Source organism: Burkholderia sp. Bp8998 (genome assembly GCF_003854235.1).
In the GTDB taxonomy this organism is placed as follows: Bacteria; Pseudomonadota; Gammaproteobacteria; order Burkholderiales; family Burkholderiaceae; genus Burkholderia.
Window position 1 is genome coordinate 511,086 of sequence record NZ_QTQF01000001.1, and the last position, 57,671, is coordinate 568,756.

The 57,671-nt window shown below is 64.9% G+C and carries 47 protein-coding genes, 1 tRNA gene and 1 pseudogene (1 of these 49 only partly in view); 39 read left to right on the forward strand and 10 right to left on the reverse strand.

The annotated features are described in order from the left end of the window. From DIE06_RS02365 to DIE06_RS02405, 8 genes are all read left to right on the forward strand, one after another. Positions 1-322: the 3' portion of a site-specific DNA-methyltransferase gene (locus DIE06_RS02365; RefSeq protein WP_124659975.1), read on the forward strand. The gene continues 530 nt to the left of window position 1, outside the view; the window shows 322 of its 852 coding nt (coding positions 531-852); its start codon lies off the left edge, out of view; its stop codon occupies positions 320-322. A gap of 138 nt (positions 323-460) precedes the next feature. Continuing rightward, a complete protein-coding gene (trpA, locus tag DIE06_RS02370; protein WP_124659976.1) occupies positions 461-1,276 on the forward strand; it encodes a tryptophan synthase subunit alpha in 816 nt (271 codons plus the stop codon). Positions 1,277-1,340: 64 nt separating this feature from the next. Then, positions 1,341-2,213 (forward strand): acetyl-CoA carboxylase, carboxyltransferase subunit beta, encoded by an 873-nt coding sequence (gene accD, locus DIE06_RS02375; protein WP_044843820.1) that lies wholly within the window; start codon positions 1,341-1,343, stop codon positions 2,211-2,213. Between the two features lie 100 nt (positions 2,214-2,313). Further along, positions 2,314-3,624 carry a bifunctional tetrahydrofolate synthase/dihydrofolate synthase gene (folC, locus tag DIE06_RS02380; RefSeq protein WP_124659977.1) on the forward strand — a complete coding sequence of 437 codons (1,311 nt, stop codon included), beginning with the start codon at positions 2,314-2,316 and terminating at the stop codon, positions 3,622-3,624. A 29-nt stretch (positions 3,625-3,653) separates the two neighbouring features. After that, positions 3,654-4,514, forward strand: coding sequence for an SPOR domain-containing protein (locus DIE06_RS02385; protein ID WP_124659978.1), 861 nt, complete (start codon positions 3,654-3,656; stop codon positions 4,512-4,514). 6 nt (positions 4,515-4,520) lie between these two features. After that, on the forward strand, positions 4,521-5,015 hold the full coding sequence (locus DIE06_RS02390) for a CvpA family protein (RefSeq protein ID WP_124611755.1): 495 nt from the start codon (positions 4,521-4,523) through the stop codon (positions 5,013-5,015). Between the two features lie 52 nt (positions 5,016-5,067). Next, positions 5,068-6,600: an amidophosphoribosyltransferase gene (gene purF / locus DIE06_RS02395; RefSeq protein WP_124659979.1), complete on the forward strand. Its 1,533-nt coding sequence runs from the start codon at positions 5,068-5,070 to the stop codon at positions 6,598-6,600. Between the two features lie 258 nt (positions 6,601-6,858). Next, positions 6,859-8,052, forward strand: a complete 1,194-nt coding sequence (locus DIE06_RS02405) for an O-succinylhomoserine sulfhydrylase (protein ID WP_124659981.1) — start codon at positions 6,859-6,861, stop codon at positions 8,050-8,052. A gap of 99 nt (positions 8,053-8,151) precedes the next feature. Here DIE06_RS02405 and DIE06_RS02410 read toward each other — a convergent pair whose 3' ends face one another. The 3 genes from DIE06_RS02410 to DIE06_RS02420 are packed head-to-tail and all read right to left on the reverse strand — an operon-like array spanning position 8,152 to position 11,259. After that, positions 8,152-9,126 carry an NAD-dependent epimerase/dehydratase family protein gene (locus tag DIE06_RS02410; protein ID WP_124659982.1) on the reverse strand — a complete coding sequence of 325 codons (975 nt, stop codon included), beginning with the start codon at positions 9,124-9,126 and terminating at the stop codon, positions 8,152-8,154. Beyond that, positions 9,113-10,159 carry a GDP-mannose 4,6-dehydratase gene (gmd, locus tag DIE06_RS02415; RefSeq protein WP_124659983.1) on the reverse strand — a complete coding sequence of 349 codons (1,047 nt, stop codon included), beginning with the start codon at positions 10,157-10,159 and terminating at the stop codon, positions 9,113-9,115. The genes DIE06_RS02410 and gmd overlap by 14 nt, the downstream gene beginning before the upstream one ends. Before the next feature lie 35 nt (positions 10,160-10,194). After that, the gene (locus DIE06_RS02420; protein WP_124659984.1) at positions 10,195-11,259 is read right to left on the reverse strand and encodes an acyltransferase; all 1,065 of its coding nucleotides are present in this window, start codon (positions 11,257-11,259) and stop codon (positions 10,195-10,197) included. A 491-nt stretch (positions 11,260-11,750) separates the two neighbouring features. Between DIE06_RS02420 and DIE06_RS02425 the strand changes: the two genes are divergently transcribed. Genes DIE06_RS02425 through DIE06_RS02435 form a run of 3 tightly spaced genes read left to right on the forward strand, consistent with a single transcriptional unit; the run spans position 11,751 to position 17,888 of the window. Then, positions 11,751-13,943 carry a hypothetical protein gene (locus tag DIE06_RS02425; RefSeq protein WP_185733330.1) on the forward strand — a complete coding sequence of 731 codons (2,193 nt, stop codon included), beginning with the start codon at positions 11,751-11,753 and terminating at the stop codon, positions 13,941-13,943. A gap of 19 nt (positions 13,944-13,962) precedes the next feature. After that, positions 13,963-15,429, forward strand: coding sequence for a flippase (locus DIE06_RS02430; RefSeq protein ID WP_124659986.1), 1,467 nt, complete (start codon positions 13,963-13,965; stop codon positions 15,427-15,429). Next, positions 15,426-17,888: a glycosyltransferase family 4 protein gene (locus DIE06_RS02435; RefSeq protein ID WP_185733323.1), complete on the forward strand. Its 2,463-nt coding sequence runs from the start codon at positions 15,426-15,428 to the stop codon at positions 17,886-17,888. Before DIE06_RS02430 ends, DIE06_RS02435 begins: the two co-directional genes overlap by 4 nt. A gap of 541 nt (positions 17,889-18,429) precedes the next feature. On the opposite strand, the gene DIE06_RS02440 is transcribed toward DIE06_RS02435, so the two are convergent. After that, the gene (locus DIE06_RS02440) at positions 18,430-19,605 is read right to left on the reverse strand and encodes an acyltransferase (RefSeq protein WP_124659987.1); all 1,176 of its coding nucleotides are present in this window, start codon (positions 19,603-19,605) and stop codon (positions 18,430-18,432) included. 214 nt (positions 19,606-19,819) lie between these two features. Between DIE06_RS02440 and DIE06_RS38130 the strand changes: the two genes are divergently transcribed. Next, the gene (locus tag DIE06_RS38130; RefSeq protein ID WP_006479318.1) at positions 19,820-19,963 is read left to right on the forward strand and encodes a hypothetical protein; all 144 of its coding nucleotides are present in this window, start codon (positions 19,820-19,822) and stop codon (positions 19,961-19,963) included. A gap of 230 nt (positions 19,964-20,193) precedes the next feature. Continuing rightward, positions 20,194-21,081 (forward strand): UTP--glucose-1-phosphate uridylyltransferase GalU, encoded by an 888-nt coding sequence (gene galU, locus DIE06_RS02445; protein ID WP_124486375.1) that lies wholly within the window; start codon positions 20,194-20,196, stop codon positions 21,079-21,081. Between the two features lie 267 nt (positions 21,082-21,348). Here the strand turns inward: galU and DIE06_RS02450 are convergent, their stop codons facing one another. Then, positions 21,349-22,467: an acyltransferase gene (locus tag DIE06_RS02450; RefSeq protein WP_124659988.1), complete on the reverse strand. Its 1,119-nt coding sequence runs from the start codon at positions 22,465-22,467 to the stop codon at positions 21,349-21,351. 311 nt (positions 22,468-22,778) lie between these two features. On the opposite strand from DIE06_RS02450, the gene DIE06_RS02460 reads away from it, so the two are divergent. Continuing rightward, entirely contained in the window at positions 22,779-23,228 is a 450-nt protein-coding gene (locus DIE06_RS02460) for an HU family DNA-binding protein (protein ID WP_011548077.1), read from the forward strand. 143 nt (positions 23,229-23,371) lie between these two features. Continuing rightward, positions 23,372-23,570: pseudogene (locus DIE06_RS38825) on the forward strand (aminoglycoside resistance protein); the annotation flags it as partial. Between the two features lie 125 nt (positions 23,571-23,695). On the opposite strand, the gene DIE06_RS02470 reads toward DIE06_RS38825, so the two are convergent. The 3 genes from DIE06_RS02470 to DIE06_RS02480 form a co-directional block, all read right to left on the reverse strand. Then, a complete protein-coding gene (locus DIE06_RS02470; RefSeq protein WP_124659990.1) occupies positions 23,696-24,169 on the reverse strand; it encodes a VOC family protein in 474 nt (157 codons plus the stop codon). A gap of 479 nt (positions 24,170-24,648) precedes the next feature. Next, a complete protein-coding gene (locus DIE06_RS02475) occupies positions 24,649-25,809 on the reverse strand; it encodes a porin (protein ID WP_124659991.1) in 1,161 nt (386 codons plus the stop codon). A 430-nt stretch (positions 25,810-26,239) separates the two neighbouring features. Beyond that, positions 26,240-27,172, reverse strand: coding sequence for a YihY/virulence factor BrkB family protein (locus DIE06_RS02480; protein ID WP_124659992.1), 933 nt, complete (start codon positions 27,170-27,172; stop codon positions 26,240-26,242). A gap of 140 nt (positions 27,173-27,312) precedes the next feature. Here DIE06_RS02480 and fdnG point away from each other — a divergent pair, with 140 nt between their 5' ends. The 23 genes from fdnG to DIE06_RS02600 all read left to right on the forward strand — a co-directional run bounded on the left by fdnG (position 27,313) and on the right by DIE06_RS02600 (position 54,997). After that, positions 27,313-30,384 carry a formate dehydrogenase-N subunit alpha gene (gene fdnG, locus DIE06_RS02490; protein WP_148094359.1) on the forward strand — a complete coding sequence of 1,024 codons (3,072 nt, stop codon included), beginning with the start codon at positions 27,313-27,315 and terminating at the stop codon, positions 30,382-30,384. A 10-nt stretch (positions 30,385-30,394) separates the two neighbouring features. Next, positions 30,395-31,309: a formate dehydrogenase subunit beta gene (gene fdxH / locus DIE06_RS02495; RefSeq protein ID WP_124659995.1), complete on the forward strand. Its 915-nt coding sequence runs from the start codon at positions 30,395-30,397 to the stop codon at positions 31,307-31,309. Then, the gene (locus DIE06_RS02500; protein ID WP_124498441.1) at positions 31,306-31,932 is read left to right on the forward strand and encodes a formate dehydrogenase subunit gamma; all 627 of its coding nucleotides are present in this window, start codon (positions 31,306-31,308) and stop codon (positions 31,930-31,932) included. Before fdxH ends, DIE06_RS02500 begins: the two co-directional genes overlap by 4 nt. Positions 31,933-32,042: 110 nt before the next feature. Further along, entirely contained in the window at positions 32,043-32,978 is a 936-nt protein-coding gene (gene fdhE / locus DIE06_RS02505; protein WP_185733324.1) for a formate dehydrogenase accessory protein FdhE, read from the forward strand. 75 nt (positions 32,979-33,053) lie between these two features. Further along, on the forward strand, positions 33,054-34,493 hold the full coding sequence (gene selA / locus DIE06_RS02510) for an L-seryl-tRNA(Sec) selenium transferase (RefSeq protein ID WP_124659997.1): 1,440 nt from the start codon (positions 33,054-33,056) through the stop codon (positions 34,491-34,493). Beyond that, the gene (gene selB, locus DIE06_RS02515) at positions 34,490-36,415 is read left to right on the forward strand and encodes a selenocysteine-specific translation elongation factor (RefSeq protein WP_124659998.1); all 1,926 of its coding nucleotides are present in this window, start codon (positions 34,490-34,492) and stop codon (positions 36,413-36,415) included. Before selA ends, selB begins: the two co-directional genes overlap by 4 nt. Positions 36,416-36,456: 41 nt before the next feature. Further along, a tRNA-Sec gene (locus DIE06_RS02520) sits at positions 36,457-36,549 on the forward strand. A 247-nt stretch (positions 36,550-36,796) separates the two neighbouring features. Further along, complete coding sequence (locus DIE06_RS02525; protein ID WP_124659999.1) at positions 36,797-37,507, forward strand: hypothetical protein; 711 nt, start codon at positions 36,797-36,799, stop codon at positions 37,505-37,507. Continuing rightward, positions 37,507-37,893, forward strand: a complete 387-nt coding sequence (locus DIE06_RS02530) for a Dabb family protein (protein WP_260433508.1) — start codon at positions 37,507-37,509, stop codon at positions 37,891-37,893. The genes DIE06_RS02525 and DIE06_RS02530 overlap by 1 nt, the downstream gene beginning before the upstream one ends. Before the next feature lie 408 nt (positions 37,894-38,301). Then, on the forward strand, positions 38,302-39,291 hold the full coding sequence (locus tag DIE06_RS02535) for an XdhC family protein (RefSeq protein WP_260433509.1): 990 nt from the start codon (positions 38,302-38,304) through the stop codon (positions 39,289-39,291). 58 nt (positions 39,292-39,349) lie between these two features. Beyond that, positions 39,350-40,357, forward strand: a complete 1,008-nt coding sequence (locus DIE06_RS39420) for a helix-turn-helix domain-containing protein (RefSeq protein ID WP_124660002.1) — start codon at positions 39,350-39,352, stop codon at positions 40,355-40,357. A gap of 587 nt (positions 40,358-40,944) precedes the next feature. After that, entirely contained in the window at positions 40,945-42,096 is a 1,152-nt protein-coding gene (locus tag DIE06_RS02545) for an iron-containing alcohol dehydrogenase (RefSeq protein WP_124660003.1), read from the forward strand. Positions 42,097-42,107: 11 nt separating this feature from the next. Further along, a complete protein-coding gene (locus DIE06_RS02550) occupies positions 42,108-42,530 on the forward strand; it encodes a thioesterase family protein (protein WP_124660051.1) in 423 nt (140 codons plus the stop codon). Positions 42,531-42,568: 38 nt separating this feature from the next. Further along, positions 42,569-44,110: an enoyl-CoA hydratase-related protein gene (locus tag DIE06_RS02555; protein ID WP_124660004.1), complete on the forward strand. Its 1,542-nt coding sequence runs from the start codon at positions 42,569-42,571 to the stop codon at positions 44,108-44,110. 11 nt (positions 44,111-44,121) lie between these two features. Continuing rightward, a complete protein-coding gene (locus DIE06_RS02560; RefSeq protein ID WP_124660005.1) occupies positions 44,122-45,000 on the forward strand; it encodes a xanthine dehydrogenase family protein subunit M in 879 nt (292 codons plus the stop codon). Further along, positions 44,997-45,530 carry a (2Fe-2S)-binding protein gene (locus DIE06_RS02565; RefSeq protein WP_124660006.1) on the forward strand — a complete coding sequence of 178 codons (534 nt, stop codon included), beginning with the start codon at positions 44,997-44,999 and terminating at the stop codon, positions 45,528-45,530. Before DIE06_RS02560 ends, DIE06_RS02565 begins: the two co-directional genes overlap by 4 nt. Next, complete coding sequence (locus DIE06_RS02570; RefSeq protein WP_124660007.1) at positions 45,527-46,288, forward strand: N-acyl homoserine lactonase family protein; 762 nt, start codon at positions 45,527-45,529, stop codon at positions 46,286-46,288. Before DIE06_RS02565 ends, DIE06_RS02570 begins: the two co-directional genes overlap by 4 nt. Continuing rightward, the gene (locus tag DIE06_RS02575) at positions 46,281-48,725 is read left to right on the forward strand and encodes a xanthine dehydrogenase family protein molybdopterin-binding subunit (RefSeq protein WP_124660008.1); all 2,445 of its coding nucleotides are present in this window, start codon (positions 46,281-46,283) and stop codon (positions 48,723-48,725) included. Before DIE06_RS02570 ends, DIE06_RS02575 begins: the two co-directional genes overlap by 8 nt. After that, positions 48,709-49,461 carry an SDR family NAD(P)-dependent oxidoreductase gene (locus DIE06_RS02580; protein ID WP_124660009.1) on the forward strand — a complete coding sequence of 251 codons (753 nt, stop codon included), beginning with the start codon at positions 48,709-48,711 and terminating at the stop codon, positions 49,459-49,461. The genes DIE06_RS02575 and DIE06_RS02580 overlap by 17 nt, the downstream gene beginning before the upstream one ends. A gap of 83 nt (positions 49,462-49,544) precedes the next feature. Beyond that, positions 49,545-51,110, forward strand: coding sequence for a class I adenylate-forming enzyme family protein (locus DIE06_RS02585; RefSeq protein WP_124660010.1), 1,566 nt, complete (start codon positions 49,545-49,547; stop codon positions 51,108-51,110). Between the two features lie 35 nt (positions 51,111-51,145). Beyond that, complete coding sequence (gene gabD / locus DIE06_RS02590; RefSeq protein WP_124660011.1) at positions 51,146-52,627, forward strand: NADP-dependent succinate-semialdehyde dehydrogenase; 1,482 nt, start codon at positions 51,146-51,148, stop codon at positions 52,625-52,627. Positions 52,628-52,767: 140 nt separating this feature from the next. Then, positions 52,768-54,423: an MFS transporter gene (locus DIE06_RS02595; protein ID WP_124660012.1), complete on the forward strand. Its 1,656-nt coding sequence runs from the start codon at positions 52,768-52,770 to the stop codon at positions 54,421-54,423. A 34-nt stretch (positions 54,424-54,457) separates the two neighbouring features. After that, complete coding sequence (locus DIE06_RS02600; RefSeq protein ID WP_050011233.1) at positions 54,458-54,997, forward strand: gamma carbonic anhydrase family protein; 540 nt, start codon at positions 54,458-54,460, stop codon at positions 54,995-54,997. Between the two features lie 148 nt (positions 54,998-55,145). On the opposite strand, the gene DIE06_RS02605 is transcribed toward DIE06_RS02600, so the two are convergent. Further along, entirely contained in the window at positions 55,146-55,733 is a 588-nt protein-coding gene (locus DIE06_RS02605; RefSeq protein ID WP_124660013.1) for a hypothetical protein, read from the reverse strand. 23 nt (positions 55,734-55,756) lie between these two features. Further along, positions 55,757-56,602: a hypothetical protein gene (locus DIE06_RS02610; RefSeq protein WP_124660014.1), complete on the reverse strand. Its 846-nt coding sequence runs from the start codon at positions 56,600-56,602 to the stop codon at positions 55,757-55,759. A 185-nt stretch (positions 56,603-56,787) separates the two neighbouring features. Between DIE06_RS02610 and DIE06_RS02615 the strand changes: the two genes are divergently transcribed. Then, entirely contained in the window at positions 56,788-57,669 is an 882-nt protein-coding gene (locus DIE06_RS02615; protein WP_226238130.1) for a sugar-binding transcriptional regulator, read from the forward strand. The last annotated feature ends 2 nt before the right edge of the window (positions 57,670-57,671 follow it).

Below are 57,671 nucleotides of genomic sequence, written 5' to 3' on the forward strand. Positions count from 1 at the left end.
CTCGCGCAAGCTGTTCGAAGGCAGCAAGTGGCTGGAGATGGGCTACAACCCGAAGGACGTCTGGTCGGTCTCGCGCCTGCATCGGCAGCACGCGGAGCGCGTCGATCATCCGACCCAGAAGCCGCTGGAAATCATCGAGCGGATGGTGCTCGCAAGCTGCCCGCCGGGCGGCCGCGTGCTCGATCCGTTCATGGGCAGCGGCACGACCGCGGTGGCCTGCGCACGGCAGGGGCGCGACTTCGTCGGCTACGAGATCAACGAAAGTTATTGCGCGATCGCGCGCGAGCGCGTGAGCGTGCTCGCCGCGCCGGCGTGCGCGTGAATCGCGCCGCCGAGTCGCCGATCGCTGCTTTGCATGGGACCGGAGTAAACGCTAAAGCGCTAACTCCGGTCGACCGCTTATGCATGGGACCGGAGTAAGCGCTAAAGCGCTAACTCCTGTCGACAAAGGAAAATTGCCATGAATCGTATCCAGCAGACCTTCGCCGCACTCGCCGAACAAGGCCGCAAGGGCCTGATCCCGTTCATCACGGCCGGCGACCCCGACCCCGCGAAGACCGTCGAATTCATGCACGCCCTCGCCGAAGGCGGCGCCGACGTGATCGAGCTCGGCGTGCCGTTCTCGGACCCGATGGCCGACGGCCCGGTGATCCAGCGCTCGTCGGAACGCGCGCTCGCGCGCGGCGTCACGCTGAAGAGCGTGCTCGCCGATGTGAAGCGCTTCCGCGAGACCGATCGGAAAACCCCCGTCGTGCTGATGGGCTATGCGAACCCGATCGAGCGGATGGGCGTCGACACGTTCGCGACCGAAGCGCAGGCGGCCGGCGTCGACGGCGTGCTCGTCGTCGACTATCCGCCCGAGGAAGCGGGCGTGTTCGCCGAGAAAATGCGTGCCGCGCAGATCGATCCGATCTTCCTGCTCGCGCCGACGTCGACTGACGATCGCATCGCCGACGTGGGCAAGATCGCGAGCGGCTACGTGTACTACGTGTCGCTCAAGGGCGTGACCGGCGCCGGAAATCTGGATGTTTCGAGCATTGCGGGTAAAATCCCGGCCATCAAGTCGCGCGTGCCGGTTCCGGTGGGCGTCGGCTTCGGCATCCGCGACGCCGAAACGGCGCGCGCGGTGGCCGAAGTGTCGGACGCCGTCGTGATCGGCAGCCGCCTGGTGCAGCTGCTCGAGAGCGCCGCGCCGGAAGGTGCCGCCGCCGCGCTGAAGGCATTCGTCGCCGAGCTGCGCGCCGCGCTGGACGGCGCCGGCAAGACGGCGCGATAAACACAACACAGGAAGCGGGAACGGGCCGGAAGGCCCGTCCCGCCACGGAACAGGAAACCATACGATGAGCTGGCTCGACAAACTGTTGCCGCCGAAGATCAAGCAGACCGACCCGAAAAGCCGCAAGGGCATTCCGGAAGGCCTGTGGGTCAAGTGCCCGTCCTGCGAGGCCGTGCTGTACCGCAACGACGTGGATGCGAACCTGCACGTGTGTCCGAAGTGCGATCACCACATGCGCATCGGTGCACGCGAGCGTCTCGACGGGCTGCTCGATCCGGAAGGCCGCTATGAAATCGGCCAGGAAATCGTGCCGGTCGACTCGCTGAAGTTCAAGGACAGCCGCAAGTACCCCGATCGTCTGAAGGAAGCGATGGACGAAACGGGCGAGACCGACGCGATGGTGGTGATGGGTGGCGCGATCCACACGCTGCCGGTGGTCGCGGCCTGCTTCGAGTTCTCGTTCATGGGCGGCTCGATGGGTTCGGTCGTCGGCGAGCGCTTCGCGCGCGGCGCGCAGAATGCGCTCGAGCAGCAGGTGCCGTTCATCTGCTTCACCGCCTCGGGCGGCGCGCGGATGCAGGAAAGCCTGCTGTCGCTGATGCAGATGGCCAAGACCACCGCGATGCTGACCAAGCTGGCCGAAGCCAAGCTGCCGTTCATCTCGGTGCTGACCGACCCGACGATGGGCGGCGTGTCGGCGAGCTTCGCGTTCCTCGGCGACGTCGTGATCGCCGAGCCGAAGGCGCTGATCGGCTTCGCCGGCCCGCGCGTGATCGAGCAGACGGTGCGCGAGAAGCTGCCGGAAGGCTTCCAGCGCGCGGAATTCCTGCTGAAGACGGGCGCGATCGACATGATCGTCGACCGTCGCAAGATGCGCGACGAGATCGCGCAACTGCTCGCGCTGCTGCAGCGACAGCCGGCCGACGCGCTGGCCTGATTGGCGCGGCGTTGTGAACTGCGCGCGTCGCCCGGCTGGACCGCCGGGCGACGCGTTTCGTTTTTTGGCGTAGTGGCGGTACCGATTCAGATTTGATCCGATGAGCACTTTCCCCACTCTCGACGCGTGGCTTTCGCATCTCGAACGCGCGCACCCGGTCGGCATCGACATGGGCCTCACCCGCATCGGGCAGGTCAAGGCGGCGCTGCAGCTCGAATTCGCGTGCCCCGTGATCACGGTCGGCGGCACGAACGGCAAGGGCTCGACCTGCGCGTTCCTCGAGGCGATCCTCGTTCACGCGGGCTACAAGGTCGGTTGCCACACGTCGCCGCACCTGCTCGAATTCGGCGAGCGCGCGCGCGTGAACGGGCAGCAGGTCAGCGACGCCGAGCTGCTGCCGCACTTCGAGGCCGTCGAGGCGGCGCGCACGTCGCTGCCCGAGCCGGTGTCGCTCACGTACTTCGAATTCACGACGCTCGCGATCCTGCACCTGTTCGCGTCGCGCGGGCTCGATGCGGTGATCCTCGAAGTCGGCCTGGGCGGCCGGCTCGACGCGGTCAACATCATCGATACCGATTGCGCGATCGTCACGAGCATCGACATCGACCACACCGAATATCTCGGCGACACGCGCGAGAAGATCGCGTTCGAGAAGGCGGGAATCTTCCGCGCGGGCAAGCCGGCGATCTGCGGCGATCCCGCGGCGCCGAGCACGCTGATCGACCATGCCGCTGCGATCGGCGCCGACCTGTGGCTGGTCGGCCGCGATTTCCGCTACGAAGCGCAGCCGGGCGCGGAGCGCCAGCAATGGAGCTACCTCGGCCGCGAGAAGCGCTATCCGGCGCTCGCGTACCCGTCGCTGCGCGGCGCGAACCAGCTGATCAATGCGTCGGCCGCGCTGGCCGCGCTCGAGGCGCTGCGACCGCTGCTGCCGGTGTCCGCGCAGGACATCCGGCTCGGGCTCGCGAACGTCGAGCTGCCGGGGCGCTTCCAGGTGCTGCCCGGCAAGCCGGCGATCGTGCTGGACGTCGCGCACAATCCGCATGCGGCGGCCGTGCTCGAGCAGAATCTCGGCAACATGGGCTTCTTCCCGTACACGTACGCGGTGTTCGGCGCGATGCACGACAAGGACATCGACGGCGTGCTGCGGCGCCTGTTGGGCGAGATCGACCACTGGTGCGTGACCGACCTGCCGCTGCCGCGCGCGGCGAGCGCGGAGCAGCTCGAAGCCGCGCTGCGCAAGGCCGGCGTGGAGGAGGGGGCCGATTCGAGCGTGACGCGGTTCGCGTCGCCCGCCGAAGCGTTTCGCGATGCACTAAAAAGAGCATCCGAGAATGATAGAATCGTGGTTTTCGGCAGTTTCCATACGGTGGCAGGTGTGATGGCCTACCGGAAATCGCAGCAACACTGACTGACGGGCAGTTTCGGACTCAGCCATTCATGGGAATTTTCTCGTTCGGCAAGAAAGACGACGACGCGCCCCCGCGGCGCGGCGGTCGTACCGGGGCCTCCCGGAACGTGCGCACGGAGCGCACTGAACGCGTCGAGCGACGCACGCGCCGCACCGAGCGTCCGGAATCGGACGCACTGCTCCTCGATCCGACCCTTCCTGAAAAGCAACGCGCCCGCCGGCGTCTCGTCGGCGCGATCGCGCTCGTCGTCGCCGCGGTGATCGTGCTGCCGATGGTGCTCGATTCGCACCCGAAGCCGGTGACGGACGACATCGCGATCGACATCCCGAACCGGCCCGCGCATCAGGCGGTCGCGCCGCGTGACGACGACGCGTCCGACGTGCAGGCGGGCGTCGCGCACGACGAGCCGCCGGCCTCCGATGTCGCGGTGGCGGCCGTTCCGGCGCCCGTGGCGAAGGATGCGGCCAAGCCGGCCGCCAGGCCCGATACCTCGACCTCGACGACCACGGCGAGCGTGACGCCGCCGAAGCCAGCTGCCATGCCGGCCACGGCCGCTCCTGCTCCCGCTCCCGCGGCGAAGCCGGTCGCGCCGAAGCCGGCACCCGCGACGGTCGCGAACGCCGATGCCGCGGCCGACAGCGGCGACGCATCGTCGCCGGCATCGCCGGCCGGTGCGCGCTTCGCGGTGCAGCTCGGTTCGTTCAAGGACGCCGCGACGGCCCGTTCGTGGGCCACCAAGTTGAAATCGGCGGGCGTGCCCGCATATGTCGAGCACAGCAAGCAGGCGGACGGCAGCACGGCTACACTGCTGCGTGCCGGCCCATTCGCGGATCGCGCGGCGGCGTCCGCCGCGATCGCGAAGGTGCGCGAAGCCGGACTGACGCAGTAGCGTGCGATGCTGACGGCTTTCGACTACGCTGTATTGGCGGTAATCGCGTTGTCTGCGCTGCGTGGCGCGTGGCGCGGTTTCGTCTCGGAGATTTTCGGGCTGATCGGCTGGATCGCGGCGGTCGTGATCGCGGCCCGCTATGTCGGACTGGTGGTGCCGTATATTCCGGCGAACTGGCCGGGCGGCGCGCTGACACAGTGGGTGATCGCGTTCGCGCTGATCGTGATCGGCGTGGTGTTCGTCGCGGGTGTCGCGAACGCGCTGTTGTCGCGGATCGCGCAGGCGACGGGCCTCGGCGGAGTCGATCGCTCGCTGGGCATGATGTTCGGGCTCGTCCGCGGCTGCGTGCTGGTGGTGCTGCTGGTCGCGGCGGCCGGGCTGACCGAATTGCCCAAACAGGATTTCTGGCGCAATGCGCTATTGCGTCCTTTCGCCGAACAGGGCGTGCACGAGCTGAAGCAGCTCCTGCCCGACGGCATGGCCCAGTACGTGCGCGTATGACGACGCGTACCGGGCAGGACCGAACCGATTTTGTCATCTTGAAGGACATGCCATGTGCGGCATCGTAGGTGTTATCTCCCAATCCCCGGTCAATCAGCTGATCTATGACAGCCTGCTGCTGCTGCAGCATCGCGGTCAGGACGCAGCGGGCATCGCGACGGCGGACGGCAGCAATTTCCACATGTACAAGGCGAACGGCATGGTGCGCGACGTGTTCCGCACGCGCAACATGCGCAGCCTGCCCGGCACCTTCGGCATCGGCCAGGTCCGCTACCCGACGGCCGGCTCGGCGTCGAGCGAAGCCGAGGCGCAACCGTTCTACGTGAACGCGCCGTTCGGGATCATCCTCGCGCACAACGGCAACCTGACGAATTGGGAACAGCTGAAGGACGAGATGTTCCGGATCGACCGCCGGCACATCAACACCAATTCCGATAGCGAAGTGCTGCTCAACGTGTTCGCACACGAGCTGCAACTGGCGACGACGGGCCTCGAGCTCGATCCGGCCGCGGTGTTCAAGGCCGTCGCGGGCGTGCATCGCCGCCTGCAGGGTTCGTACGCGATCGTGTCGCTGATCGCCGGCTACGGCCTGCTCGCGTTCCGCGATCCGTTCGGCATCCGCCCGCTCTGCATCGGCAAGCTCGAGACCGAACACGGCACCGAGTGGATGGTCGCGTCGGAGTCGGTGGCGGTCGAAGGCATCGGGTTCGAATTCGTGCGCGACGTGCAGCCGGGCGAAGCGATCTTCATCGACAAGGCCGGCAACTTCCACAGCCAGCAGTGCGCGGAGCACCCGACGCTGAATCCGTGCATGTTCGAATACGTGTACCTCGCGCGTCCGGATTCGTGCCTCGACGGCGTGCCGGTCTACAACGTGCGCCTGCGCATGGGCGACTATCTCGCCGAGAAGATCAGGCGCGAGCTGCCGAACGTGCCGATCGACGTCGTGATGCCGATTCCCGATTCGTCGCGCCCGGCCGCGATGCAGGTCGCCGCGAAGCTCGGCGTCGAGTATCGCGAAGGCTTCTTCAAGAACCGTTACGTCGGCCGTACTTTCATCATGCCGGGCCAGGCCGTGCGCAAGAAGTCGGTGCGCCAGAAGCTCAATGCGATGAGCATCGAGTTCAAGGACAAGAACGTGCTGATCGTCGACGATTCGATCGTGCGCGGCACGACCTCGCATGAAATCGTTCAGATGGCGCGCGATGCGGGCGCGAAGTCGGTGATCTTTGCGTCGGCTGCGCCGCCCGTGAAGTTCCCGAACGTGTACGGCATCGACATGCCGACGCGCGGCGAGCTGGTCGCACACGGCCGCACCGACGAGGAAGTCGCGAAGATCATCGGCGCCGACCACCTGATCTATCAGGACGTCGACGACCTGCGCCGCGCGGTGCGCGACATCAACCCGAAGCTCGAGCGCTTCGAGGCGTCGTGCTTCGACGGCAACTACATCACCGGCGCCGTGACGCCCGAGTATCTCGATGCGATCGAGCGTGCCCGTCTCGCACCGGCGTCGCAGGCCGATCGCGACACGGCCGGCGATACCGCGCGTTCGCAGATGAACCTGCAGTTGTCGGTCGAGTGATGCCGGCGCACGCTTCCGACGAGGCGTGATAGGATGTGGCCTTGCGTCGATTTGATTCAGCTTGCGGACGCGGGGCGACTTCCCAAAACAGCTAAAGCGAAGGCCGGCGACAGCCGGCCCGAGTCGATCGCTGTCGTACCGCACCGAAGCCCGCTGATGCCGACGCATAGCGGGCTTTTTGTTTTGGCCTGATTTTGTGGATGGGCTCGCGCCTGATGCATGACCGTCGGCACGACCCTCGAATACGGAAAACGGAACATGGACGACTCCCTCAACTTCGACACGCTCGCCGTGCGCGCGGGCACGCTGCGCAGCAGCGACTTCAACGAGCACTCGGAAGCGCTGTTCCTCACGTCGAGCTTCTGCTTCACGAGCGCGGCCGAGGCGGCCGAGCGCTTTGCGAATTCCGAAGACTACTTCACCTATTCGCGCTTCACGAACCCGACCGTCACCATGTTCCAGGATCGTCTCGCCGCGCTCGAAGGCGGCGAGGCCTGCATCGCGACGGCGTCGGGCATGGCCGCGATCATGTCGGTCGTGATGTCCGCGCTGCAGGCGGGCGATCACCTCGTGAGCTCGCGCAGCCTGTTCGGCTCGACGCTCGGGATGTTCTCGCAGATCTTCAGCAAGTTCGGCATCACGACGACCTTCGTCGACCCGACCGACCTGAATGCATGGCAGGAAGCGGTGCGGCCCGAGACGAAGATGTTCTTCCTCGAAACGCCGTCGAACCCGCTGACCGAACTCGCCGACATCGAGGCGATCGGCAAGATCGCGAAGGCCGCGAACGCGCTGTTCGTGGTCGACAACTGTTTCTGCAGCCCGGTGCTGCAGCAACCGCTGAAGCTCGGCGCGGACGTCGTGATGCACTCGGCGACGAAGTTCCTCGACGGGCAGGGTCGCGTGCTCGGCGGCGCGCTGGTCGGCTCGAAGGCATTCATCATGGGCAAGGTGTTCCCGTTCGTGCGCAGCGCCGGCCCGACGCTGTCGGCGTTCAACGCGTGGGTGCTGCTGAAGGGGATGGAGACGCTGTCGCTGCGCGTCGAGAAGCAGTCGGCGAACGCGCTGGAAATCGCGCGCTGGCTCGATTCGCATCCGGCCGTCGCGCGCGTGTTCTACCCGGGGCTCGAATCGCATCCGCAGCACGAGCTTGCGAAGCGCCAGCAGAAGGCAGGCGGCGCGATCGTATCGTTCGAGCTGAAGGGCGACACGCCGGAGCAGCAGCGCGCGAACGCATGGCGCGTGATCGACAGCACGAAGCTGATCTCGATCACCGGCAACCTCGGCGACACGCGCACGACGATCACGCATCCGGCGACGACGACGCACGCGCGCATCACGCCGGAAGCGCGTGCGGCCGCGGGGATCACCGAAGGGCTGATCCGCCTCGCGGTCGGCCTGGAAAACGCGGGCGACCTGCGCAACGATCTCGCGCGCGGCCTCGAGGGCTGAGCGCGGCGCCACCGATTTCAGGGCCGACATGACGACGGGCCGCTCGACAGAGCGGCCCGTTTTCTTTTGGCTGGCGACGAACGCGTTGTGTTGCCGGAATCAGCCGGCCTGCCCAACCTGCTCGGTATGCGACACGTCGCGCATCGCTTCCATCATCCAGCGCAGCGTGTCGTCGAACGGTGTCACGGGCAGCTCGCCCACCGCGCGTCGCAGCTTGTCGCGCGACCCGCTCAGGCGCTTCACCTCGTTGTGCCGCACGAAACGCGGATCGATCGTCACGTCGATCACGTAGCCGGCGATCCGCGACAGCATCGCCAGCACTTCCTTCAGCGAATACGCGCGCTCCGAGCAGACGTTGAACGTCTCGCCGGCCGGCGCGGCTTCGAGCAGCTTCACGTAGGCGGCCGTCACGTCGCGCACGTCGGAGAAATCGCGGCTCACGTCGAGATTGCCGAGCGAGATGCGCGGCGCGTGGCGCGCATAGTGCGACACGAGCTTCGGCAGCAGATACGCATCGCCCTGGCCGACACCCGTGTAGTTGAACGGCCGCGCGATCACGATCGGCAGCCGGTCGGCCCACAGCTTCGCCGCGTATTCCATCGCGAGCTTGCTGACCGCGTAGTCGTTCGCGGGCGCGGGTGCGACGGTCTCGTCGAGCACGCCGGCCGTCGAATTGCCGTAGATGTTCGCGCTGCTGGCGAGCAGCACCGCCGACGGGCGGCGGTCGAGGCCCGCGAGCGCGGCCAGCAGGTTGCGCGTGCCGACGATGTTGACCGTGTAGGTCTGCGACGGCTCGTCCTGCGCAACGTGCGCACGCGCGGCGAGATGCACGACCGCATCGGGCCGCGCGTCGGCGGCTGCCGCGCGCATTGCGGTCGCGTCGAGCAGGTCGACCGGCAGCAGCGTGCAGTTCGCGAACGCCGGATCGTCGGGCCCCGCCGCGCCGGGCGCCACGGTGCCCCACACGTCGTAGCCGGCCGCCTCGAGGCGCTGCGCCATGTAGCGGCCGGTGAAGCCCGTCAGGCCCGTGACGAATGCACGGCGCGACGGGCGTCTGGCGTCAGTACGTGTCATGGTGACGATTCCGCGTCAGATCCGCTTCGACCATCATCTGGCAAAGCTGTTCGAGCGTCGTCTCCGGGGCCCAGTCCAGCTTGCTCTTGGCCTTTTCCGCGCAGCCGATCAGCAGGTCGACTTCGGCAGGGCGGTAGAACTTCGGATTCACTTCGACGAGCACGTTGCCGTTCGACGCGTCGAGGCCGCGTTCCTGCTCGCCCTTGCCGGTCCATTCGATCTGGTAGCCGGCGGCCGCGAACGCCATCTGCACGAAGTCGCGCACGGTCTCGGTGCGGTTGGTCGCGAGCACATAGGTGTCGGGCTCGTCGACCTGCAGCATCCGCCACATCCCTTCGACGTATTCGAGCGCGAAGCCCCAGTCGCGCTTCGCGTCGAGGTTGCCGAGCTCGAGCCTGGTCGCCTTGCCGAGCTTGATCTTCGCGACGGTGTCGGTGATCTTGCGCGTGACGAACTCGCGACCGCGCAGCGGCGATTCGTGGTTGAACAGGATGCCGCTGCAGCCGAACAGGCCGTAGGACTCGCGGTAGTTCACGGTCATCCAGTGCGCGTACAGCTTCGCGACGCCATACGGGCTGCGCGGGTAGAACGCGGTCGTTTCCGTCTGCGGGATCGCCTGCACCTTGCCGAACATCTCGGACGTCGACGCCTGGTAGAAACGCGTCTTCGGGCTCACCACGCGGATCGCCTCGAGCAGATTCAACGGGCCGACGCCCGTGACCTCGGCGGTCGTCGCCGGCTGGTCGAACGACACGCCGACGAAACTCTGCGCGGCCAGGTTGTACAGCTCGTCGGGCTGCGTGCGTTCGAGCAGCCGCAGGCTGGAGCCGGCGTCCGTCAGGTCGTGCTCGACGAGCGACAGGTTCGGGTGCGTGTCGACGCCGAGCTCGGCGATGCGCCAGAAGTTGACCGAGCTGGTGCGGCGGTAAGTGCCCGTGACCTCGTAGCCCTTGTCGAGCAGCAGCTTGGTCAGGTAGGCGCCGTCCTGCCCCGTGATCCCCGTGATGATGGCCTTCTTGCGGTTTTGGCTCATGGCAATGTCCTGGTCGAAACGATGGATTGAGAAATTCAGGCGGTCGTGCGCGCGGCGGCGGGCACCATGCTGCGGGCGGGTCCGCGCGTCAGGCGCCGCTCGAAGCCGTACCAGCTCAGGGTGGCGTACACGAGCGTGATGGCGAGGGCGAGCGCGGCCGTGACGAAGCGGTTCAGGTGCAGCGGCCACAGTGCGTACAGCACGCTCAGGTGAATCAGGTAGACGGTGTAGCTGACGGTGCCGACGTACACGAGCAGCGGGTTCGTCAGCACGCGCTGCACGAGGCCACGTCCGCGCAGCGCGATCACGACGATCGACGTGCACAGCAGCAGCGAGATGCTGTAGAGCGCGGCATTCGACAGCGGCGTGTTTGCCGCGCGGAACCGCGGGAACGACAGGTGCAGCCAGCCGAGGATCGCGAGCGACACGAGCGCGCCGACGATCGCGAGCGGATAGAACGGTTCCAGCGCGCGCCGGTCGCGGCGCAGCACGATCGCGAGCAGCGCGCCCGCGGCGAGCAGGTCCATCCGGAACGGCGTCAGGTAGTAGATCGGCCAGAACGAATCGAACCACGGCGTCGCGATCGCGCGCAGCACGGGCGCGGCGACGATCAGCGCGGCGGCGATCCACAGCAGCGCGCGCTCCGAGCACCACAGCACGACGAACGGCCAGAAGATGTAGAACTGCTCCTCGACGGCGAGCGACCACAGCACGTTCAGGCTGTCGTGACCGATGCTGCCGAGCGACAGCCCGATGTTGGTCGAGAAGAACGCGAACCACGGCCAGTGCGGCAGCCAGCTCGCGCCGAACAGCAGCGTCGATACGACCAGCAGCAGCACGTACGGCGGCAGGATCCGGCGCACGCGGCGCGCGTAGAAGTGGCTGAAGTACGACTGCCCGCGTGCCTTGCGGTCGAGCAGGATGCCGGTGATCAGCAGGCCGCTCAGCACGAAGAACAGGTCGACGCCCATCCACAGCGGCGCCTTCAGCGCGTGTTGCAGGAACACGGCGCCGACGGCGATCGCGCGCAGCCCGTCGAGCTGCGCGATGCGGCCGTGTTGCGGCGGGGCGAGGTCGGCGGTGCGCGAGATGCCCGTCATCGCGCCGCTCCTTCGCGACGCGCGGCCGATGCCGTGGCGCGCCGCGCATCCGATGCGTGAACGTAATGCATGCGTTTAAATGAAATATTGAGTCGAAATCGATTCTAGGGAAAAGAAATCGGCAAAAAAACGCATGTCATTTATCCGGCTGAAAACATTCAAATTCCGGTTGTTTTAATCGCGACATGAAAGGTTTGCAGGCTGCACGCCCCGTCGGACGGGCGAGAGCGGCATTTTCTACGGATCGTCGCGTGAAAGGCGGTCGTTATTTCCGCATCGTCAGGTCTATTCAAGGTTGTTCCGGTTCGATATTTCAGGCAGAAACATCCCCAAATATTTCCAAATTTCTTGTGATTATTTTTGCTTGTAACCTGCATCGCGACGTTTGAAACCCACACGCGACAGGTCATCCGGGCAGCCAGCACGCCACGGCGCCGGTCGCTTCCGCATCGAGTCTGGAGAGCGCATTGCGACGTCTGATTCTGGTTGGCATGACGGTATGCGCGGCGCTGTCCGCGAGCGCCGCACCGGCTGAAACCGTGTTGCCCGCGACCACGTCGTGGATCGGCAACACGTTCGGCTATGGCGACGGCAGCTGGACGCAGATCGACATTCGCGCGATCGCGGTGACGGCCGACGGCAAGGTGTATACGAACGCGCCGTGGGACGAGAGCGGCGCCGAGGCGAGCGTCTACCAGGACGGCAAGATGCTCGGCTTCGCCGGCGGCACGCACGGCTGGGGCAACCTCGGCGGCAACGCGGTCGCGGTCAACAGCAAGTATGCGTACGTCGCGATCGGCGTCGGCAACGAGCGCGGCCATCTGCAGTCGCCCGGCATCTGGCCGGACAAGGGCAAGCAGTGGTACGGCATTTCGCGGCGCACGATCGGCGACATGAAGCAGCCCGCGCCGTTCCGCGCGGCACCGCAGGTGGCGCCCGGCGGGCGTGCCGATGCGGGCCGCGCGCGGATGGCCGCGAGCTTCATGGTGATGAACGAGGTGACGGCTCCCGCGCGCTCGGAGGTGGGCGAACTGAAGGCGGAAGTGGGCGGCCTCGCCGCCGACGACAAGACGCTGTTCGCGACGAATCCGGCGCATGACGAAGTCGACGTGTACGACGCCGAGACGATGCAGAAGAAGGGCACGTGGAGTGCGCACGAGCCGGGCCGCATCGCGCTCGCCGGCGACGGCACGCTATGGCTGCTCACCGATACGATCGACGGGCCCGCGCATCTCGTGCACGTGCGCGCGGACGGCCGCAAGCTCGACGACGCGCCCGCGCTACCCGAAGGCACCGAAGCTGTGGACGTGGCGGTCGATGCGAAAGGACGCGTGCTGGTGGCGGACAACGGTCCGCGCCAGCAGGTGCTGATCTTCTCGAAAGGCGGCAAGGGCTATGCGCCGTCCGGCACGCTCGGCGAGCGCGGCGGCATTTTCGCGGGCCCGGTGCCGGGCCGCCCCGGGCCGCAGCGTTTCAACGGGCTGACCGGCGTGGGCGTCGATCGCGCGGGCAACGTGTACGTGTCGATGAACGGCATCGGGCCGCGTCACGACACGATCGGCGCGGGGCTCGGCGCGGTGCTCGAAAGCTACGCGCCGGACGGCAAGCTGCGCTGGCAGGTGCAGGGGCTGCTGTTCGTCGACGGCGCGTGGCTCGATCCGGCACGGCCGAACAGCGTGTACACCGGCAACAAGCGCTTCGAGCTCGACCTGTCGAAGCCGCCGGGCCAGGACTGGAAATACGCCGGCTTCCTGTCGAACCGCTTCAAGTATCCGGACGATCCGGTGTTCCACACGGATCAGTATCCCGGCATGCCGTTCGCGCGGCGCGTCGACGGCCGCACGTTCCTGTACCTGACCGACATGTACGCCGATCACCTGAAGATCTACCGCTTCGACGCGAAGCGCGACGGCGAGGTCGCGATTCCGTCGGGCCTGATCGCGGGCCGCGCGCGGCCGGTCGACAAGGTGCCGAACAAGCCGCCGGGCGGCGACTGGATCTGGCGCGACGCGAACGGCAACGGCCGGCTCGACGAGGACGAATTCACGACCAACACGACGGGCAAGGCAAAGGCGGGCGGTTGGGGATGGTGGGTCGACACGAAGGGTGACATCTGGCGCACGGGCGACGTGCGCGGCATCCATCGCTTCAGCTACGGCGGCATCGACAAGGCCGGCAACCCGATCTACTCGTACGACAAGGTCACGACCTATCCGATGCCGCAGCCGTTCACGCAGTTGCGCCGCGCGATCTACGAGCCGCAGACGGACACGCTGTACGTGACGGGCTACACGGCCGACGCGTTGCCGCAGCCGGGCATCAACAAGGAAGTCGGCCGCGTGCTGGTGCGCTTCGACAAGTGGTCGACCGGCTCGCCGGTGGCGCGCTACACGGTCGCGCTGCCGTGGCAGCTCGACGCGAAGCCGATCCTCGACCTGATCGGGATCACGGTCGAAGGCCGCTACATCTTCACGGTGGAGCCGGTCGGCAAGATCCACGTGTACGACAAGGAAACCGGCAAGGAAGTCGGCGTGATGAGCCCGGGCGCCGAGGTCGGCAAGGCGTCGGGCTGGGTCGACGTGCCGTTCGGCATCAGCGCGTTCCGGCGCGAGAACGGCGAATACCTGGTGTTCGTCGAGGAAGACGCACGCGGCAAGGTGCTCATGTACCGCTGGAAACCGTAACAGGCCCATGGGCAAAAGCATGGACAAAGGCATACTCAAGAACGTTTCGATCAACTTCGTCGGGCTGATCCTGCCGACCTTCGTGTCGCTGGTGACGGTACCCGCGTATATCCACGCGCTGGGCGTCGAACGCTACGGGGTCGTCAGCCTCGTATGGACGCTGATCGGTTATTTCGGGATCCTCGATCTCGGGATGAGCATGGCCGCGCAGAACCACATCTCGAAGGCGCTCGCGAGCGGCGACGCGGACGAAAGCGCGCGCGTGTTCTGGAGCGCGTTCTGGCTGAACCTCGGCACCGGCATCGTTGGCGGCCTGCTGATCTATTTCGGCGCGTTCGTCTACACCGCGTATTTCACGAAGGTGTCGGCGGCGATGCAGCACGAGGTGTATCTCGCGCTGCCGTGGCTCGCGCTCGCGATTCCGCTCGCGAACGTGTCGTGGGTGTTCGCCGGCGCGATCAACGGTGCCGAACGGTTCGGCGTGTTCAACACGAACCAGACGATCGGCACGTTCCTGTTCCAGCTGCTGCCGCTCGGCGCCGCGTGGTGGATCGCGCCGAACCTGCAGACGGTGCTGGCGGCCGCGGTCGTCGCGCGGCTGATCGCGGCGGTGATGCTCGGTCACGCGAGCATCAAGGTGCTCGGGATCCGGCGCATCGACCCGCCGCAGTGGGGCACCGCGAAAGGGCTGTTCAACTTCGGCGGCTGGATGCTGATCGCGAGCACGGCGAGCATGATCGCCGACACGCTCGATCGCGTGATGCTCGGCGCCGGCATGGGCGCGAAGTTCGTCACCTACTACACGGTCCCGCAGAACCTCGTCACGCGGCTGAACATGCTGCCGAACGCGCTGGTGCGCACGCTGTTCCCGCGCCTGTCGGCGGTCGGCCGCGATCACGCCGACACGCTCGCGCGCCAGTCGCTCGAATTCCTGAACGGCGTGTTCACGCCGGTCGGCATCGTCGCGATCTTCGCGCTCGCGCCGTTCCTCACGCTGTGGGTCGGCGCCGATCTCGCCGCGCATTCCGCGCCGGTCGGGCGCGTGCTGGTGATCAGCGTGTGGCTCGTCGGCCAGGCGAGCGTCACGCGGATCCTGATCCAGTCGCAGGTCAACCCGGCTCGCGCCGCATTCGCCGGCCTCGTCGAGATGCCGTTCTTCGTCGGTGGCCTGTGGTTCGGCATTCATCACTTCGGGCTGGTCGGCGCGGCGGTGGTCGTCGCGACCCGTGCGCTGGTCGACTACGGCGTGCTGCTTTATCTGTCGGCGATCCGGATGCGCGCGATCGTGCTCGACATGCTCGCCCATCTCGCCTTCCTGCTCGCGAGCCTGTTTCTCGCGCAAGCATGGTCGGGGCTCGGCGAGTCGATCGGCCTCTGCGCGGTCGTGCTGGTGCTGAACCTTGCGTGGTCGTTCACGATGACGCCGGGGCTGCGCGCGCTCGTGCGGGACCTGTTCGTCCGTCTCAATGCGAGGAAAACAATATGAATCGCGATCTGGCGGAACACGCCATCCTGAACATCGCCACGGCCGACGGTGCCGTGGCCGAAGCCGGCGCCGCCGCGCGGCGCCGCGCCGAATCGGCCGGGCAGGCGGGCGCACGCGATGCGTCCCGCCCGCTGCGCGTGGCGATCGTCCACGACTGGCTCGTCACGTACGCCGGCGCCGAGCGCGTGCTCGAACAGATCGTCGCGTGCTTTCCCGACGCGGACCTGTTCAGCCTCGTCGATTTTCTCGACGATCGCGCTTTCGTGCGCGGCAAGCGGGTGACGACCTCGTTCATCCAGAAGCTGCCGTTCGCGCGCACCAAGTACCGCAGCTACCTGCCGCTGATGCCGCTCGCGATCGAGCAGCTCGACGTGTCGGACTACGACCTCGTGATCTCCAGCAGCCATGCGGTCGCGAAGGGCGTGCTGACGGGGCCGGACCAGATGCACATCAGCTACGTGCATTCGCCGATCCGCTATGCGTGGGACCTGCAGCACCAGTATCTGGAACAGTCGAACCTGACGCACGGGCCGAAGTCGCTGCTCGCGCGGATGATCCTGCACTACATCCGCAACTGGGACACGCGCACCGCGAATGCGGTGGACGGCTTCGTCGCGAACTCCGCGTTCATCGCGCGACGCATCCGCAAGGTGTATCACCGCGACGCGGCGGTGATCTTCCCGCCGGTCGACGTGGACGGCTTCTCGCTGAACGAGGTGAAGGACGATTTCTACCTGACCGCGTCGCGGATGGTGCCGTACAAGAAGATCGACCTGATCGTCGAAGCCTTTTCGCGCACGCCGGAGCGCAAGCTCGTCGTGATCGGCGACGGCCCGGAGATGCAGAAGATCCGCGCGAAGGCCGGCCCGAACGTCGAGATCATGGGCTACCAGCCGTTCGCGGTGCTGCACGACCGGATGCGGCGCGCGAAGGCGTTCGTGTTCGCGGCCGAGGAGGATTTCGGGATTTCGGTGGTCGAGGCGCAGGCGTGCGGCACGCCCGTGATCGCGTATGGCAAGGGCGGCGCGCTCGAGACCGTGCTCGAGCCGCGCTCGAACGCGAATCCGACCGGGCTGTTCTTCGATGAACAGACGCCGCACGCGATCGTCGCGGCGGTCGACAATTTCGAGCGTGCGCCGCAACGCTTCACACCGCACGCATGCCGCGCGAATGCGGAGCGATTCTCCGCCGACACGTTCCGGCAGCGCTTTCTCGACTATGTGGAGGCGGCGCTGCCCGGCTCGACCGCGCAGCGCGGCACGGCCGTCACGCCAATGCCGGCCGCGCGCGGCCCGGCGACGCTCGTGCTGGACCAGAGCGGCGTGCTCGGCGGCGCGGAGCTGTCGCTGCTGGAGATCATGAAGCACATGCGCGCGAACGCCGACGTGCTGCTGTTCGACGACGGCCCGTTCCGCGCGGCGCTCGACGAGATCGGCGCACGCGTCGACGTGCTCGACCAGGGCGCGCTCGCCGGGGTGCGCAAGCAGGGTGGCGTGTCGGCCGGTGCGGTGAAGCGGCTGGTCGGCATGGTGCGCGACGTTGCACGGCGCGCACGCCGCGCCGAGGTGATCTACGCGAACACGCAGCGCGCGATGGTGGTCGCGGCGCTGGCCGGGCGGCTCGCGCGCAAGCCGGTGGTCTGGCACCTGCGCGACATCGTCAGCGGCGACCATTTCGGCAGCAAGCAGCTGACGGCGATCAAGTACTGCGCGCGGTTCGGCGTCACGCGCGTGATCGCGAACTCGGATGCATCGGCGCAGGCATTCCGCGCGCTGACGGGCTTCACGCCGCAGCACGTCGACGTCGTGTTCAACGGCATTTCGGCCGAACCGTTCGACGCGCTCGACAATGCCAGCCAGGCCGCGCTGCGGGCGCGCTTCGGGCTGCCCGGGCACGCATGGCTGGTCGGCTCGTTCAGCCGCCTCGCGCACTGGAAAGGACAGCATCTGCTGCTGGAGGCCGCGGCACGCCATCCCGACATGCACGTGGTGCTGGTCGGCGCGCCGTTGTTCGGCGAGGACGAATACGCGGCGCAGCTGCACGAGATCGTCGCGCGTCACGGGATGGACGGCCGCGTGCATTTCCTCGGCTTCCAGCGCGACGTGGCCGCGTGCATGAAGGCGGTCGACGTGGTCGCGCATACGTCGATCACGCCGGAGCCGTTCGGGCGCGTGATCGTGGAGGGCATGCTCGCGCGGCGGCCGGTGGTCGCGGCCCGCGCGGGCGGGGTCGTCGAGATCATCGAGGACGGCGAAAACGGGCTGCTCTGCGAGCCGGGCGACGCAGCCGCGCTGGCCGGTGCGCTGGGCAGGCTGCAGCATGACGCCGTGCTGCGCGAGCGGCTCGTCGTGAGCGGGCGGGCGACCGCGGTGCGCCGGTTCGGCACCGAAACCTATGTGGCGCGGGTCGAGAAGATCCTCGCGGATACGGCGAAGGCCGCGAAGGCGAAGAAGCGCTAGGCAGTGGCAGGCGGCGGCACGCGAAGCGTGGCGTCGCGAACCGTCGAAAACCGGCCCTCATGCGGCGTTGCGCTGCATGAGGGCGTTGCGTTTTGGCGCGGGCTCGGGCCTGTCGCGCGCCAGGCGCACTGCACGTTACGAATCGGTCACCCGCGCGAAGGCGAGCGATCGCGTGAGCGTGAATGGCGGAACCCGGGGCGGGCCCGAGTCGCAGGCAGGGGTTTGCAACGACGATGCGGTCGGGAGGCGGAGCGGACCGATGCGTTGCAGCGCGCGCGAACCCGGCCGCCGCCTGGATCGGAATCGCTTCGCGGGGCCCCAGGAGCGGCGCCGTATGGCCATGCCATGGCTCGAATGAGGGGAAGGCGGCGCGGCGGTCGCGCAGCCGCCCAGGCGGTCGTTACGCGGGCCTTGCGTCCGTCGGTGCGTCGTACCCGCCAGGCGCGGCCACGCACATGCATTCTCGCGTCCGTCCCGCTCAAGAGAAACCCCCGCGCAGCCTGACGCTGCACCGGGGGCCGGGAGTGCCGAAGCGGCGCGCTCAGGCAGCCCGTTCGGGTGCCGGTGCGACGACGCGGGCGGCGCGGGTCGGCTTCAGGCTGGCCGACCACATCATCGCGGGGCGTTCGAACAGCCGGTAGAACACGTAGGCGACCGGAATCGCGGCGGCCATGAACGCGATCGACGGCCAGATCGACAGTTGCAGTTCGGAGTGGAACAGCACCGAGCCGAGACAGACGAACAGCGGCAGGTGGATCAGGTACAGCGAGTAGCTGAAGTCGCCGAACCAGCCGAGCACGCGCAGCAGCGGCGTCGGGCGCGGCGGGCAGGCGAGCGCGCGGTACAGGAAGCACGCGAAGCCGGCCGCCCACAGCTGGAACGCGCTGTACTGGCCGAAATGGAACGCGCCGCAACCCGCGGCCAGCAGCGCGGCGGCCGCGAGGTACCACGCGCGCGACGGCACGGCGGCCGTGCCGCGCGCCGGCTGCGCGCGCACGTCGGCGATCCACGCGCCGACCGTCCAGGACAGCCAGTACGACGTGAAGAACTGCAGGTCGTGCCGTTCGAGCAGCCATGCCGACGCGACGTTGATGAGCGCGACGGCCGCCACGATGGCCGGCATGCCGATGCGCCGGCGCAGCGCGAACAGCAGCGGGTAGATCGCGTAGAACTGCACTTCGAGCGACAGCGTCCACAGCGCGCCGTTCGACCCGTACGTGTAGCCGGCGACGCCTTGCAGCGAGAACAGGTTCACGAGGAACGCGGTGAGGCCGACGTCGCGGATCTTGTGGCTGACCGGCGCGATCTGCAGGCTGACCGCGTCCATCGCGAACGTGAACAGCAGCGCGGCGAGCAGCACCGGGTAGATGCGCGCGAAGCGGCGCGCCCAGAAGTTCGGCGCATCGAGCCGGTACGCAGGGTTGGCCGCGAGCTTGAGCGCCGCGTTGCGGTGGATGCAGTAGCCGCTGATCACGAAGAAGATCGGCACGCCGGCGGATCCCCATGCGAACGGGAAGGTCAGGTAGCCGGCGATCACGCTCGGGTTCAGGGCATGGCCGTAAGCGTGATGGAAGGTCTGCATGCCGACCCAGACGACCTGGCGGCAATGGAAATAGGCGACGAGCAGCGCCGCGAACCCGCGCATCGCGTCGATCACGTGTTCCTTGTGGTCGGCGACGGGCGGCGCAGTCAAAGACGATCCGCTGAAAGCTTGCATGCGATTCGATTCCTTGCGACGGATGAAGGGGATGGTCCAATCGTAATGCGCAAGAATTCGAGCGAATGAATAAAAAAATCTCGCCGCGAAATCACGGTATTTCAGATCGTGGTTTTATTCCGGTCTGAAAGCGGTTTCGCAGGCGCCACAATTATTTGCCGATTTTTTTCTGATAGCTTGAAGCTTCCAGTTGATTGATGCAAGGAGCGGCAAGATGGACATGCATTGGATCGCGAGCGCGGCAGTACTGCTGGTCATGGCCGTGCTGTCGGCGTACCGCGAGGCGCTGAAAAACGAGCCGATTCGCCCCGGTCTCGAACGGGGCGGCGTCCCGTATATCGAAGAATTCGAATCGTAAGAATTTGTATCCGGAAAATCGGTAATTTGTTTCTGCTTCGACAATCGGTTCGGCAATATCGACCGAATACGTCGATTATCTTTTTTTCCGGAAGCATGGGCAATCAGTCCATATCGAAAATGAGCGGAGTTGGAATTGGCCGTGCCGCCGGTTCTCGATATGCCGTTCGGAAAACAATCGCGCCGGGTCGCAGGGCGACGCGGCGCAGTCAACGCAATCAGGATGCGAACATGTTGAAAGTCACCAAGGCCGTGTTCCCCGTTGCCGGTCTCGGCACGCGGTTCCTCCCGGCAACGAAGGCGAGCCCGAAGGAAATGCTGCCCGTCGTCGACAAGCCACTGATCCAGTACGCGGTCGAGGAAGCGATCAACGCCGGTATCACCGAGATGATCTTCGTGACCGGGCGCAGCAAGCGCGCGATCGAGGATCACTTCGACAAGTCGTACGAGATCGAGGCCGAACTCGAGGCGCGCGGCAAGGAAAAGCTGCTCGAACTCGTGCGCGGCATCAAGCCGAGCCACGTGAACTGCTTCTACGTGCGCCAGCCGGAAGCGCTCGGCCTCGGCCATGCGGTGCTGTGCGCGGAGAAGCTCGTGCACGGCGAGCCGTTCGCGGTGATTCTCGCCGACGACCTGCTGCACGGCGAACAGCCGGTGCTCAAGCAGCTCGTCGACGTGTTCGACCACTATCACAGCTCGGTGATCGGGGTCGAGACGATTCCGCGCGAGGACAGCCGCTCGTACGGCGTCATCGAGGGCCGCGAGTGGGAAGAGGACATCATCAAGCTGTCGGGCATCATCGAGAAGCCGGCGCCGGAGGACGCGCCGTCGAACCTCGGCGTGGTCGGCCGCTACGTGTTCATGCCGACGATCTTCGATCACCTGCGCAAGCTCAAGCCGGGTGCCGGCGGCGAGCTGCAGCTCACCGACGCCGTCCAGTCGCTGCTCGCGAACGAACAGGTGCTCGCGTATCGCTACTACGGCACGCGTTTCGATTGCGGCAGCAAGATCGGCTATCTCAAGGCGACCGTCGAGCTCGCGCTCCAGCACCCGGAAGTGAGCCGCGAATTCGAGGCGTACCTGCGTACCTGTCTGCCCGCGCTGGCTGCTGTCGCATAAGCAGCTGCGCTGCTCCGTTGTTTCAGGTGGTGGTTGTTCCGTTGGCCCCGGCTGCCTTGTGCGCCGGGGCTTTTTTGCGTGCGGGCGACGCGCAAGCGTTGAGCGGCGGGTGATCGGCGGTGCCGAATCCGGGCGGATTCGACCGGGTGCGTGCGCGCCGATTCCGGTGTGCCGTCAGGTGGCGATGCCGGGTCGAGTGCGCGTCGCGCGGTGCGTGGGATGCAGGACGCCGCGGCGGCACGCGTCGCGTCCGTCCCGGCGCCCTGCTCAGTGCGGCGATGTGCTCGGCCGCGCGACGAAGTACCGGGCCAGCATCGCGGCGATCGGCTTCTTGAACTCGAGCAGACGCCTTTCCAGATAGCGCCACGACAGATGCGCGAGCAGCACGGCGAGCGCGAACTGCAGCAGTTCCGGCAGCACTGCCCGGACGATGCCGGGCATCGGCGCGTGCGCGAACAGCGCGGGCATCTCGCCGAAACGTGCCGGAATCAGGTTGTGGAACAGGTAGAAGCCGTAGCTGATCGTGCCGAGATAGACGAGCGGCGCCCAGTCGAGCAGTGCCACGGCCGGATGGTCGGGTTCGGTGACGATCCACAGCATCAGCGAGCCGAGCGATGCGGCCAGGCCGAGATCCGCGAGCCCCGTTGCGATGTCCGGCAGCGTCGTGAACGCGGGCAGCGCGAGGAAGAACACGACACCGGCGGCGCCGAGCCAGCCGGGCGGAATGCGGCGGACGACGTCCGGGCCGCGATCGGCGAGCGCCATCGCACCGACGCCGCCGAGTGCGATCAGCGCGAAATTCCAAGGGGAAAACGCGTAGATCAGCACCGGCGATGCGCCGACCGCGTAGAGCGCGAGATGCGCGAGCGCGCACAGCGCGACGGCTGCAACGCCGAGCGCGATGTGGCGCGCGGCCGGCACCGCGAGCAGCGTGAGTGGCGCAATCAGATAGAACTGCTGCTCAACCGCGAGGCTCCAGAAGTGCGACGTGGAGCCCGGCCAGCCGTCCTTGACGACGCCGATCCAGTAATTCGACAGGAACGTGGCGTGCCACGCGAGCCCGAGATTGACGCCGCGCTGGTAGAACAGCGCGTGCGCGATCGCGAGCGAGGCGAGCAGCAGGTAGTAGACGGGAAAGATCCGCAGCGCGCGCTTCGCGAGGAACAGCGCCAGCGCATGGCGGCGCGTCATGGTGCTGCACTCGATCGCCTGACGATTGCGATGCAGTTCGCCGACGATCAGGAATCCGCTGATGAGGAAAAACGTCCACACACCGAGCTTGCCCACGTCGACAGCGAGGACGTGGCCCTTGTGGGACAGGAAAACGAGGATGACGGCGAGGGCTCGCAGGCCGTCGAGTCCTTTGACGTATCTGACTTCGCGCATGAAGGCATCCGGGGCACTGAGCGAGGTCAGTATAGGTGCGCAAATATCGAACGTAATTCGTGTGCGGACGCGTTTCGACGTATACGTGAAGGCGCTTTTCGATGCGAGGGTCTGTTTTCGCATGTACGTTCCATGCGAAAACAGACCCTCGAGCGTCGACGAAGTCGGTCGCGCGCAACAAAACCTGCGGGAAACCCCGCGAAAACGCATAAAAGTACTGCACGAAGCGTCACGGCGCTTGTAGAATCCGGCGTTGAAGCGCGCGCGTTGCACGCTTCGTGTATCCAACGACCACACCTGGTAGGAGAAACATGGCGACTTCCGCAAAAAAGGTGGCCAAGAAGGCTGCCGCACCGGCCACCAAGAAAGTGGCTGCCAAAAAGGCTGCGCCCGCGAAGAAAGTAGTGGCCAAGAAGGCTGTCGCAAAGGCAGCACCGGCCGCTCCGACGCCGCTGAAGGACAAGTTCACGAAGGCATCGCTCGCAACGCACATCGCTGAGCGCGCAGCTGTCGAAGTGAAGGCGGTCAAGGCAGTGCTCGTCGCACTCGAGAACGTCGTGCTGGGCTCGGTTCACAAGAAGGGCGCAGGCGAGTTCACGCTGCCGGGTCTGCTGAAGATCACGGCGCAAGTCGTGCCGGCGAAGAAGAAGCGCTTCGGCAAGGATCCGTTCACGGGCGAAGAGCGCTGGTTCCCGGCAAAGCCGGCCAGCGTGCGCGTGAAGGCACGTGCGCTGAAGAAGCTGAAGGACGCGGCTGCGTAATGCCGCCTAACGGCCGCCGAATGCATGTCGGTGGCCGTTGCGATGTCCGACGATCCCCGTACGCGAAAGCGTGCGGGGATTTTTATTGCGCTGCGCAAATCGCGCGGCGGTGTCGGTGTCGCCCGTCATGAATGCGGCGATCGCTCGATGTGTTCGCGCCGCCGGGAAGCGTGGCACCCATGCGCGCGCTGGAAGTGACCATCGTCGTGCGTGGTGACGTGGCGTCGTCCGGCCCGGCGCGCGCTGCGGTTCGGCGAGTGGCTGCGCCGCGATCTGCACGCGGGCATCGTCGAGCCGGCGTGCGTCGATCACGATCTGGCGATGTTGTTGATGAAGGTGCGAACGGTCGTTGTCCGCGATTGCGTCGCGGCGCGATGCAATCCCGTCGATGAACGCGGTCATGCGCCGACTGCGCGTCACGCAATGCGCCGATGCCCGGCGAAGGGCGTGTGGCGCCCGTCGCTTCGTCAGCCCGCCGTGCCTGCGTATGCGGCTTCCAGCGCGGCGACGTCGAACTTCGTCATCTGCATCATGGCCGCGGCCACACGCGCCGCCTTGACCGCGTCGCGGTCGGCCATCATCGGGATCAGTGCGTCGGGCACGATCTGCCACGAGACACCGAAGCGGTCCCGCAGCCAGCCGCAGCCGTCAGCCGTGCCACCGTTGTCGAGCAGCGCGCTCCAGTAGCGGTCGAGTTCCGCCTGGTCGACGCAACTGATCATCAGCGAGATCGCGTGGTTGAACGTCTCGGTGCGCGGGTGGCTCATCGCGATGAACGGTTGCCCGAACAGCTCGAACTCGACCATCCGGGTGCCGCTGGTGCCGGACACCGCCGTGACGCGCACGACGCGCGAGTTCGGGAAAATGCCCGCATAGAAGGCCGCGGCTTCTTCGGCTTCCGTCGAGTACCAGAGGAACGGCGTGATCTTCTGAATCGTCATGGAGCGTCTCCTGTCGGGTGTCGGTGAGGAACGGGGCAATCCGTGTGCCGCCATCGATACGACGAACGAAGGTCGTCGAAATCGACACGTCGAAGCATAGTGCTTCGCGGCACGGTATCGAAATCGGCAGGGTGGACGGACATGTGTCCGTGGCGATGCCGATCCCGTTGTCGCGCGTCAGGGGGACACGAGGTGGTCAGCGCGGTGGCGACCGGGGCGGCGTGCGCCTGAGCGACCGTATGCGGCCGTCGGATGGCGAGGGCTGTCCGGATGCCTCCGGATAGGCTTCCAGCGCGCGACAGGCGGTCCAGGAGCCGCTCCCGGCCGGCTGCCGTACCCAAGTTCCGGCCACGGTCGCGGCCCGCCACGGCAGCGCCGGCAACGGACGAAAAAAAACCAGCCACGGCCGAAACCGGTGACTGGTTTTGCAGTTCGGCGACATGGCGTCGAAGACGCCATGCACACCGGAAACGTACTTCTTAGAACTTGTGGCGAATGCCGAGTGCGACCAGTTCGGCCGAGCTCTTGCCGGCGTAGCCGTACGAAGCGATCGACGCTTGCGCGGCTTGCGTCGTGGTGGCGTCGACGCGTTGGGTGCCGCTCGCGTGCTGGTATGCGCCAACCAGGTAGATGTCCGTGCGCTTCGACAGCGAGTAGTCCGCACCGATACCGATCTGGTGGTACTTCGCGTCCGTGTCGCCACTTGCCTTCGTGTACGAGTAGCCGAGGCCCAGCAGCAGCGGCGGCGTGACCTGGTACGTCACGAACGCGCGGCCCGTGTTGTACTTTTCGGTCGAACCGAAGCCCGAGAATGCATCCGGCTTGTACTGTGCGTTGCTGTAGCCGAGGCCGAACGTCACCGGGCCGAGCGCGTACTGGCCTGCGACTTGCGCGATCGCGATCGATTTCGCCGTTGCGTAACCCGAGTTGATCGGGCCGTCGATGATGTTATCCGAGGTCGTCGAACCCCAGCCTGCACGGCCCACCGCCGTCGTCGGCGACGGGTTGGCTGCGTAGAAGTAGCCTGCTGCAACGCCGACCGGGCCGTTGTTGTATGCAGCTGCGACCGACCACGTCTGGCCTGCGCCCGTCTTGCCTGCGACGCCGCCGAGTGCGTACATGCCTTCGACCTGGAAGCCTGCCCAGACCGGCGACGTGTACTTGATTGCGTTGCTGACGCGCAGCGAGTTGTCGTTGTTGTCGACGTCGCCCGGCGTTGCCATCACGCTGCCGAAGTAGTTGTCAGCCGTGACTGCCTGGACCAGGTCGACCAGCGGGTCGTACTGGCGGCCGAGCGTCAGCGTGCCGTACTGGCTGCTTTCGAGGCCGACGTATGCCTGGCGACCGAACATGCGACCGCCCTGGTTCAGGTGGCCCGTGCCCGGATCAAAACCGTTTTCCAACTGGAAGATCGCCTTCAGGCCGCCGCCGAGGTCTTCAGCGCCTTTCAGGCCCCAACGGCTGCCTTGCAGGTTGCCCGACAGCATTTGCCACGAGTTGTTGGCCTGGCCGTTATTGCCGTGAACCCATGCAATCGACGTGTCGATCACACCGTACAGCGTCACGCTCGACTGAGCGTGAGCAGCGCCAGCGGCGCCCAGCAGGGCGAGCGAGAGGGTCGAGAGAGCGAGTTTCTTCATCGTTGAGTATCTCCACGCAAGTGATTCGTCATTCGTTATTTGTTGCGGATTGGAGAATAGCTCAGTGCCATACATGCAAGAAAGCTTAAAAAATAAAGTGTCTCGAAAAGGTAACAGCGAGAAAAAGTTCATATATATCAAGCACATCAAGAACTGTTCCTCTTTTTGAAATAGTTGACAATTGCTGCGCTGCGATTGTTGCAACAGGCGGTGCGTCCGGCACCGGAGGGGCGAGTTTGGCCGGTTGGCGCACGGAAATCGGGGTGTGCAAACGTTTGCCATTGCGGCTTGCCTCGCGCGCCGATGCAACGAGCGCATCAACGCGCGGCGGGCGGGGTGGTTGCGAAAAGGAAGGCAGTCGCGTAGGGCGACGATGCGGCGTGTGCGATGCGGCCGCGCGGGAAGCAATGCGTGAGGAATCAGTGAGGAATCAGTCGTCGCTTGCACGGTCGGCGGCGCGATCCGTCGGCGCGGACACGGCCGCACCGTTGCCGGTGCGGCGATGCGCATCGCCGCGCGCGGCCGCGAATTCCGCCCCGAGCAGCAGCACGGCCGCCGAGAAGTACAGCCACATCAGCAGGACCGCGAACGATCCGGCCGCGCCGAACGCACTTGCCGTGCCCGCACGCGCGAGATACAGCGCGAACAGCTTCTTGCCGCCGGAGAACAGGATCGCGGACACGATCCCGCCTATCATCGCGTCGTGCCATGCGACGCGCGCATCGGGCAGGAACTTCATCAGCGCGGCGAACGCGCCCGCGAGCACCGCGATGCCGACGAAGAACTGCAGCAGGTTGGTGACCACGACGTACGGTGAATCGCCGAGCAGCCAGGTGCCGACGAACGTGATCACGGTATCGAGCACGAGCGACACGATCAGCAGGAACGCGACGCCGAGCACGAGCCCGAACGAGATCAGCCGCACGCGCACGAGCCCGAGCATGCTCGACCAGCGGCTTTCCGTGCTCGGCCAGATCACGCTCAGCGCGGTGTTCAGCGACGCGAACGTCGCCGACGCGCCGAGCGCGAGCGCCGCGAACGAGATCAGCGTCGCGATGCCGCCGCGCTCGCCCGCGCGATGCGCGTTCTGCACGATCGTCTGGATGCTGGCCGCCGCATCGTCGCCGATCAACTGGTGTGCCTGCTCGAACACCTGGCCGCGCGCGGCGTCGTCGCCGTAGAACCAGCCGGCCACGGCGATCACCATCACGAGCGTCGGCGCGAGCGAGAACGCGGAGAAGAATGCGATGCTCGCGGCCATCGCCGAGCAGCGGTCGGAGGAGAAGCGCTTGAACGCGTTGAGTGCCCAGTTGGCCTGTTGTTGCGCGAGACGGGTGGCTTCGGACGTGATCGGTCGTTTCATGACGGTTCGGTTGTGCGTTGAACGCGGGACGTCGGTGGATCAGACAAATCGGTATTGATCCGAGGATTCGATCATAGTTGCCTGAACTGTCTATAATTCCTTTCAGTTTCACCTCACCCCACAAAAACGCCGAGACCATCATGCTACAAATGTCCCGGCGCCAGTTCCTGAAGGTGACGGCCACGTCGCTTGCCGGATCGAGTCTTGCCCTGATGGGCTTTTCTCCGACGGAAGCGCTTGCCGAGGTCCGACAGTACAAGCTGGCGCGCACCGTCGAAACGCGCAACACCTGTCCTTATTGCTCAGTGGGTTGCGGCATCCTGATGTACAGCCTCGGTGACGGCGCGAAGAACGCGCAGCCGAGCATCATCCATATCGAAGGCGATCCCGACCATCCCGTCAATCGCGGCACGCTGTGCCCGAAGGGCGCGAGCCTGATCGACTTCATCCACAGCCCGAGCCGCCTGACGCATCCCGAATACCGGGCGCCGGGCTCGGACAAGTGGGAACGGATCTCGTGGGGCGACGCGCTCGACCGGATCGCGAAGCTGATGAAGGCCGACCGCGACGCCAACTTCGTCGAGACGGCGGAAGACGGCGCGAAGGTCAACCGCTGGCTGACCACCGGCATGCTGGCCGCGTCGGCGGGCAGCAACGAAGTCGGCTACCTCACGCACAAGACTGTCCGCAGTCTGGGAATGCTCGCATTCGACAATCAGGCGCGTGTCTGACATGGCCCGACGGTGGCAGGTCTTGCCCCGACGTTTGGCCGTGGAGCGATGACGAACCATTGGGTCGACATCAAGAACGCGGACGTGATTCTCGTGATGGGCGGCAATGCAGCCGAGGCCCATCCGTGCGGTTTCAAGTGGGTAACGGAGGCGAAGGCGCACCGCAAGGCGCGGCTGATCGTCGTCGACCCGCGCTTCACGCGTACGGCCTCGGTGGCCGACTACTACGCGCCGATCCGCACCGGCACCGACATCGTCTTCCTGGGCGGCGTCATCAACTATCTGCTGACGAACGACAAGATCCAGCATGAGTACGTGAAGAACTACACGGACTTCTCGTTCATCGTGCGCGAGGATTTCGCGTTCAACGACGGCATCTATTCCGGCTACGACGCCGAGAAGCACGCGTATCCGGACAAATCGAGCTGGGACTACGAGCGCGGCGACGACGGCTTCGTGAAGGTCGACCCGACGCTGCAGCATCCGCGCTGCGTGGTCAACCTGCTGAAGCAGCACTACGCGCGCTATACGCCGGACATGGTCCAGCAAACGTGCGGCACGCCGAAGGAGAAATTCCTGAAGGTGTGCGAGATGCTCGCGACGACGGCCGTTCCCGGCCGCGCCGGCACGGTGCTGTACGCGCTCGGCTGGACCCACCATTCGATCGGCGCGCAGATGATCCGCACCGGCGCGATGGTGCAGCTGCTGCTCGGCAACATCGGCATCGCCGGCGGCGGGATGAACGCGCTGCGCGGCCACTCGAACATCCAGGGCTTGACCGACCTCGGGCTGATGTCGAACCTGCTGCCGGGCTACATGACGCTGCCGATGCAGGCCGAGCAGGATTTCGACGGCTACATCAAGAAGCGCGTGCAATTGCCGCTGCGGCCGAACCAGCTGAGCTACTGGAAGAACTACAAGGCCTTCCACGTCAGCTTCATGAAGTCGTGGTGGGGCGATGCGGCGACCGCCGAGAACAACTGGGGCTACGACTACCTGCCGAAGCTGGACAAGCAGTACGACCTGCTGCAGGCGATCGAGCTGATGAATGCCGGCAAGATGAACGGCTACATCTGCCAGGGCTTCAACCCGCTCGCGGCGGCGCCGTCGAAAGTGAAGACGGCGGCAGGCCTCGCGAAGCTGAAGTGGCTCGTGATCATGGATCCGCTCGCCACCGAGACGTCCGAGTTCTGGAAGCATCACGGCGACTACAACGACGTCGATGCGTCGAAGATCCAGACCGAGGTGTTCCGTCTGCCGACCACCTGCTTCGCGGAGGAAAACGGCTCGCTCGTCAGTTCGAGCCGCGTGCTGCAATGGCACTGGAAGGGCGCGGAGCCGCCGGGCGAGGCGAAGAGCGACCTCGAGATCATGTCGGGGCTGTTCCTGCGCATGCGCAAGATGTACCAGACGGACGGCGGCAAGTATCCGGATCCGATCGTCAACCTGACCTGGCCGTACGCGAACCCGGAAAGCCCGACGCCCGAAGAACTCGCGATGGAGTACAACGGTCGCGCGCTCGCCGATCTGCCCGATCCCAAGGATCCGACCAAGACCGTTGTGAAGAAGGGCGAGCAGCTCGCCGCGTTCGCCCAGCTGAAGGACGACGGCACGACCGCGAGCGGCTGCTGGATCTTCTGCGGCGCGTGGACGCAGGCCGGCAACCAGATGGGGCGGCGTGACAACTCGGACCCGACCGGCATCGGCCAGACGCTGAACTGGGCGTGGGCCTGGCCGGCCAACCGGCGGATCCTGTACAACCGCGCCTCGTGCGACACGAGCGGCAAGCCGTTCGACCCGACCCGCAAGCTGATCGGCTGGAACGGCAGCGCGTGGAAGGGGGCCGACATTCCCGACTTCAAGGCGGACGAATCGCCCGAAAACGGGATGGGGCCGTTCATCATGAACCCGGAAGGTGTCGCGCGTTTCTTCGCCCGCGCGGGCATGAACGAAGGGCCGTTTCCCGAGCACTACGAGCCGTTCGAGACGCCGCTCGCGGCGAACCCGCTGCACCCTGACAACCCGCAGGCGCTGAACAACCCGGCCGCCCGCGTGTTCCCGGACGACCGCGCGTCGTTCGGCAAGGTGTCGGAGTTCCCGCACGTCGCGACGACGTACCGGCTGACCGAGCATTTCCACTACTGGACCAAGCATGCGCGGCTGAACTCGATCATCCAGCCCGAGCAATTCGTCGAGATCGGCGAAGACCTCGCGAAGGAAGTCGGCGTCGCGCACGGCGATCGCGTGAAGGTGTCGTCCAAGCGCGGCCACATCGTCGCGGTCGCGCTCGTCACGAAGCGGATCAAGCCGCTGACGATCGAAGGCAAGAAGGTCCAGACCGTCGGCATCCCGTTGCACTGGGGCTTCAAGGGACTGACGAAGCCCGGCTATCTCGCCAATACCCTGACTCCGTCCGTGGGCGACGGCAACTCGTACACACCGGAATTCAAGTCGTTCCTGGTGAAGGTCGAAAAGGCGTAAGGGGGAAGAGATGGCATTGCAATCGCTGGATATCAAGCGCGTCTCGGCCACCACGACGCCGCCGCCCACGGCGCGCGAACCGGTGACCGGGAGCGTCGCGAAGCTGATCGACGTCTCGAAGTGCATCGGCTGCAAGGCATGCCAGACGGCGTGCATGGAGTGGAACGACCTGCGCGACGAGGTCGGCACCAACGTCGGCGTCTACGACAACCCGGCCGACCTGTCCGAGCACTCGTGGACGGTGATGCGGTTCGCCGAATACGAGAACCCGGCAGGCGACCTCGAGTGGCTGATCCGCAAGGACGGCTGCATGCACTGCGAGGATCCGGGCTGCCTGAAGGCGTGCCCGTCGCCGGGCGCGATCGTGCAGTACAACAACGGGATCGTCGATTTCCACGAGGAGAACTGCATCGGTTGCGGCTATTGCGTGACCGGCTGCCCGTTCAACGTTCCGCGGATCTCGAAGAAGGATCATCGCGCATACAAGTGCACGCTCTGTTCCGACCGCGTCGCGGTCGGCCAGGAACCGGCCTGCGTGAAGACCTGCCCGACCGGCGCGATCGTGTTCGGCACCAAGGAGGACATGAAGCAGCACGCGGCCGAGCGGATCGAGGACCTGAAGGAGCGCGGCTTCGAGCATGCGGGGCTGTACGACCCGCAGGGCGTCGGCGGCACGCACGTGATGTACGTGCTGCACCACGCGGACAAGCCGTCGCTGTACCACGGGCTGCCCGACAATCCGTCGATCAGCCCGATGGTGAAGCTGTGGAAGGGGATCGCGAAGCCGCTCGCGGTCGCCGGCCTTGCGCTGACCGCGCTGGCCGGGTTCTTCCACTACACCCGGGTCGGTCCGAACGAGGTCAGCGACGCGGAAGAAGCCGCCGCCCGCGACGAAGCGCGACGCATCAAGGAGGACGCAAAATGAAGCACGACGACCCCAACCTGATCGTCCGCTACACGCCGAACGAGCGCACGAACCACTGGATCACCGCGATCACGTTCGTGTTGCTCGCGCTGTCCGGGCTCGCGCTGTTCCATCCGTCGATGTTCTGGCTCACCGCGCTGTTCGGCGGCGGCCAGTGGACGCGGATCCTGCATCCGTTCGTCGGTCTCGTGATGTTCGTGTCGTTCGCGATTCTCGTGGTGCGCTTCTGGCACCACAACGCGCTCGACGCGGACGACCGTCAATGGCTGAAGCAGATCGGCGACGTGCTGACCAACCAGGAAGACAAGCTGCCGCCCGTCGGGCGCTATAACGCCGGACAGAAGCTGCTATTCTTTACGTTGGTGGCCTGCCTGCTGCTGCTCCTGCTGTCGGGGATCGTGATCTGGCGGCGCTACTTCTCGTTCTACTTCCCGATCGGGGTGATTCGCGCGGCGGCCGTCGTGCATGCCGTGGCGGCCTTCGTGCTGATCGCGAGCATCATCGTGCACATTTACGCGGCGTTGTGGGTGAAGGGCTCGATCGGGGCGATGGTGCGCGGCACCGTCACGCTGGGCTGGGCCCGCAAGCATCACCCGAAGTGGTTCCGTGAAAGCGTGAAGTAACGCACCGGAGCGGGGCGGTTAGCCGATCGCGGCGAAATCGCTCCGTTCCTTCGCCGGAATCGCCCGAAAGCGCCGACTCGTCGGCGCTTGTTTCTTTGGATGACATATTTGTGACACAACGCATTCTCGAACCGACCGAGATCTCGGCGCTCGATCATTCGGCCATTCCGCGCTTTCGCCTGCCGGAGCGCGGCACCGTGTTCGCGGCGCGCGCCGCCCGGCTGCGCAAGCTCGCCGACCTGAACCCGATCAGCGGTTACCTGCGGCTGATGGCGACCGTTGCCGATGCGCAGCACGCGACACTGCAGGCGCTGAACCTGCCGATGCCGTCGCCTGAAGCGATCGCGCGGGCACAGCAGCATTCGATGCCGCTCGTGCCGGCGCTCGACGGCGAGCGCAACCCGCAGTGGCGGGCCGTGCTGTATGAGCTGCTCGACCGCGTCGAAAGCGCAGGGCTCGTCAATCCGTCGCTCGCGAAGCTGCTCGACCGGCTGCGCCTGATCGCGCCCGCCGAACTCGACGCGCAGGCCGACGCGATCCTCGCGCTGCGCTTCGCCGAAGTCGACCCGGCCACCGCGCCGTTCCTGATGGCCGCGCTGCAGGTCGTCTGGACCGATCTCGCGAGCCGCGTTGCACCGGCCGACGTTCCGTATCTCGACCAGCCGGGGTTGTGCCCCGTGTGCGGCACGCATCCGGTCGCGAGCGTCGTGCGCGTCGGCGGCCAGTACCAGGGCTACCGTTTCCTGCAATGCGGGCTGTGCACGACCGAGTGGCACATGGTGCGCACGAAATGTTCGCACTGCGACTCGACCAAGGGCATCGCGTACCACGGGATCGAGGGCGGCAGCGAAGCCGTCAAGGCCGAATCGTGCGATGAATGCAAGAGCTATCGCAAGATCGGCTACCAGGAGAAGGACTACGAGTTCGAGCCGCTGGCGGACGATCTCGCGAGCCTCACGCTCGACCTGCTGATGAACGAAGCCGGCTACCAGCGCAGTTCGCCGAACCCGCTGCTGTGGCCGGACATGTCGCACGAAGCGGAGTGACGGTACGGAGCCGGGGCGGGCGCGCGAGCGTCGGTGCCGGCTGCCTGCCGCGCATGGAACTGGAGCCACCATTACGTGACCGAACCGGGTTTGAATGAACTGAATGCCGTGCTGGCGCGCGTGCCGTCGGTGGAGCGCGTGCTGTCGTCGGCGCCGCTGCAGCCGCTGCTCGCCGACTATGGCCGCACGCGCGTGCTGAACGCGGTGCGCGCCGAACTCGAACGCTGGCGCTCCGCCGCGCAGCAGGATCCGTCGGCGGCCGAACCGCTCGACGAGCCGCGCATCGCGGCTGTCATCGCCCGTACGCTGGCCGCGCAGAGCACGGGCACCGTGCGCCCGGTGTTCAACCTGACGGGCACCGTGCTGCACACCAATCTCGGGCGCGCGCTGTTGCCCGACGACGCAGTGCGCGCGGTGGTCGACGCGCTCACGCAACCCGTCAACCTCGAATTCGATCTCGGCACCGGCCGCCGCGGCGACCGCGACGACCTGATCGACGATCTGCTGTGCGAACTGACCGGCGCGGAAGCCGCGACCGTCGTCAACAACAATGCCGCGGCCGTGTTGCTGGCGTTGTCCGCGCTCGCGCCGAAACGCGAAGTGATCGTGTCGCGCGGCGAGCTGGTCGAGATCGGCGGCGCATTCCGCATTCCCGACATCATGAGCCGTGCCGGTGCGAAACTGCGCGAGGTCGGCACCACCAACCGCACCCATCTGCGCGACTACGCGGACGCGATCGGTCCGCGCACGGCGATACTGATGAAGGTGCACTGCAGCAACTACGCGATCAGCGGCTTCACCAAGGAGGTGACGCTGGCCGAACTCGCGCCGCTCGCGCGCGAGCACGGGCTGCCGGTCGCGGTCGATCTCGGCAGCGGCACGCTCGCCGATCTGTCGCAATGGGGCTTGCCGCACGAGACGACCGTGCAGGAAACCGTCGCGGCCGGCGCGAACCTCGTCACGTTCAGCGGCGACAAGCTGCTCGGCGGGCCGCAGGCCGGCCTGATCGTCGGCGATCGCGCGCTCGTCGCGAAAATCAAGAAACATCCGCTCAAGCGCGCGCTGCGTGTCGGCAAGCTGACGCTCGCCGCGCTCGAACCCGTGCTGAGGCTCTACCTGGCGCCGGAATTCCTGCGCGAGCGGCTCACGACGCTGCGTCTGCTGACGCGGCCGCAGCGCGAGATCGCGGAGGCCGCCGAGCGTGTGCGCCCGGCGTTGCAGGCCGCGCTCGGCAGCGGCTTCGACGTGCAGGTCGAGCCGATGTTCAGCCAGATCGGCAGCGGTGCGCTGCCGGTCGACCAGTTGCCGAGCGCCGGGCTCGTCGTGCGCACACCGGACGGCAAGCGCGGCGGCCGTGCGCTCGCGCAGCTCGAGAAGCGGCTGCGCGACTGGCCGCGTCCGGTGATCGGCCGCATCGCCGACAATGCGCTGCGGCTCGACCTGCGCTGCCTCGAAGCGGCCGATGAAGCGGCATTCGTCGCGCAATGCGTGCGGATCGCGGGGCCGGCTGCATGATCGTCGGTACCGCGGGACACATCGATCACGGCAAGACGACGCTCGTGCGGGCGCTGACGGGCGTCGACACCGACCGGTTGAAGGAAGAGAAGGCGCGCGGCATCTCGATCGAGCTCGGCTATGCGTATACGCCGCTCGAGAACGGCGACGTGCTCGGCCTGATCGACGTGCCGGGCCACGAGAAGCTGATTCATACCATGGCGGCCGGGGCGTGCGGAATCGACTTCGCGCTGCTCGTGATCGCCGCCGACGACGGCGTGATGACGCAGACCCGCGAGCATCTCGCGATCCTGCAACTGCTTGGCGTCGCGCATGGCGCGGTCGCGCTGACGAAGTGCGATCGCGTCGATGCCGCACGCCTGTCGGCGGTGCGCGACGAGATCGCCGCGTGGCTGCATGGCACGACGCTCGATGGCGCGCCGATCTTCGAAACCTGCGCGACGCGCGAGGACGATCCGGGCGTCGCCGCATTGAAGCGTCATCTCGCCGATGCCGCGCTTGCGTGGCGTGCGCGCCGCGACGACGGCCTGTTCCGGCTCGCGGTCGATCGCGTGTTTACGCTTGCCGGGCAGGGGACCATCGTGACGGGCACCGCGTTCGCGGGCCGCGTGGCGACCGGCGACACGCTCGCGGTCGTGCGCACCGGCGGCGCGGCGCGCGTGCGCAGCATCCATGCGCAGAACCGGCCGGTCGATATGGGCCGTGCGGGCGAGCGCTGCGCGCTGAACCTGGCCGGCGTCGACCGTGCGGACGTCGAGCGCGGCGATACCGTCGCGGATGCGCGGCTCGTCGCGACGTCGCCGCGTCTCGACGTCGAACTGACGCTGCTGGCCGATGCGGGGCTCATGCTGACGCACTGGGCGCCGCTGCACGTGCATCTCGGCACGCTGCATCGCGTCGCGCACGTCGCGCTGCTCGACGGCGATACGCTCGCGGCCGGCCAGACGATGCGCGTGCAACTGGTGTTCGACGAACCCGTGTTCGCGCTGCCGGGCGATCGCTTCATCGTCCGCAATCCGCAGGCGACGCGCACCGTCGGCGGCGGTCGCGTGCTCGACCCGTTCGGTCCCGCGCGCAAGCGTCGCACGCCCGCGCGCCGGGCATGGCTCGACGCGCTGGCGGCGCGGCTCGACGAAGGGCGGCTCGATGCGCTGCTCGCGCAGGCGCCGCTCGGTATCGCACGCGCGATGCTCACGCATCTGACGGGCTTCGCGCCCGACGCGCTGGCGTTGCCGGACGACGCACTGGCGATCGGCCAGCGCGAGCGTGCGTCGAACGACGGCACGGTGATCGCGCGGGTGCACTGGGATGCGCTGCAGGCGCGGGCGATCGACACGCTGCGCGCGTATCACGAGCGCGTGCCGGACGAGCAGGGGCTCGATGCGGCGCGCCTGCGGCGGATGGCGGCGCCGCTCGTCGGCGATGCGCTGTGGCGCGCGCTGGTCGATGCGCTGGTGGATGGCGAAGAGGTGGCGCGAAGCGGGCCGTGGCTGCATCTGCCGTCGCATTCGGTGAGTTTCGATGCGCGCGAGGAAGCGCTGGCGCAGCAACTGCTGCCGCTGATTCACGCGGGGCGCTTCGATCCGCCGTGGGTCCGCGATCTGGCGCGCGACACGGGCGCGGCCGAGGAGGCCGTACGCATGCTGCTGCGCAAGCTCGCGCGGCGCGGCGACGTGCACCAGGTCGTGCGCGACCTGTTCTATCACGCGGATGTCGTGCGCGAGCTGGCCGGGCTGGTGGCGCATCTCGCGCCGACGCGCGGCGGCGGGCTCGATGCGGCGACGTTTCGCGATGCGACCGGGCTCGGCCGCAAGCGTGCGATCCAGATTCTCGAGTTCTTCGATCGGGTTGGGTATACTCGCTTCCACCGCGATCTTCACTTCCTGCGGCCTGACAGCGGTTGGGTGGGTGTACAGGCGTAGGCGCTCGTTGTTCTTCTCGCTCTTTTGAGTCTTTTTCCCACGGAAGGCATTCGTATCCGGTGGTACGGCCGGGCTTCAAACCCGGTTGGGGGTGTCAGACACTCCCGGGTAGGTTCGACTCCTGCTGCCTTCCGCCCGGAGCTTCCGAGGCGTTCCTTGGATGGCCTGCAACGTCCGCAAGTTATTGATTCGGCATGTTTCTTGACGCCGACGTCTCTCCGCGTTTCAGCTATTCACATATGGGTTCTGCGTGAATTCGTGGGTAGAGGCATGGGTAGGGCTGCTCCGGGAACGCAGAGGCACACTGGATACGCTACCGGACAAGGAAAAGCACGATCTCTCTTCGCGGTTTCGAGTTCCGCGAAGGAAGTCGAGCAGGGTGTGCTCAAATGGCTGAGCACGCTGATGGTCCTGCCGGATGCGTTGTCGAACGGAAAACTGGAACCGACGCAGACGCTGGCGGCGTCGATCGTACTCGGTTGCTATCGGTTCTGTATGAGTCCGTGGATCATCTGCGTATTCGACGACGATGCAGGCAATCGCTTCGTCTTGCAGTTGGCCGCAGCATTGGCCATGCAGACGCCGCATCGGATGCTGACGGGCAGGTTTTCGCCTGCGTACGACGCTAGCATCGAGCGTCTTGCGGGTCATCCGGACACGTTATCGTTGATCTCGCAGCCGTCGACCGGAGCGGGCCCCGCGCCGCGGCTCTTCGAGGTTCGCGCCGACGCGCTCATCGGTGATTCGGCTTTGCATGAGAGGTATTCGGCCCAGCAGTCGTCGTCGTGCGGGTTCAGTCGATCGCGCAGGGCACCTGACGGTCACGCTGTGGGGCGCGGCCGCGGACACGACGGACAATCGCGCGCTGTACGCGCAGCCGAGCGGATCGGTGGGCGCATCCTTTTCGCCGGTGTGCCGATCGGAGTGGTCGTCGCGCACGCTCAGCGTCACGGTGGTCCGTGGCCGACATCGGTCTGCCTGCGGACGACCTCGGTTGGTTATGCGGCGATTGAATGCTTCTTGCGGCCGGTCGCGATGCAGGGCGCCCCGGCCTACGCGATTGCAGCGCGAGACGGGAAGGCCGCATCGTGATGAAGCATATTGTGACGTTTCGAAAGCTCGCCGACGTGCGGCGGCAAGCCGAACTGGAGCAGGAACTGGTTGCGCGAATGAGCGCATTAAACGCCGAGATCCCATTCGTGCGCGAGTGGCGCATGTCGGCCAACGAACTGGATCGGCCGATCTGCAGGGACTATGTGCTGGAGTCGTCTTTAGATAGCCAAGCCGACTTGGAGCGCTATCTGCGACATCCGTCGCACGTGTCGCTGATTCAGGCGCTCAAGCAGGCCCCTGCGTCGCCGAAGGGACGGCGGTGTCCATTCCATCTCGGTCGTTCAGAGTCGTTTGCGTCGCTGCAGAACCGCCATTCGCTGTCGCGTGCAGTTCCTGGCGTCGGGATCGACGCGACAGCGGGATAGGGAACCTTACCACTACGCCACGATCGTCCGTTCAAACGGAGGTTCCGCGCAACGCGTGGCCGGCGGCTGTCACCGCTCCAGGGGGATTGACATTGGTCTTCGCGAAGCCGGGCTCGGTTAGAACTTTAGTTCGCGGCTGCGATCCCTTGATTCACAAGGGTTTCGCATCTTTCGGTCGACCGAGACTGGCGAAGTGACATCTTTACTTCATAAACGGTGACGACTTTATTTTGGCCTACGGTTGCCCGAACTGTCGCAGCAACTCGAAGCCTGTCCCTCCGTGCCAAGGGCTATCAAAGTCGAAACCAGCGGCAAACCTTCTCACGTGTGTCAGGCGTGCGTGACTTGCATAAATGAACTAATTGGCGTACTGTGGAAGGGCCGTGGAGGGAAACTGCGTTGGATAGCATGGATCGAGACGTACTGGAAACTGCCGTCATGTGGCATCGCGCCGGGCGCGCGGTGATGCTCGGCACGGTTCTGAAGACGTGGGGCTCGGCGCCTCGCCCGATCGGCGCGATGGTCGCGCTGCGTGACGACGGTGCAGTGAAGGGTTCCGTATCGGGCGGGTGTCTCGAGGACGATCTGATCGAGCGCGTGTGGCGCGTCGGATTTTCGGGCTCGACGCCGACTGTCGTAACCTACGGCCTCTCGGCGGACGACGCCCATCACTTCGGCCTTCCGTGCGGCGGCACGCTGATGATTCTCGTGGAACCGGTCCGGGTATCGTCGCGCCTTGACGAGGCGCTGGAATGGGTCAGGCGTGGCCGGGTAGTGATCCGCAACGTGAATGCCAATACCGGCGAAGCCGACGTGAGGCCGACCGATTCGGCGGCCCCGACCTCGTTCGACGGCGTGTCGTTGCGCGCATGTTACGGACCGAGCCATCGCCTGCTGATCATCGGTGCAGGGCAACTGTCCGAATATGTTGCGCGGATGGCGGTGGCGCTGGGCTATCGCGTCATCGTTTGCGACCCGCGTGAAGAGTACCTCGGGGAATGGTCTGTGGCTCATACCGAAGTATTTCGCGAAATGCCCGACGACCTGATCGAGCGAGTCGGCCTGGATCCGAACACGGCCGTGGTTGCGCTGACGCATGATCCGAAGATCGACGACCTGGCGTTGATAGAGGCGCTCAAATCCCCGGCATTCTATGTGGGAGCGGTCGGCTCGCGTGCGAATAACGCGAAGCGTCGGGAACGGCTCAAGCTGTTTGACTTGACCGACACACAGGTTGCAGCGCTTCATGGTCCGATCGGGCTTCACGTCGGTGCCAGAACGCCGCCGGAGATCGCGGTGGCTATCATGGCGGAGATGACTTCGCACCGGTACGGTGTGCCGGTCGTGCAGTCGCACGCGCTGCGCGATGCGCCGTCGGTGCCGCAACGGAGCGAATAGGCACGCGCGTACCTGTGTGGCGTTGTGTGAATGGCAGATAATATTTTTCGATGAACTTATGGCTAAACCCACCATGCTCGAATCGTCGAGCCACAGTGCGTCGGATGCACGTTTTGCATCGATCGAGCGCTATTCATCAGTTGCGAGAACAGTCGAGATACTGTCGGATGCGTGGGGATTTTTGGTGCTGCGAGAGTGCTTTTTTGGCGTCCGGCGATTCGAGCAGTTCCAGAGCATCCTGCAGGTGCCGCGTACCACGCTGGTGGAGCGGCTCAAGAAATTCACGACTCTGGGCATACTGAGGAAACAGCTTCCGTCGACGGGCGGTGCCCGCTACGAGTACCGTTTCACGGAGCAGGGTCGCGACTTATACGCGACGATGATTGCGTTGCTCGCCTTTGGCGACCGTTGGCTTGCGGGCGGCGCGCAGCCTCCGTTGAAACTGATTCACAAGACCTGCAAATGCGATTGCACGCCCCGCGTCGCATGCTCACACTGTCACGCCGGCATTGACCCGAGGTCCGTCCACTATCGCGACGGGCCGGGGGCGGGCAGTGAGGAGCGTATCGCTGAACGCAAGCGTTCGCGCCGGAATTCAGACGTGAGCGTTCTCGAGCGCATTCGCCCATGCTCGGTCGCGCGAACGTTGCAGATCATCGGTGACCGCTGGAGTTTCCTCGTGATCCGGGAATTCTTTTACGGTGTTCGACGCTTCGACGAGTTTCAGTCGCGCCTGGGTATCGCTACCAACATCCTGTCGGACCGACTGCAGCGACTCGTCGAGCAGGGTATCGCGGAGAAGCGGCTGTATCAGGAGAAGCCGAAGCGTTACGAGTACCGGCTGACCGAAATGGGCCGCGACTTGTATGGGCCGCTGCTGGTGATGATGGCCTGGGGTGACAAGTGGCTGTCTGGGGGAAAAGCACCGTTGAAACTCCGGCACCGAGAGTGTGACCACGATTTTCATGCAATCGTCGTATGCGACAAATGCGGCACCGAACTCGATCCGCGTGAAATGTCATACGTGCTGCGGTATGCGTTGCCGGTAGAGCTCGACGTCGCCTGACTCGCGCTTCTTGGTGCCGCGTGGCGCCCGAGCGCGCGTACGGCGGCAGATCGATTCATCAGGATGGCGGCGGCTGTCTTCTCGCCCGGTGGGCCTGGCGGCCGGCTGGGCGTCTCGTTCAAATCGCGCCGGCGGACCGCGCGCGTGGCGATTTGCCTCGTCATCTCCTTTTTCCCCTTCCTCATGGTTTGGTGCGCCGGATCGACTGCACGTGTCGCCACGTGCATCAAGTCGCCCGCGCGGACTTGCCGCGTCCCGATTCGACCTCGCAGCGGACGTTAACCGTGTAGGCATGTCCGGTACACAACAACCAGGAACGTATCGGAAATGCAAGCGATCTCTACGTTCGCGATTTCATATTGGAACGGCTGCGCTCCCCACGAAAGCGACGGCCGCATCCGCGCGGAATGCTTCAATAAATCGGTAAATCGCGGCTGGATAGCCGCGCGGCGTCATACATGACAAGTTGTCGAACAAGGGACTTGCAAATCAGAATTCCGCTCACTATAGTCCACTTATGCAAGTTAGTTTGTCGTCACGACATTGACGTCGATTCCGTGATTCCGTGATCGGGTGGAGGAGCAAAATTGAACGCATTTGAGTTTCAGTCGAACAGGTCTACGATCGTCGAGGCCGGTGCCTCGGCCCGCCTTGGGGAAATCGTCGGCCGGCTGGGCTGTCGCGCGGTCTTTCTCGTGACCGATCGCGGTATCGTCGATAACGGTCTGCTGAAACCGGCTCTTGATAGCCTCGAGGCAGCCGGCACGGCCGTTACGGTGTATGCGGACGTGCAGGCCGATCCGCCGGCTCACGTTGTGAATAGTGCGGCCGATGCGGCGGTGTCCGCCCGGGCCGACTGCGTGGTCGGTATCGGCGGCGGCAGCTCACTCGACGTCGCGAAACTGGTGGCGCTTCTCGCGCACCGGACGGAAAAGCTCGACGCCGTCTACGGCGTGGGCGTCGCGAAGGGGCCGCGGCTCCCGCTGGTATTGCTGCCCACGACTGCGGGAACGGGATCCGAGGTCACGCCGATTTCTATCGTGACGACCGGAGACGGAGAAAAGAAGGGCGTTGTCTCGCCCGTTCTGCTGCCGGACATCGCCGTGCTCGATGCGGATCTGACGTTGAGCCTGCCGCCCGCCGTCACGGCGGCGACGGGCATCGACGCGATGGTTCATGCGATCGAGGCGTACACCAGCAAGCGCCTGAAGAATCCGGTCTCCGATTGCCTCGCGAAGGAAGCGCTTCGCTTGCTCGGCGCCAACATCGGCGAGGCTTGTGCCAACGGCATCAATCGCGACGCACGCCAGGCAATGCTGCTCGGCGCAATGCTGGCCGGCCTGGCGTTCGCCAATGCGCCCGTAGCAGGGGTGCACGCGCTGGCCTATCCGGTGGGCGCACGTTTTCATGTTCCGCACGGGCTGTCGAACTCGCTCGTTCTGCCGGCGATCATGCGTTTCAATCTCGATGCTGCGGCCGACCGGTATGCGGAGCTTTCCGCCGTTCTGATGCCCGACGTCACGGGAAATACCGGTGCGCGTGCGAACGCACTGGTCGAGCGACTGACTGCACTGCCGAAGGCGCTCGGCTTGCCGACGCGGCTGTCGGACGTCGGTATCAGCCGCGGCGATATCGCGACACTGGCGGAAGACGCGATGCGTCAAACCCGTCTGCTCGTGAACAACCCGCGCGAGATTTCCCTTCAGGATGCGGCTGCGCTCTACGAGGAGGTTCTGTGACCCAGAAAAAAATGCCGTCGCGTCGCGCCCAATATCCGCACTTCAGCGCTATCCAGACGCGCTGGTCCGACAACGATTCCTACGGGCACGTGAACAACGTCGTCTATTACGCGTACTTCGATACGGCGGTCAATCGGCATTTGATCGAACGTGGCGTGCTCGATATTGCAACCAGTCCCGTCATCGGGCTCGTGGTCGACACGCGTTGCACGTACTTCTCGTCGATCGGCTTTCCCGACGTCGTCCACGTCGGCATGAAGGTCGTGCATCTCGGCAACAGTAGCGTGCGCTACGAGGTCGCGCTGTTTCGCAACGATGCTGATACGGCTTCGGCGATCGGCGAGTTCGTACACGTCTATGTCGATCGGGCAACGAACGGTCCGGTGCCGATTCCGAACGATGTCCGGCAAGTCTTGCGGTCGTTGATGGCCTGACGCGCCGGTCATCACAGGTGTCCTGGAGGAGAGAACAAATGGAAATGGCAGGAGAGGCACGGTTGCAGGCATCCCGCGAGACCGTGTGGAACGCGCTCAACGATCCGGCGGTGCTGCAGGCCAGCATCCCGGGGTGCGAAGTGCTCGAGAAGAGTGCCGACAACGAATTTTCCGCGACGGTGGTGTCGAAGGTCGGGCCGATCAAGGCGCGGTTCGCCGGCAAGGTGACTTTGTCTAATATCGCCGCCCCCGTCAGTTACACGCTGACGGGTGAAGGGTCCGGCGGCGCGGCAGGCTTCGCGCGTGCTGACATCGACGTGGCGCTCGAAGCGCTGGAGCAGGATGTCACGCTGCTTCGATACGGCGTCAAGGCGAACGTCGGCGGCAAGCTGGCGCAGTTGGGCTCGCGAATGATCGATGCGGCGGCGCGCAAGTCGGCCGATGATTTCTTCGACCTGTTCGCGAGGCAGGTCGGCACGAAAGTGGCCAATGGCGAACAGGAGACGTTGTCATCGACGATGGGCGTCGATGCACTGATGGCGGCTGTGTCGATCGAGCGTCCGCTCGTTGCGCCGGCTCACGCGGAATTGGCCATCGCCGCCGAACCCGCGGCGCCGCGGCAACGCGTGGAATCCGTCGGCAGCGCTGCGCCGCAGGCTCGCTCCTCCGGGGCGGACGGCGCACCCGCGGTCCCGTTGACCGATCTTCAGGCGGAGGTGACGGATGCGTTGATGACCGAGAAGATCAAGGTGTGGATCTCCGATCAGATTGCGGTCGTCACCTTGAACCGGCCGCGCAGTCGCAACGCGATGACATACGGGATGTGGCTTGCGATGCCGTCGATCATGACCGCTCTCGAACGAAATCCCGAGGTGCGGGCCGTGTTGCTGACAGGCGCGGGCGACGACTTCTGTGCCGGCGCCGACATCTCCGAGTTCGAGAAAGTGCGCGCCGACGCTGGCCAGGCGAACGCGTACGAGATTGCGGTGGATGCGTGCTGCGATGCGATCGCGAACATCTCGAAGCCGACCATTGCCGTATTGCGGGGCTACTGCCTGGGCGGAGGCGCGCATCTGGCGATGTCGTGCGACTTCCGCTTCGCGGCTCCCGACGCCACGTTCGGCATTCCTGCGGCGCGCCTGTCCATCATCTACGGCGTGCGTGGGACGCGCAAGCTGTTGTCGCTGGTGGGGGTGTCGCAAGCAAAGAAGATTCTCTACGGCGCAGAGCGATTTGATGCGCGTGCGGCACGCGACATCGGATTCGTGGACCGGATTGCCGGAGACGACGCGCAGGTCGCGCCGCTCTCGTGGTGGCAGCGTGTGACCGGCGGCAAGTCGCGCGCAAGGACGAGCGATCCGATGGCCGATGCGCGCGCGTTCGCGAGAACGATGGCGGCCAACGCGCCGCTGAGCCTGGCGGGAGCGAAATACCAGCTGAACGGGATGGCAATGGGCACCGGCGCGCTGGATCTCGATAGAGCCGAAGCAATGATCGCGGCGGCAGCCAGCAGCGACGACTATCGGGAAGGCCGGGCCGCGTTCGCGGAAAAGCGCTCGGCGAAATTCCAGGGACGTTGACGGAGGAAACGATGAAACCGGCACCGTTTGACTATTGTTGCCCGGACTCCGTCGACGAGGCGATCGCCGTGCTGGTGGCCTGCCGCGGCGATGCGAAATTGATGGCCGGCGGCCAAAGCCTGATGCCGATGCTGAATTTTCGGGTCGTTCGTCCCGCGATGATCGTCGACATCCGCAAACTGGTTGAACTCGACTACGTGCGCGAGCGTGATGACGGCGGACTCGCGGTGGGTGCGCTGACGCGTCACCGCGTGCTCGAGACGTCGCGCCAGGTCGCCCGACGTTTTCCGATCATTCCTGACACGATGCGCCATGTCGCCCACCTCGCGATCCGGAATCGCGGCACGATCGGCGGAAGCTTGTCGCATGCCGATCCGGCTGCGGAGTTGCCGATGCTGGCGCGATTGCTGGATGCGACGATCGTCACGCGTTCGCCCCGCGGCGAGCGCAGGATTGCGGCGGCCGATTTCTTCATCGCGCCACTCACGACGAGGCTCGACGATGACGAGATGGTCGTTCGCGTCGATTTTCCGGGCGTGAAGCCCGGGACCGGCTGGTGTTTCGAGGAATTCTCGCGTCGCGCAGGCGACTTTGCGCTGGCCGCCGTGGGTGTGCTGCTAGATGTCCGCGACGGCGTCATTCACGATGCGCGCGTCGCGATGATGGGAGTAGGCGACACGCCGTTGCGGCGCAGTGACTCGGAAGCGATCCTGCGCGGCAAGCCGTTGTCCGACGCGCTCGTGGAGGAGGCGGCGGAAATCGCGTGTGACGGACTGTCTCCCGCCATGGATCTGCATGCTTCGCCGGCGTACCGCCGCCATCTCGCGGGCGTGCTGGCGCGGCGCGCGATACGCAGCGCATGGTGCCGTGCTTCAGGAGTCGCGCAATGACCGAACGTGACAGTGCCCGCAAGCCCGTCTGGATGATCGTCAATGGCACGGTCGTCGAGTGCAGCGTCGAACCGCGCCTGCTTCTGTCCGATTTCTTGCGACACGACCTGTCGCTGACCGGCACGCACGTCGGTTGCGAGCACGGCGTATGCGGGGCTTGCACGGTGATCGTCGACGGCGATAGCGTGCGGTCCTGCCTGATGCTGGCGATCTCGGCCGACGGTTGCGACGTGCGTACCGTGGAGAGCATGGGCACGCCCGATTCGCTGAGCCCGCTGCAGGAGGCGTTCCGTGAACATCATGGCCTTCAGTGCGGGTTCTGTACGCCCGGCATGCTGGCGACCTGCACCGATGCGTTGCAGAAATACCCGCTCGACAGCGATGACGAGATTCGCGACGCGCTGTCCGGAAATCTTTGCCGCTGTACCGGCTACCAGGGCATCGTCGAAGCCGTCCGTATTTGCGTAACGGCGCGCGACGCATTGCGGCAGGCCGCCGGATCCGAGCCAACCGAGGATAACCAACGATGAAAATGCATGTTCTGAATGGCGGCCGGCTCCGGATGCGCAAGAGTGTCTATCTGCCGGAAGCCGAGCGAAGCGAAACGATCGATCTGCCGGTGGCATGCATGCTGTTTCGGCATGGTCAGGGAAACGTATTGTTCGACACCGGATGCCATCCGCAGGTCGTCGACGCTGCCGCCGCTCGCTGGGGGGCGATGGCGAAGGCCATGACGCCGATCGCCGGACCGGAAGACAACGTCATCTCGGAGTTGAAAACGCTCGGGCTCGGGCCGGACGATGTCGATGTAGTCGTCAACTCCCATCTGCACTCCGATCATTGCGGCTGCAATGCGTTCTTCAAGAGAGCGACGTTCTTCTGTCATGCAAAGGAGCTGGCTGCCGCCCAGGGAGAGGAGGCACTGCAACGCGGCTACATTCCCGCCGACTGGCAGCATCCGATGCCGACCGAACTCATCGACGGGGAGCGCGACGTCTTCGGCGATGGAAAGATGCTGCTGGTCCCGTTGCCGGGGCATACGCCAGGGAGCATGGGCATGCTCGCGACGCTGGAGCGTGACGGCGCCTTCCTGCTTGCTGCCGACGCCGTTGCGCTGCGCGAGAATCTGACGCGCGAAGTGATGCCGCGCAACACGTGGGACTCGGATGCCGCGTTGTCATCTCTCAACGAAGTCCGGAGGCTCGAACGAGATGGCGCGAGCGTGATCTTCGGCCACGATCCGCAACAGTGGGAGACGCTTCGCAAGGGGGCTCACGCGTATGAGTAAGCCGCGTCGTGATCCTGGCGCGCCGCCGGACGCCGATGTCGGCATCGACGAACAGCCGCGCGGCGGTTTTGTCGGGCGGCCGGTGCGCCGATTCGAGGACGCGAGACTGCTCACCGGACTCGGACGTTATGTCGACGATCGGCCGGCCGGAAATGCACTTCATCTCGCGATCGTGCGCAGCGACCAGGCGCATGCGCGCATCCGCGCCGTGCGTGCCGACGCTGCACGCGGCATGGAAGGTGTATTCGGCATCTATGCGTGGGCCGATCTGGCTGGCCTCGTCAAGCCGGCTGTCGCGGTATCGCGCATGGCGGATTATCAGCCCACGCCGATTCATGCGCTGGCGGACGGTGTCGTGCACTTCGTTGGCGAACCGGTCACCGCGGTGCTCGCCGATAGCCGCTATCTGGCCGAGGATGCGCGGGATGCGATCGAGATCGAATACGAACCGCTGCCGGTCGAGACCGATGCCGAGGCGGCGGCACAGCCTGGCGCGCCACTGCTGCACGACGGGTTGACGAGCAACGTGCTGGTCGAACGACGGTTCGTGCGCGGTGAGATCGACGAAGCATTCGCGAACGCGCCCGTCACCGTTGGCGGCCGGTTCCGGTTTCACCGGAAGATGCCGACCGCGATGGAGCCGCGCACCTATATCGCGGAAGTGGATCCGGGCCGGGACGCCCTGACGCTCTACACGTCGAGCCAGATACCGGGCATCGTGCGCGACGCGATGGCGGATCTGCTCGACATGCCGGGCAACCGGCTGACGGTCATCGCGCCCGATGTCGGGGGCGGATTCGGCGGCAAGACCTCGGTCTATCAGGAGGAGATGCTCGTATGCGTGCTCGCGCGAAAGGTCGGGCGCCCGGTGCGCTGGAGCGGTGATCGGCTCGAGGACATGCTGTCGACGAGCCAGGCCTTCGACGAACGGGTCGATGCCGAACTCGCACTGGATAGCGATGGCCGGATTCTGGGGCTGCGTGCCGAAGTGATCGGCGATGTGGGCGCGTATTCGATCTATCCATGGACCGCCGGCATCGAGCCGGTACAGGTCATCAGTTTTCTGCCCGGGCCGTACCGGGTCCCCGCGTATCAAGGACACGTTCGCGGGGTGACGACACCCAAGGCGCCGACCGGACCCTATCGCGGCGTCGGACGCCCGACTTCGACATTCGCGATGGAGCGCCTGATGGATCTGGCGGCAAAGCGTCTCGGAGTGGACCCGACGGAGTTGCGGTTGCGCAACCTTGTGCGTCCCGAGGAGTTCCCGTATCGGACGCCGGTCGGCATCGTGTGGGATCAATCGGCGTTCATCGAAGGACTCGAGGCAGCCAAGGAGCGATTCGACTACTCCGCCGCGAGGCAGGCACAGGCGCAGGCGCGTGCCGAAGGGCGCTGGGTCGGTATCGGCGTCGCCTGCTATGCGGAACTGTCCGGCATCGGCTCGCGCATTTCGGCATCGCCAGGCATGCCGATCAACACCGGCACCGATACGTGCGTGATCCAGCTCGATTCGACCGGAGCGGTCACGGCATCGTTCGGCTGCGCATCGCATGGTCAGGGGCACGAGACGACACTCGCTCAGGTGCTGGCCGACGAACTCGGCGCGCGCATCGAAGATCTGCGCGTGATCACCGGCAATAGTGCCGCCGTACCGCACGGTACCGGCAGTTATGCCAGCCGGACGGCCGTCATCAGCAGCGGGGCGGGAATGCTGGCAGCGCGCGAGCTGCGTGCACGGATGCTGCGCGTCGCAGGCCACCTGCTCGACGTGTCGCCGGAGGATCTCGACGTGGTCGAGAGCGTCATTCGCGTGCGCTGGCGCGACGCCCGTCTCACGTTCGCTGAGCTGGCAAAGGCGCTCTATTCGCAAATGGGACGCGTGCCGCTGGAGTTCCGGGAGAACCTTTGCGTCAGTCGGGTGTACGACCCGGTGGTAGGCACGACCAGTTCGTCGACGCATCTCGTTCAGGTGGAAATCGATCCCGACACGTATGGCGTTCATGTTCAGCGATACGTGATCGCGGAGGACTGCGGACGGGTGATCAATCCGTTGATCGTCGCGGGGCAGACGCGTGGCGCCGTGGCGCAGGGCATCGGTGCGGCACTGCTCGAAGAAGTCGTGTACGACGCCGACGGCCAACTGCTGACCGCGAGCCTGGTCGATTACCTGCTGCCCTCGGCACCGGAAGTCCCGACGTTGGATCTCGTGCACCTCGAGAAACTGGCACCGAATACGCTGGGCGGCTTTCGCGGCATGGGCGAGGGCGGGACGATCGGCTCGCCCGCGGCCATTGCGAATGCGATCGCCGATGCGCTGTCGCCGCTGAACGTCGACATATCGGAATTGCCGGTGACGCCCGAGCGCCTGTATCGCCTCATTCATTCATCCCCCATTGAATCAATCAAGGAGCAACAAGATGGAATTCAGACTTGACGGAAAGGTCGCGCTCGTCACCGGCGGCGCCCGGGACGTGGGCCGTGAAATCGCACTGGGCCTGGCTGCCGAGGGTGCGAGTGTCGTCGTCAACTATCACGGATCGAAGGCCGCGGCGGAAGCGGTCGTGGACGAGATCCGCGCGCAAGGTGGGCGAGGGCGGGCGATCGGCTGCGACATCTCGGACTGTCGGGCCGTGGATCAGATGATCGACGAGACCGTCGAGGTCTTCGGCGGTCTCAACATCCTTGTCAACAATGCCGGGCTCGTCATCCGCAAGCGCTTTCTCGATTCCCACCCGGACGAATGGCGCAAGCAGATCGACGTCTGCCTGTACGGCACGCTGAACTGCACGCATGCGGCGTTGCCTCATCTGGAGCGTCAGAAAGGCAGCGGCCGAATCATCACGATCACGGGCGATTCGTCGCGGGTCGGCGAATCCGGCCTGGCGATCGGCGCGGCCGCGCGCGCGGCCAATATCGCACTGATGAAGTCGATCGCACGAGAAACGCGCTCGGGCACGACAGCCAATGCGCTGGCGCTCGGGTTGATCGAGACCGCACACGATCCGGAATTTCTCGAGGCGAATCTGGAACGGCTGGTCAAGCTCTATCCGCTTCGACGTCTCGGTCAGCCGCACGACGTCGCGCCCATGGCAGTTCTGCTTGCATCGGAAAAGGGGAGCTGGATTACCGGTCAGGTGATCAGCATCAGCGGCGGCTTCAGCATGGTCTGACGGCGCAAAACCCCGATTCTTTACGCCATCCGACACATCAGCGCCGCCAATCGAATCCGAAGGTGACGATCGAGGAGACAAACATGATTCACACCGAGCTTATTGTGCCTGTCAACGAATTGCTCAAACGCCATAAAGAGCGCAATCCGGACAAGGCCGCATTCGAGGACGCACGCACGTCCGTCACTTATGCGGAACTGGACGCGATGACCGCACGCCTAGCGACGCACTTCCAGCGGGCGGGCGTGCAGGCCGGCGATCGTGTCGCCGTCGTGCTGCCGAACTCGGTCGAATGGGTGGTGAGCTGCCTCGCCTGCGTTCGTGCCGGTGCGATCGCCGTGCCAATCAACCACGAGGCCACTTCGCCGGAGATCGAGTATCGGCTGGATGATGCAAGCTGCACGGCACTCGTGACGAGCGACGTGCGCGAGCGGGAATTGCGCGCGGTCGGTGCTTCTGTCGGTACGGTCAGGGAATACGTGACCGTGTCGTGGTCGTCGCAGCCCGTCGTCGGTACGCCATTTGCAGTCGCGACGGCGCGCGGCACCCCGAGTGAGCCGTTGGATCCGGACACGATCGACGATCCCGCATTCGTGATCTATACGTCGGGAACGACGGGCAAGCCCAAAGGCGTGCTGCTGTCGACGCGCGGCATGCTGTGGGTCGCCGCCGCATGCTGGGCGCCGATTGCCGGCCTGACGGGCAGCGATCGCATATTGAGCGCGCTTCCGCTGTATCACTCGTATGCGCTGAACTTCTCCGTGCTGAGCGTGCTCGCAGTCGGTGCGACCGCGTATCTGATGGAGAAGTATTCGTCGAGCGAAATCCCGCGGCTGCTGTCGGACGGGCGCTTCACGGTCATGCCGGGCGTGCCGACGATGTTCCACTACCTGCTCGAATCCGCGCGGGCGAACGGGCGCGGCTCGCTGCCCGGGCTGCGATTATGTGTGTCGGCCGGCGCGATACTGCCGGGCACGACGAATCGCGAATTCGAAAACATGTTCGGCCTGAAGCTGCTCGATGGCTACGGCATTACCGAAACCTCGACGATGGTCACGATGAACTGGCCGACCGGTGCGCGCGTATTCGGCTCGTGCGGCCTGCCGCTGCCGGGCGTAGCGACGCGCGTCGTCGATCCTGTTGCGTTGCGCGATGTCCGTGTCGGGGAAGAAGGCGAGTTACTCGTCCGCGGTCCCAATGTGATGAAGGGATACCTGAACAAGCCAACGGAAACCGATGCGGCATTGAGCAACGGCTGGTATCGCACGGGCGACTTGGCACGCTTTGATGCGAACGGCTATATCACCATCACGGGGCGCCTCAAGGAAGTAATCATTCGGGGCGGCCAGAACATCTCACCGGCCGAGATCGAAGAGGTGGTCTGCGAGTACGACGGCGTTCACGATTGCGCGGTCGTCGGCATGCCACATGCGCATCTCGGCGAGGTGCCGGTGGTGTTCGTCGTCGAGCGAGCCGAGGGCGCTGTGGATGTCGCGGCGCTGCTTGCGCACTGCAGTCTCCATCTGTCGGCTTACAAGGTGCCGTCCGCGATTCATGTGACGACGGAAATTCCGCGGACCGGATCGGGGAAGGTCATGCGGTTCAAATTGCGCGAAGCCGTACAACCGGCCGAGCACGGTGACGTCTGACACGTTACGCCTATCCTCTGACTGGAGAAGTATTGATGTCGACAATTTCATTGAGCGGACAAGTAACACTTCGAAATCCTGAACTGATAAGGAATGTGTGCCTGATCGCAGGTGAATGGGTTCACGCTGACCAAGGCGGCACGATCGACGTGCGCAATCCGTCGACGGGGCAGTCGCTCGGGACGGTGCCGCGCATGGGGAGAGATGAGACATTGCGCGCGATCGACGGCGCCAATGCCGTGCTGGCCGAATGGCGCTCGCGTACGGGCAAGGAGCGTGCGGCAGTTTTGCGTCGCTGGTATGAGCTGATGATCGAGAATCAGGATGATTTGGCTGCGATCATGACGGCTGAGCAGGGCAAGCCGCTTTCGGAAAGTCGTGGGGAAATCGCCTATGCCGCGTCGTTTCTGGAATGGTTCGGCGAGGAGGCCAAGCGTGCCTATGGCGATACGATACCAGGGCATGCGCGCGACAAGCGCATCGTCGTGCTGAAGCAACCCATCGGCGTGTGCGCTGCGATCACGCCGTGGAATTTCCCGGCGGCGATGCTGACGCGCAAGATCGGGCCGGCACTCGCCGCTGGTTGCACGATGGTATTGAAACCGGCGAGCCAGACGCCATTCTCCGCGCTTGCGCTCTGCGTGCTGGCGGAGCGTGCCGGCGTACCAAAGGGGGTGATCTCGTGCGTGACTGGCGCGGCGGCGGAGATCGGCGAAACGTTGACGGCCAGCCCGATCGTCCGCAAGGTCTCGTTCACCGGATCGACGGAAATCGGCAAGATTCTGCTGACGCAATGCGCGTCGACCGTCAAGAAGGCATCGATGGAACTGGGCGGCAACGCGCCGTTCATCGTATTCGACGATGCCGATCTCGACGCGGCAGTGAAAGGTGCAATCGCATCGAAGTATCGCAATGCGGGGCAGACCTGCGTATGCGCGAACCGTCTGCTGGTTCAGGACGGTGTGTATGACGCGTTCATCGAAAAACTGTCGGTGGCCGTGCAATCCATGCGTGTCGGCGACGGATTCGAGGAAGGTGTCGCGATCGGTCCTTTGATCGACGAGCATGCCGTCGCGAAGGTTGTGGAGCACGTCGACGACGCGATATCGAAGGGCGCGCGTGTCGTAGTCGGCGGAAGGCCGCACCAGAAGGGCGGCAACTACTACGAGCCGACGATTCTTGCCGATGTGACGCCGTCGATGCGGATCTTTCGCGAGGAGACGTTCGGTCCCGTCGCCCCCATTTTCCGGTTCAGTACCGACGACGAGGCGATCGCGCTCGCGAACGACACCGAATTCGGTCTTGCTTCCTATTTCTACAGCCGGGATATCGGCCGCGTGCTGAAAGTGGCCGAAGCGCTCGAGTACGGCATCGTAGGCATCAACGAAGGGCTGATTTCGACCGAAGTCGCACCGTTCGGCGGTGTCAAGGAGAGCGGGCTCGGACGCGAGGGATCGAAGTACGGCATCGAGGACTACCTCGAGCTCAAGTATCTGTGCGTGGGCGGAATCGCCTGACGCTCGGGGCGGCACCTGGGTGCATCGACGCTTCGGTGCCGGTTCATCGCGAATGCTTCGATGGAGGTATCTCGCACAATAAAGTCCAGTAATGAAAGTTAAACAACAAAGATGAATCCATTGGTTTGGAGGAGCTAGACATGTCAACGGTCAATGTGGCAGTGCCTGCGTCGCGGATGTCCCGTGACGAAAAACGGGTAGTTTTCGCGTCTTCGTTAGGTACGGTATTCGAGTGGTACGACTTCTTTCTGGCGGGCTCGCTGGCGACGTTCATTGGCAAGCATATTTTCTCCGGTGTCAACCCGACCGCGGGATTCATCTTTACGCTGCTGAGCTTTGCTGCGGGTTTCGCGGTGCGACCTCTCGGGGCGATCGTATTTGGACGTCTGGGCGACCTGGTAGGCCGCAAATACACGTTTCTCGTGACGATCGTCCTGATGGGCGGCTCGACGTTTCTCATCGGGTTGCTGCCGGGCTTTGCCACTATCGGGATCGCTTCGCCGATCCTGTTTGTCGCGATGCGGATGATTCAAGGGCTCGCGCTTGGCGGCGAATATGGCGGCGCGGCGACCTATGTCGCGGAGCATGCGCCGAATGACCGGCGCGGTGCATGGACCGCCTGGATTCAGATGACCGCGACGCTCGGGCTGTTCCTGTCGCTGGTGGTCATTCTGGGTGTGCGAACCACGACAGGCGAAGGTCCGTTCGCATCGTGGGGATGGCGAGTGCCATTCCTGATGTCCATCGTCCTGCTCGGGATATCGGTGTGGATCCGTCTTCAGTTGCACGAGTCGCCGGCATTCGAGCGCATGAAGGCGGAGGGCAGTCGCTCGAAGGCACCCGTAGCCGAGGCATTTGGGCAATGGAAGAACCTCAAACTGGTGTTGGTCGTGTTGTTCGGGCTGACGGCGGGGCAGGCAGTCGTCTGGTATACGGGGCAGTTCTACACGCTGTTCTTTCTGACGCAGACGCTCAAGCTCGAGGGTTCGACGTCGAATGTGATCCTTGCCATCGCACTCGTGATCTCGGCGCCGTTCTATGTCGTGTTCGGTTCATTGTCCGACCGAATCGGACGCAAGCCGATCATCCTGATCGGTTTCGCGCTGGCGGCCGCCACGTATTTTCCGCTGTTCAAGGGGCTCACACACTTTATCAATCCCGCGCTGGAGACGGCACAACGGAATGCGCCGATTGTGGTGAAGGCATTTCCTCGCGAGTGTTCGTTCCAGTTTAATCCGGTCGGTACGGCGACCTTTACCAGTTCATGCGATATCGCCAAGAGTGCGCTCTCGAAAGCTGGGCTGAGCTACCGTAACGATCCGGCGGCGCCGGGCGAGAGGGCAGCGATCGTCGTCGGCGGCAGCGTCATTTCGTCATACGATGGAAAATCCGCCGACGCAGCCATGCAAGGGCGTGATTTCGACCGGGCGCTGCAGCGTGCGCTGCATGATAACGGCTATCCGGCGAAGGCCGATCCGGGCAAGATCAATTGGCCGATGGCGATCCTTCTGCTGGCGATCCTGATGATCTACGGCACGATGGTCTACGGGCCGATCGCGGCCATGCTCGTCGAGTATTTTCCGACACGGATCCGCTACACGTCGATGTCGTTGCCATATCACATCGGCAACGGATGGTTCGGTGGATTCCTGCCGGCTTCCGCATTCGCGATCGTCGCGGCAAACGGGAACATCTATTCCGGCCTCTGGTATCCGATCGTCATTGCGACCGCTTCGCTGATCGTCGGGATCTTGTGCGTGCGCGAGACGCGCGGCACCGATATCTGCGCAAACTGACCAGACAACATATCGATACGGAGTCGAGCGGATCATGGCGTTATACGAATATCGAGGCGTGGCCCCGCGCGTTCATGCGTCCGCTTACGTACACCCGAGTGCGAGCATCATCGGTGACGTGATCGTCGGCGCCGGTTGCTATATTGGGCCCGGAGCCTCGCTACGTGGGGATTTTGGCGCCATTCGTGTCGGCGAGGACAGCAACGTACAGGACAACTGTACGTTGCATGTCGGGCACGGAATGACATGTTTGCTTGGCGAACGGTCTCATGTCGGCCACGGCGCCGTGGTACACGGCGCACGTCTGGAGCGCAATGCGCTGATCGGGATGAACGCCATCGTGATGGACGACGCTATAGTCGGAGGTTCCGCCATCGTGGCGGCGTGCGCTTTCGTCAAGTCTGGGATGCAGGTGCCGGCACAAACCCTGGTCATGGGCGTGCCGGCCCGTATCGTCCGCGTACTGACCGACGCAGAACTGCGTGAGAAGGTCGAAGCGACGAACCGATACTGCGAACTCGCGGCAGCGAGTTTGGCAACGATACGCCGGATCGATATGTCGATCGGTGGCTGAGCCGAGTGATATTGCCGGAATTCGACAGCCCCCGACCGTCGCGATCGGCTTTTGCGGCGGAGCGCCGCAATCGTTCGTTGTCGGCACTACCGAACGTAGCCGTGCAGTGCGCCGTAGACGTGCGCGCACTGCACGATTCACATACGAATCAATCGATCCCTGCGGTGCGGTGACCAGCATAGTATGGGGTGCGCCAGTTTGGCGTTATGCCCATGAAGTCGTCGAAATATGCAATGGCCACCATCGGCTCTTCGAGCAAATTCTCGCGATACGATTGCCAGATTTTGACCTGTCCGATTTTTTCGGACGGTTCGACGACTTTTCCACACTCCTGCCGTGATACTTTTTTGACGAGCTCAACGCAAAAATGAGTCAGTGCGAATCCGGTGGGCCACCAGTTTGCAATTTCGCTGCTCGATTTTTTATGTGGAATGACGGTCACCGATGTGTCTCGGACGGCTTTGAATTTCAATAGTTCGGCGAGCAGTGCGCCGATGCAGAACTGAAAATAGTCAGCCGCGTTCTTGCGTAGGTAAAACTCGCTGTCTTCAAGGATTTGAGTCCACGCGACGAACGCTTGTGTGAACTGTCGATCATCGAGCTCGAGCAACACGCCGGAATTTTTTGAGTAGTCGTCGCAATACTGCTGAAGAAGCAGTCTGCAAGATGACAGTTTGGCGAGAGCCGGCCATACGCGATGTATGGACCTTGCGATCGGTTCGTGTTCGTCTACCAAGATGCTTCTCCGGTGCATTCACTTCACAGGTAGCTGACAATTCTGGAAAACTCGCGCTGCATCGCGTCGTCCGGATTTTTCGATCGCAATGCCGCTCGAATTCGCGACTCGGACGCGCCTACGAGATCGGCCGCGAAGCGAAGCAGCGTGTCGGGATTGGACGGAAGCGCTGCAGGCTGAACAATTCTTGCGCACCCGGTGATACCGAGTAATAGAAAAACATATACGTTCGGCTCGGATACCAGCCACCACGGCGCGACGACATCAGGCAATTCATCGAATCGTGCGCTTCGAATCGGATGGCGGTCGATGAGCGATAACGTGAGCCGGGAATACGCGCGACAGATATCGTCGGAAAATTCATCCAGCGACGCCTCGGCCTGGTTTTCCGCTATGCCTTTTAACACGTTGTGCGCGCCGCGCAGGCTGCTGAATGCGTCATTGATGCGGTGTTCAAATATAAGGACGTCCGTCGCACCCGCGTGCAGGATGAATCGCTTCGCGGCTGCGTAATAAAGTGCCGAGCAGTGGCGGATCAGCTTTGTATCCGCGGATTCGCGAATGATGCGTTCCAGGCCGCCGTCGAAGCTGACAGGCGCTTTCCAATGATCCTGCAGTGGGGGAATCGCATGACCTGCATACGTTTCGGCCGTTTCGAGCAGTGTGTCCGCGATATGGCCGACGGAGCCAAGAAATTGCGGCAACGGCGGCAAGTTCGCGCGGCGGGCAGCGGTTCGCTGAGAATCGGACCCAGAGCCGGGGACGTTTCGCGCCGCGTATCGAAGTTGCCGCGCACAATCCATCAATGCAAGGCGAACCTGACTGAGATCCTGGACGATGTGCGATGGCGTCAATGACTTGGGTTCCATGGCTGCCTCGAGGCTGAAACATTTGAAGTTAAGATAGCACATTTGTTCAGTGTCATTGATCACGTTAATTTAGGGGAGGAAGCGTGCCGAGAGCCCGAACCAAGCACCGAGAAGAGGCCATCGACGAACAAAGCCCAGCGCGCAGACTGCGGCTGCGCGCGGCGTGGATGTACTTCGTGGAGGAGATGACGCAACACGAGATCGCACAGAAACTCGGCATCGGTCGGGTGACGGTCGTGCGCCTGCTGGCCGCTGCGCGCGAGAGAAACGAGGTAAAAATTTCGATTGGGGATCGCCTGGTCGAATGCGTGGATCTCGAACGGCAACTCGAGGAGCGATTCGGGATCGCGGAAGCGATCGTCGTACCGCTGTCAGCGCGAGACGCGGATGCCACCGCGCCAGTGAGCGCGGCTGCTGGCGAATATGTGTCATCGATGGTGCGGTCGAACATGAAAATCGGCGTCGGTTGGGGGCGCACCCTTGTCAGTTCGCTGTCGTACATGGGTGAGCGTCCCGTCGAAAACGTCTCGGTGGTTTCACTGCTGGGCGGCATCATGAAAGCCCGACATTTCAACCCGGCGGAGTTCGCTTGGCGTTTCGCGACGTTGTATCAGGCGGACTGCTACCTGATGACCGCGCCGTTGGTGGTCGACAGCCCGGAGACCCGGCGCACGCTCATCGAGCGCTGCGGCCTCCGGGATATTTTCGATCTGGCGAGATCCCTGGATGCGGTCGTGCTCGGCGCTGCGGGCACTGGCCCGGAGGCAACGGCGCACCGATCGCGGTTCATCAGCGATGCTGATCGCGAATCAGTGATCAAGGCGGGTGCCGTGGGCGATCTGCTCTTCAACTTTTTCGACGCCAACGGACAACTGGTTGACCATCCCATCAACGAGCGTGTGATGTCCGTGCCGCTCGACATCGTCAAGCAAGTACCGGTGCGAGTGCTTGCAGCGGGCGGCGTTAGCAAGGTGCCGGCGCTTGGGGGCGCTCTGAGGTTATTGCGACCGTCCGTATTGATCACCGATCAATACGCCGCAGCGGACTTGCTGAAACTAGCGGACTGACC

Bases quoted from the DNA above. Each gene is read 5' to 3' on its own strand.
- trpA (WP_124659976.1), top strand. From the start codon at position 461: ATGAATCGTATCCAGCAGACCTTCGCCGCACTCGCCGAACAAGGCCGC.
- accD (WP_044843820.1), top strand. From the start codon at position 1,341: ATGAGCTGGCTCGACAAACTGTTGCCGCCGAAGATCAAGCAGACCGAC.
- folC (WP_124659977.1), top strand. From the start codon at position 2,314: ATGAGCACTTTCCCCACTCTCGACGCGTGGCTTTCGCATCTCGAACGC.
- DIE06_RS02385 (WP_124659978.1), top strand. From the start codon at position 3,654: ATGGGAATTTTCTCGTTCGGCAAGAAAGACGACGACGCGCCCCCGCGG.
- DIE06_RS02390 (WP_124611755.1), top strand. From the start codon at position 4,521: ATGCTGACGGCTTTCGACTACGCTGTATTGGCGGTAATCGCGTTGTCT.
- purF (WP_124659979.1), top strand. From the start codon at position 5,068: ATGTGCGGCATCGTAGGTGTTATCTCCCAATCCCCGGTCAATCAGCTG.
- DIE06_RS02405 (WP_124659981.1), top strand. From the start codon at position 6,859: ATGGACGACTCCCTCAACTTCGACACGCTCGCCGTGCGCGCGGGCACG.
- DIE06_RS02410 (WP_124659982.1), bottom strand. From the start codon at position 9,126: ATGACACGTACTGACGCCAGACGCCCGTCGCGCCGTGCATTCGTCACG.
- gmd (WP_124659983.1), bottom strand. From the start codon at position 10,159: ATGAGCCAAAACCGCAAGAAGGCCATCATCACGGGGATCACGGGGCAG.
- DIE06_RS02420 (WP_124659984.1), bottom strand. From the start codon at position 11,259: ATGACGGGCATCTCGCGCACCGCCGACCTCGCCCCGCCGCAACACGGC.
- DIE06_RS02425 (WP_185733330.1), top strand. From the start codon at position 11,751: ATGACGGTATGCGCGGCGCTGTCCGCGAGCGCCGCACCGGCTGAAACC.
- DIE06_RS02430 (WP_124659986.1), top strand. From the start codon at position 13,963: ATGGACAAAGGCATACTCAAGAACGTTTCGATCAACTTCGTCGGGCTG.
- DIE06_RS02435 (WP_185733323.1), top strand. From the start codon at position 15,426: ATGAATCGCGATCTGGCGGAACACGCCATCCTGAACATCGCCACGGCC.
- DIE06_RS02440 (WP_124659987.1), bottom strand. From the start codon at position 19,605: ATGCAAGCTTTCAGCGGATCGTCTTTGACTGCGCCGCCCGTCGCCGAC.
- DIE06_RS38130 (WP_006479318.1), top strand. From the start codon at position 19,820: ATGGACATGCATTGGATCGCGAGCGCGGCAGTACTGCTGGTCATGGCC.
- galU (WP_124486375.1), top strand. From the start codon at position 20,194: ATGTTGAAAGTCACCAAGGCCGTGTTCCCCGTTGCCGGTCTCGGCACG.
- DIE06_RS02450 (WP_124659988.1), bottom strand. From the start codon at position 22,467: ATGCGCGAAGTCAGATACGTCAAAGGACTCGACGGCCTGCGAGCCCTC.
- DIE06_RS02460 (WP_011548077.1), top strand. From the start codon at position 22,779: ATGGCGACTTCCGCAAAAAAGGTGGCCAAGAAGGCTGCCGCACCGGCC.
- DIE06_RS02470 (WP_124659990.1), bottom strand. From the start codon at position 24,169: ATGACGATTCAGAAGATCACGCCGTTCCTCTGGTACTCGACGGAAGCC.
- DIE06_RS02475 (WP_124659991.1), bottom strand. From the start codon at position 25,809: ATGAAGAAACTCGCTCTCTCGACCCTCTCGCTCGCCCTGCTGGGCGCC.
- DIE06_RS02480 (WP_124659992.1), bottom strand. From the start codon at position 27,172: ATGAAACGACCGATCACGTCCGAAGCCACCCGTCTCGCGCAACAACAG.
- fdxH (WP_124659995.1), top strand. From the start codon at position 30,395: ATGGCATTGCAATCGCTGGATATCAAGCGCGTCTCGGCCACCACGACG.
- DIE06_RS02500 (WP_124498441.1), top strand. From the start codon at position 31,306: ATGAAGCACGACGACCCCAACCTGATCGTCCGCTACACGCCGAACGAG.
- selB (WP_124659998.1), top strand. From the start codon at position 34,490: ATGATCGTCGGTACCGCGGGACACATCGATCACGGCAAGACGACGCTC.
- DIE06_RS02530 (WP_260433508.1), top strand. From the start codon at position 37,507: ATGAAGCATATTGTGACGTTTCGAAAGCTCGCCGACGTGCGGCGGCAA.
- DIE06_RS02535 (WP_260433509.1), top strand. From the start codon at position 38,302: ATGGATCGAGACGTACTGGAAACTGCCGTCATGTGGCATCGCGCCGGG.
- DIE06_RS39420 (WP_124660002.1), top strand. From the start codon at position 39,350: ATGGCTAAACCCACCATGCTCGAATCGTCGAGCCACAGTGCGTCGGAT.
- DIE06_RS02550 (WP_124660051.1), top strand. From the start codon at position 42,108: ATGCCGTCGCGTCGCGCCCAATATCCGCACTTCAGCGCTATCCAGACG.
- DIE06_RS02555 (WP_124660004.1), top strand. From the start codon at position 42,569: ATGGAAATGGCAGGAGAGGCACGGTTGCAGGCATCCCGCGAGACCGTG.
- DIE06_RS02560 (WP_124660005.1), top strand. From the start codon at position 44,122: ATGAAACCGGCACCGTTTGACTATTGTTGCCCGGACTCCGTCGACGAG.
- DIE06_RS02565 (WP_124660006.1), top strand. From the start codon at position 44,997: ATGACCGAACGTGACAGTGCCCGCAAGCCCGTCTGGATGATCGTCAAT.
- DIE06_RS02570 (WP_124660007.1), top strand. From the start codon at position 45,527: ATGAAAATGCATGTTCTGAATGGCGGCCGGCTCCGGATGCGCAAGAGT.
- DIE06_RS02575 (WP_124660008.1), top strand. From the start codon at position 46,281: ATGAGTAAGCCGCGTCGTGATCCTGGCGCGCCGCCGGACGCCGATGTC.
- DIE06_RS02580 (WP_124660009.1), top strand. From the start codon at position 48,709: ATGGAATTCAGACTTGACGGAAAGGTCGCGCTCGTCACCGGCGGCGCC.
- DIE06_RS02585 (WP_124660010.1), top strand. From the start codon at position 49,545: ATGATTCACACCGAGCTTATTGTGCCTGTCAACGAATTGCTCAAACGC.
- gabD (WP_124660011.1), top strand. From the start codon at position 51,146: ATGTCGACAATTTCATTGAGCGGACAAGTAACACTTCGAAATCCTGAA.
- DIE06_RS02595 (WP_124660012.1), top strand. From the start codon at position 52,768: ATGTCAACGGTCAATGTGGCAGTGCCTGCGTCGCGGATGTCCCGTGAC.
- DIE06_RS02600 (WP_050011233.1), top strand. From the start codon at position 54,458: ATGGCGTTATACGAATATCGAGGCGTGGCCCCGCGCGTTCATGCGTCC.
- DIE06_RS02610 (WP_124660014.1), bottom strand. From the start codon at position 56,602: ATGGAACCCAAGTCATTGACGCCATCGCACATCGTCCAGGATCTCAGT.
- DIE06_RS02615 (WP_226238130.1), top strand. From the start codon at position 56,788: ATGACGCAACACGAGATCGCACAGAAACTCGGCATCGGTCGGGTGACG.